This window comes from Flavobacterium sp. IMCC34518, assembly GCF_027111095.2.
GTDB lineage: Bacteria > Bacteroidota > Bacteroidia > Flavobacteriales > Flavobacteriaceae > Flavobacterium > Flavobacterium praedii.
Genome location: NZ_CP114284.2, coordinates 3,881,188 through 3,938,858, shown reverse-complemented (window position 1 = coordinate 3,938,858; position 57,671 = coordinate 3,881,188). Strand labels below are relative to the sequence as shown.

Annotated in this window: 56 protein-coding genes (2 of these 56 only partly in view); 21 read left to right on the top strand and 35 right to left on the bottom strand. The window is 33.1% G+C overall.

Annotation, left to right across the window (positions count from 1 at the left end):
- The 3 genes in view from OZP06_RS16890 to OZP06_RS16880 are tightly spaced (at most 41 nt apart) and all read left to right on the top strand, a layout consistent with a single transcriptional unit that may run on beyond the window.
- On the top strand, positions 1 to 102 hold the 3' end of the coding sequence (locus OZP06_RS16890; RefSeq protein ID WP_269222900.1) for a beta-ketoacyl-[acyl-carrier-protein] synthase family protein. The gene continues 1,173 nt to the left of window position 1, outside the view; the window shows 102 of its 1,275 coding nt (coding positions 1,174-1,275); its start codon lies beyond the left edge, outside the window; its stop codon occupies positions 100 to 102.
- Positions 103 to 143: 41 nt separating this feature from the next.
- Positions 144 to 398 (top strand): phosphopantetheine-binding protein, encoded by a 255-nt coding sequence (locus tag OZP06_RS16885; protein ID WP_269222899.1) that lies wholly within the window; start codon positions 144 to 146, stop codon positions 396 to 398.
- A complete protein-coding gene (locus OZP06_RS16880) occupies positions 395 to 883 on the top strand; it encodes a 4'-phosphopantetheinyl transferase superfamily protein (protein WP_269222898.1) in 489 nt (162 codons plus the stop codon). Before OZP06_RS16885 ends, OZP06_RS16880 begins: the two co-directional genes overlap by 4 nt.
- Positions 884 to 894: 11 nt before the next feature.
- Here OZP06_RS16880 and OZP06_RS16875 read toward each other — a convergent pair whose 3' ends face one another.
- Positions 895 to 1,491: a 3'-5' exonuclease gene (locus tag OZP06_RS16875; RefSeq protein WP_281239633.1), complete on the bottom strand. Its 597-nt coding sequence runs from the start codon at positions 1,489 to 1,491 to the stop codon at positions 895 to 897.
- Positions 1,492 to 1,493: 2 nt separating this feature from the next.
- Positions 1,494 to 3,410 carry a DUF294 nucleotidyltransferase-like domain-containing protein gene (locus tag OZP06_RS16870; protein ID WP_281239634.1) on the bottom strand — a complete coding sequence of 639 codons (1,917 nt, stop codon included), beginning with the start codon at positions 3,408 to 3,410 and terminating at the stop codon, positions 1,494 to 1,496.
- 172 nt (positions 3,411 to 3,582) lie between these two features.
- Here OZP06_RS16870 and OZP06_RS16865 point away from each other — a divergent pair, with 172 nt between their 5' ends.
- Positions 3,583 to 4,089 carry a DUF2911 domain-containing protein gene (locus tag OZP06_RS16865; protein ID WP_269222896.1) on the top strand — a complete coding sequence of 169 codons (507 nt, stop codon included), beginning with the start codon at positions 3,583 to 3,585 and terminating at the stop codon, positions 4,087 to 4,089.
- Positions 4,090 to 4,414: 325 nt separating this feature from the next.
- On the opposite strand, the gene OZP06_RS16860 is transcribed toward OZP06_RS16865, so the two are convergent.
- Complete coding sequence (locus tag OZP06_RS16860; protein ID WP_269222895.1) at positions 4,415 to 4,915, bottom strand: CAP domain-containing protein; 501 nt, start codon at positions 4,913 to 4,915, stop codon at positions 4,415 to 4,417.
- 325 nt (positions 4,916 to 5,240) lie between these two features.
- On the opposite strand from OZP06_RS16860, the gene OZP06_RS16855 reads away from it, so the two are divergent.
- Positions 5,241 to 5,378: an MFS transporter gene (locus OZP06_RS16855; RefSeq protein WP_269224632.1), complete on the top strand. Its 138-nt coding sequence runs from the start codon at positions 5,241 to 5,243 to the stop codon at positions 5,376 to 5,378.
- A 510-nt stretch (positions 5,379 to 5,888) separates the two neighbouring features.
- Here the strand turns inward: OZP06_RS16855 and OZP06_RS16850 are convergent.
- The 5 genes from OZP06_RS16850 to OZP06_RS16830 all read right to left on the bottom strand — a co-directional run bounded on the left by OZP06_RS16850 (position 5,889) and on the right by OZP06_RS16830 (position 11,844).
- Positions 5,889 to 7,085: a PAS domain-containing sensor histidine kinase gene (locus OZP06_RS16850; protein WP_281324006.1), complete on the bottom strand. Its 1,197-nt coding sequence runs from the start codon at positions 7,083 to 7,085 to the stop codon at positions 5,889 to 5,891.
- 300 nt (positions 7,086 to 7,385) lie between these two features.
- The gene (locus tag OZP06_RS16845; RefSeq protein ID WP_269222893.1) at positions 7,386 to 7,886 is read right to left on the bottom strand and encodes a hypothetical protein; all 501 of its coding nucleotides are present in this window, start codon (positions 7,884 to 7,886) and stop codon (positions 7,386 to 7,388) included.
- Positions 7,887 to 7,914: 28 nt separating this feature from the next.
- Positions 7,915 to 9,186, bottom strand: coding sequence for an NAD(P)/FAD-dependent oxidoreductase (locus tag OZP06_RS16840; RefSeq protein WP_269222892.1), 1,272 nt, complete (start codon positions 9,184 to 9,186; stop codon positions 7,915 to 7,917).
- 71 nt (positions 9,187 to 9,257) lie between these two features.
- Complete coding sequence (locus OZP06_RS16835) at positions 9,258 to 10,592, bottom strand: DEAD/DEAH box helicase (protein ID WP_269222891.1); 1,335 nt, start codon at positions 10,590 to 10,592, stop codon at positions 9,258 to 9,260.
- A 91-nt stretch (positions 10,593 to 10,683) separates the two neighbouring features.
- Positions 10,684 to 11,844 (bottom strand): IS110 family transposase, encoded by a 1,161-nt coding sequence (locus OZP06_RS16830; protein ID WP_269222240.1) that lies wholly within the window; start codon positions 11,842 to 11,844, stop codon positions 10,684 to 10,686.
- 136 nt (positions 11,845 to 11,980) lie between these two features.
- On the opposite strand from OZP06_RS16830, the gene OZP06_RS16825 reads away from it, so the two are divergent.
- A complete protein-coding gene (locus tag OZP06_RS16825) occupies positions 11,981 to 12,181 on the top strand; it encodes a hypothetical protein (RefSeq protein WP_269222890.1) in 201 nt (66 codons plus the stop codon).
- Positions 12,182 to 12,254: 73 nt separating this feature from the next.
- Here the strand turns inward: OZP06_RS16825 and OZP06_RS16820 are convergent, their stop codons facing one another.
- Both OZP06_RS16820 and OZP06_RS16815 read right to left on the bottom strand, forming a co-directional pair.
- Positions 12,255 to 13,793, bottom strand: a complete 1,539-nt coding sequence (locus tag OZP06_RS16820; protein ID WP_281239641.1) for a DEAD/DEAH box helicase — start codon at positions 13,791 to 13,793, stop codon at positions 12,255 to 12,257.
- A 109-nt stretch (positions 13,794 to 13,902) separates the two neighbouring features.
- Positions 13,903 to 14,430, bottom strand: coding sequence for a DUF6155 family protein (locus OZP06_RS16815; protein ID WP_269222889.1), 528 nt, complete (start codon positions 14,428 to 14,430; stop codon positions 13,903 to 13,905).
- Between the two features lie 104 nt (positions 14,431 to 14,534).
- Between OZP06_RS16815 and OZP06_RS16810 the strand changes: the two genes are divergently transcribed.
- Positions 14,535 to 14,810, top strand: a complete 276-nt coding sequence (locus OZP06_RS16810) for a DUF3817 domain-containing protein (protein ID WP_269222888.1) — start codon at positions 14,535 to 14,537, stop codon at positions 14,808 to 14,810.
- A 3-nt stretch (positions 14,811 to 14,813) separates the two neighbouring features.
- Positions 14,814 to 16,070, top strand: a complete 1,257-nt coding sequence (locus OZP06_RS16805; RefSeq protein WP_269222887.1) for a mechanosensitive ion channel domain-containing protein — start codon at positions 14,814 to 14,816, stop codon at positions 16,068 to 16,070.
- Positions 16,071 to 16,256: 186 nt separating this feature from the next.
- Here OZP06_RS16805 and OZP06_RS16800 read toward each other — a convergent pair whose 3' ends face one another.
- Positions 16,257 to 16,643, bottom strand: a complete 387-nt coding sequence (locus OZP06_RS16800) for a hotdog domain-containing protein (RefSeq protein ID WP_269222886.1) — start codon at positions 16,641 to 16,643, stop codon at positions 16,257 to 16,259.
- Between the two features lie 71 nt (positions 16,644 to 16,714).
- Here OZP06_RS16800 and OZP06_RS16795 point away from each other — a divergent pair, with 71 nt between their 5' ends.
- Positions 16,715 to 17,116: a glyoxalase gene (locus OZP06_RS16795; protein ID WP_269222885.1), complete on the top strand. Its 402-nt coding sequence runs from the start codon at positions 16,715 to 16,717 to the stop codon at positions 17,114 to 17,116.
- Positions 17,117 to 17,223: 107 nt separating this feature from the next.
- On the opposite strand, the gene OZP06_RS16790 is transcribed toward OZP06_RS16795, so the two are convergent.
- The 12 genes from OZP06_RS16790 to pckA all read right to left on the bottom strand — a co-directional run bounded on the left by OZP06_RS16790 (position 17,224) and on the right by pckA (position 32,590).
- The gene (locus tag OZP06_RS16790; RefSeq protein WP_269222884.1) at positions 17,224 to 20,403 is read right to left on the bottom strand and encodes a starch-binding protein; all 3,180 of its coding nucleotides are present in this window, start codon (positions 20,401 to 20,403) and stop codon (positions 17,224 to 17,226) included.
- 347 nt (positions 20,404 to 20,750) lie between these two features.
- On the bottom strand, positions 20,751 to 22,406 hold the full coding sequence (locus tag OZP06_RS16785; RefSeq protein WP_269222883.1) for a M1 family metallopeptidase: 1,656 nt from the start codon (positions 22,404 to 22,406) through the stop codon (positions 20,751 to 20,753).
- Positions 22,407 to 22,565: 159 nt separating this feature from the next.
- Complete coding sequence (gene hisIE, locus OZP06_RS16780; protein WP_269222882.1) at positions 22,566 to 23,165, bottom strand: bifunctional phosphoribosyl-AMP cyclohydrolase/phosphoribosyl-ATP diphosphatase HisIE; 600 nt, start codon at positions 23,163 to 23,165, stop codon at positions 22,566 to 22,568.
- Between the two features lie 75 nt (positions 23,166 to 23,240).
- The gene (gene hisF / locus OZP06_RS16775) at positions 23,241 to 23,996 is read right to left on the bottom strand and encodes an imidazole glycerol phosphate synthase subunit HisF (protein WP_269222881.1); all 756 of its coding nucleotides are present in this window, start codon (positions 23,994 to 23,996) and stop codon (positions 23,241 to 23,243) included.
- Between the two features lie 56 nt (positions 23,997 to 24,052).
- Entirely contained in the window at positions 24,053 to 24,418 is a 366-nt protein-coding gene (locus OZP06_RS16770) for a four helix bundle protein (protein WP_269222880.1), read from the bottom strand.
- 142 nt (positions 24,419 to 24,560) lie between these two features.
- Positions 24,561 to 25,286 (bottom strand): 1-(5-phosphoribosyl)-5-[(5-phosphoribosylamino)methylideneamino]imidazole-4-carboxamide isomerase, encoded by a 726-nt coding sequence (gene hisA / locus OZP06_RS16765; protein ID WP_269222879.1) that lies wholly within the window; start codon positions 25,284 to 25,286, stop codon positions 24,561 to 24,563.
- 82 nt (positions 25,287 to 25,368) lie between these two features.
- On the bottom strand, positions 25,369 to 25,956 hold the full coding sequence (gene hisH / locus OZP06_RS16760) for an imidazole glycerol phosphate synthase subunit HisH (RefSeq protein WP_269222878.1): 588 nt from the start codon (positions 25,954 to 25,956) through the stop codon (positions 25,369 to 25,371).
- Between the two features lie 77 nt (positions 25,957 to 26,033).
- Positions 26,034 to 27,170 carry a bifunctional histidinol-phosphatase/imidazoleglycerol-phosphate dehydratase HisB gene (hisB, locus tag OZP06_RS16755; RefSeq protein ID WP_269222877.1) on the bottom strand — a complete coding sequence of 379 codons (1,137 nt, stop codon included), beginning with the start codon at positions 27,168 to 27,170 and terminating at the stop codon, positions 26,034 to 26,036.
- A gap of 31 nt (positions 27,171 to 27,201) precedes the next feature.
- Positions 27,202 to 28,257, bottom strand: coding sequence for a histidinol-phosphate transaminase (hisC, locus tag OZP06_RS16750; RefSeq protein ID WP_281239653.1), 1,056 nt, complete (start codon positions 28,255 to 28,257; stop codon positions 27,202 to 27,204).
- Positions 28,247 to 29,539 (bottom strand): histidinol dehydrogenase, encoded by a 1,293-nt coding sequence (gene hisD / locus OZP06_RS16745; RefSeq protein WP_281324005.1) that lies wholly within the window; start codon positions 29,537 to 29,539, stop codon positions 28,247 to 28,249. The genes hisC and hisD overlap by 11 nt, the downstream gene beginning before the upstream one ends.
- A 124-nt stretch (positions 29,540 to 29,663) precedes the next feature.
- Positions 29,664 to 30,521, bottom strand: coding sequence for an ATP phosphoribosyltransferase (gene hisG, locus OZP06_RS16740; RefSeq protein ID WP_281324004.1), 858 nt, complete (start codon positions 30,519 to 30,521; stop codon positions 29,664 to 29,666).
- A 434-nt stretch (positions 30,522 to 30,955) separates the two neighbouring features.
- On the bottom strand, positions 30,956 to 32,590 hold the full coding sequence (gene pckA, locus OZP06_RS16735) for a phosphoenolpyruvate carboxykinase (ATP) (RefSeq protein WP_269222876.1): 1,635 nt from the start codon (positions 32,588 to 32,590) through the stop codon (positions 30,956 to 30,958).
- Between the two features lie 283 nt (positions 32,591 to 32,873).
- On the opposite strand from pckA, the gene OZP06_RS16730 reads away from it, so the two are divergent.
- Positions 32,874 to 34,574: a putative transporter gene (locus OZP06_RS16730; protein WP_269222875.1), complete on the top strand. Its 1,701-nt coding sequence runs from the start codon at positions 32,874 to 32,876 to the stop codon at positions 34,572 to 34,574.
- Between the two features lie 157 nt (positions 34,575 to 34,731).
- Here the strand turns inward: OZP06_RS16730 and OZP06_RS16725 are convergent, their stop codons facing one another.
- The gene (locus OZP06_RS16725) at positions 34,732 to 36,708 is read right to left on the bottom strand and encodes a dehydrogenase E1 component subunit alpha/beta (protein ID WP_269222874.1); all 1,977 of its coding nucleotides are present in this window, start codon (positions 36,706 to 36,708) and stop codon (positions 34,732 to 34,734) included.
- 170 nt (positions 36,709 to 36,878) lie between these two features.
- Between OZP06_RS16725 and OZP06_RS16720 the strand changes: the two genes are divergently transcribed.
- The 5 genes from OZP06_RS16720 to OZP06_RS16700 all read left to right on the top strand — a co-directional run bounded on the left by OZP06_RS16720 (position 36,879) and on the right by OZP06_RS16700 (position 40,322).
- Positions 36,879 to 37,847 (top strand): 2-oxoglutarate and iron-dependent oxygenase domain-containing protein, encoded by a 969-nt coding sequence (locus OZP06_RS16720; protein WP_269222873.1) that lies wholly within the window; start codon positions 36,879 to 36,881, stop codon positions 37,845 to 37,847.
- A gap of 96 nt (positions 37,848 to 37,943) precedes the next feature.
- A complete protein-coding gene (locus OZP06_RS16715; protein ID WP_269222872.1) occupies positions 37,944 to 38,273 on the top strand; it encodes a translation initiation factor in 330 nt (109 codons plus the stop codon).
- A gap of 108 nt (positions 38,274 to 38,381) precedes the next feature.
- Complete coding sequence (locus tag OZP06_RS16710) at positions 38,382 to 39,254, top strand: nucleoside phosphorylase (protein ID WP_269222871.1); 873 nt, start codon at positions 38,382 to 38,384, stop codon at positions 39,252 to 39,254.
- Between the two features lies 1 nt (position 39,255).
- A complete protein-coding gene (locus tag OZP06_RS16705; protein ID WP_269222870.1) occupies positions 39,256 to 39,726 on the top strand; it encodes a DUF4265 domain-containing protein in 471 nt (156 codons plus the stop codon).
- 29 nt (positions 39,727 to 39,755) lie between these two features.
- Positions 39,756 to 40,322, top strand: coding sequence for a hypothetical protein (locus OZP06_RS16700; RefSeq protein WP_269222869.1), 567 nt, complete (start codon positions 39,756 to 39,758; stop codon positions 40,320 to 40,322).
- A gap of 32 nt (positions 40,323 to 40,354) precedes the next feature.
- On the opposite strand, the gene OZP06_RS16695 is transcribed toward OZP06_RS16700, so the two are convergent.
- The 5 genes from OZP06_RS16695 to OZP06_RS16675 all read right to left on the bottom strand — a co-directional run bounded on the left by OZP06_RS16695 (position 40,355) and on the right by OZP06_RS16675 (position 44,392).
- Positions 40,355 to 41,320 carry a sodium-dependent bicarbonate transport family permease gene (locus tag OZP06_RS16695; RefSeq protein WP_281324003.1) on the bottom strand — a complete coding sequence of 322 codons (966 nt, stop codon included), beginning with the start codon at positions 41,318 to 41,320 and terminating at the stop codon, positions 40,355 to 40,357.
- A 53-nt stretch (positions 41,321 to 41,373) separates the two neighbouring features.
- Complete coding sequence (locus OZP06_RS16690; RefSeq protein WP_269222868.1) at positions 41,374 to 42,120, bottom strand: carbonic anhydrase family protein; 747 nt, start codon at positions 42,118 to 42,120, stop codon at positions 41,374 to 41,376.
- A 183-nt stretch (positions 42,121 to 42,303) separates the two neighbouring features.
- Positions 42,304 to 43,257: an L-threonylcarbamoyladenylate synthase gene (locus OZP06_RS16685; RefSeq protein WP_269222867.1), complete on the bottom strand. Its 954-nt coding sequence runs from the start codon at positions 43,255 to 43,257 to the stop codon at positions 42,304 to 42,306.
- Positions 43,258 to 43,266: 9 nt separating this feature from the next.
- The gene (locus OZP06_RS16680; protein ID WP_281324002.1) at positions 43,267 to 44,103 is read right to left on the bottom strand and encodes a DUF6671 family protein; all 837 of its coding nucleotides are present in this window, start codon (positions 44,101 to 44,103) and stop codon (positions 43,267 to 43,269) included.
- A gap of 1 nt (position 44,104) precedes the next feature.
- On the bottom strand, positions 44,105 to 44,392 hold the full coding sequence (locus tag OZP06_RS16675; RefSeq protein WP_281239666.1) for a hypothetical protein: 288 nt from the start codon (positions 44,390 to 44,392) through the stop codon (positions 44,105 to 44,107).
- A 385-nt stretch (positions 44,393 to 44,777) separates the two neighbouring features.
- On the opposite strand from OZP06_RS16675, the gene OZP06_RS16670 reads away from it, so the two are divergent.
- The 3 genes from OZP06_RS16670 to OZP06_RS16660 all read left to right on the top strand — a co-directional run bounded on the left by OZP06_RS16670 (position 44,778) and on the right by OZP06_RS16660 (position 47,975).
- The gene (locus OZP06_RS16670; protein WP_269222865.1) at positions 44,778 to 45,701 is read left to right on the top strand and encodes a LysR family transcriptional regulator; all 924 of its coding nucleotides are present in this window, start codon (positions 44,778 to 44,780) and stop codon (positions 45,699 to 45,701) included.
- Between the two features lie 65 nt (positions 45,702 to 45,766).
- Positions 45,767 to 46,891 carry an SDR family oxidoreductase gene (locus OZP06_RS16665; RefSeq protein WP_269222864.1) on the top strand — a complete coding sequence of 375 codons (1,125 nt, stop codon included), beginning with the start codon at positions 45,767 to 45,769 and terminating at the stop codon, positions 46,889 to 46,891.
- 151 nt (positions 46,892 to 47,042) lie between these two features.
- Positions 47,043 to 47,975, top strand: a complete 933-nt coding sequence (locus tag OZP06_RS16660) for a transglutaminase family protein (protein ID WP_281239669.1) — start codon at positions 47,043 to 47,045, stop codon at positions 47,973 to 47,975.
- A gap of 189 nt (positions 47,976 to 48,164) precedes the next feature.
- Here OZP06_RS16660 and OZP06_RS16655 read toward each other — a convergent pair whose 3' ends face one another.
- Both OZP06_RS16655 and ung read right to left on the bottom strand, forming a co-directional pair.
- Entirely contained in the window at positions 48,165 to 49,310 is a 1,146-nt protein-coding gene (locus tag OZP06_RS16655) for a serine hydrolase (protein ID WP_269222863.1), read from the bottom strand.
- Positions 49,307 to 49,981 (bottom strand): uracil-DNA glycosylase, encoded by a 675-nt coding sequence (gene ung, locus OZP06_RS16650; protein ID WP_281324001.1) that lies wholly within the window; start codon positions 49,979 to 49,981, stop codon positions 49,307 to 49,309. The genes OZP06_RS16655 and ung overlap by 4 nt, the downstream gene beginning before the upstream one ends.
- Positions 49,982 to 50,162: 181 nt before the next feature.
- Between ung and OZP06_RS16645 the strand changes: the two genes are divergently transcribed.
- The 3 genes from OZP06_RS16645 to OZP06_RS16635 all read left to right on the top strand — a co-directional run bounded on the left by OZP06_RS16645 (position 50,163) and on the right by OZP06_RS16635 (position 53,009).
- A complete protein-coding gene (locus OZP06_RS16645; protein ID WP_281324000.1) occupies positions 50,163 to 52,328 on the top strand; it encodes a DNA mismatch repair protein MutS in 2,166 nt (721 codons plus the stop codon).
- Positions 52,329 to 52,390: 62 nt separating this feature from the next.
- The gene (locus OZP06_RS16640; protein ID WP_269222862.1) at positions 52,391 to 52,807 is read left to right on the top strand and encodes a thiol-disulfide oxidoreductase DCC family protein; all 417 of its coding nucleotides are present in this window, start codon (positions 52,391 to 52,393) and stop codon (positions 52,805 to 52,807) included.
- Between the two features lie 76 nt (positions 52,808 to 52,883).
- Positions 52,884 to 53,009 carry a hypothetical protein gene (locus tag OZP06_RS16635; RefSeq protein ID WP_281239674.1) on the top strand — a complete coding sequence of 42 codons (126 nt, stop codon included), beginning with the start codon at positions 52,884 to 52,886 and terminating at the stop codon, positions 53,007 to 53,009.
- 71 nt (positions 53,010 to 53,080) lie between these two features.
- On the opposite strand, the gene ettA is transcribed toward OZP06_RS16635, so the two are convergent.
- From ettA to holA, 4 genes are all read right to left on the bottom strand, one after another.
- Positions 53,081 to 54,772 (bottom strand): energy-dependent translational throttle protein EttA, encoded by a 1,692-nt coding sequence (gene ettA / locus OZP06_RS16630; RefSeq protein ID WP_269222860.1) that lies wholly within the window; start codon positions 54,770 to 54,772, stop codon positions 53,081 to 53,083.
- Positions 54,773 to 54,823: 51 nt separating this feature from the next.
- Positions 54,824 to 55,006, bottom strand: coding sequence for a CAL67264 family membrane protein (locus tag OZP06_RS16625; RefSeq protein ID WP_269222859.1), 183 nt, complete (start codon positions 55,004 to 55,006; stop codon positions 54,824 to 54,826).
- Between the two features lie 69 nt (positions 55,007 to 55,075).
- Entirely contained in the window at positions 55,076 to 57,094 is a 2,019-nt protein-coding gene (gene pulA, locus OZP06_RS16620; RefSeq protein ID WP_269222858.1) for a type I pullulanase, read from the bottom strand.
- An 11-nt stretch (positions 57,095 to 57,105) separates the two neighbouring features.
- Positions 57,106 to 57,671: the 3' portion of a DNA polymerase III subunit delta gene (gene holA, locus OZP06_RS16615; protein WP_281323999.1), read on the bottom strand. The gene runs 439 nt beyond the window's last position; only the last 566 of its 1,005 coding nucleotides appear in the window; the start codon falls outside the window, past its right edge; its stop codon occupies positions 57,106 to 57,108.

Sequence of the window (57,671 nt, the reverse complement as noted above, 5' to 3'; positions counted from 1 at the left end):
CCCATGGAGCTTATTGAAAAAGAGGTGACAATTGTTTTGAAAGCTAGTTTTGGTTTTGGAGATGTAAATGGATGTGTGGTTTTTAAAAAATTCACAACCTAATAATCACTATGAAAATATAATAATTTTAATACAAAATAAATATGGATAGAGAAATTGCATTAGAACAATTAAAGGAAATTGTAAAACCATATGTACAAGATCAAGAATCATTTGATTCGTTAACAGAAGAAACTACTTTTATAAATGATTTGAAAATAAATTCAGCAAATTTAGTTGATGTGATATTGGATATTGAAGAAAAGTTTGATATTATGATTGATAATGAATCAATGGAGAAAATGGCAAATGTAAAAACTGCAATTGAAATTATTGAAATCGAGTTGGCGAAAAAATGATAGGCAATGATATTGTTGATTTATTTTTAGTTCGAAAAGAAAGTAATTGGCGAAGAAAAGGTTATTTGGAGAAAATTTTTACTCAGGAAGAACAAAATTTAATTCATAATGATTCCAATCCAGAACAAATGGTTTGGAATTTATGGACTAGAAAAGAGTCATCGTATAAAATTTATAATCGCGAAACAGGAATTAGCGGTTATTTTCCTTTGCGCTTAAAGTGTCATTTTGAAGATGAATTCTCAGGAATAGTTTCGATTGGTGATTTTGTATTTTATACACAAACGCAAATAACAGATTCTTATATTTATTCAATTGCTGTTTCTAGGCTTGAATTATTAGATAACATTATTACTTTAGAGAACTTTGAAAACATAAAGAAAGAAAATGGAATTCCTTTTATTTTTGATTTACCTTCAAATTCAATTAAACCTGTTTCAATTAGTCATCACGGACGTTTTCAAAGAATAATTACTTTAAGATAATTTTCTAAACATTATTTTATACCCAACCTTTTTTTTAATTTTAAAAATAACAATGCAATAGTGTATGCATCTTCTGCAGGTGAATTTCGATAGTATTTTGGAAGTTTAAAAATAGCTGATAATTCATCAAGTGAAAATTCTTTATCATTAATTTCCATTAATTTGCGATACATAACATCTATATCTAATGCTTCATTTTTTAATCGACCACATCCCAATTTTGTTAATGCACTATTAATCATATCTACATCAAAATCAACATGATGTCCTATTAGAACAGCATTTTCAATATAATCTATAAATGATTGTATTGCTTCAGGCTCACTGAGTTTCTTCATTTTGCTTTCTAAAATAAATTCATTAGATAAACCATTATCATGAAAGTATTTGTATTGCAATAGAATAGTTTCAAAACTATCTCCAATTTGTATGCAGTCATTTATTATAGCGAAAGAACCAATGGATAAGATTACGTCTTTTTCTGGGTTCAATCCTGAAGTTTCAGTTGTAAAAACAACAAAACGGTTTGATTTATGTTCAAACTTAGCTAAGTAAGTTTTCCAAAAATCAGGATATTCTTTATTTATGTTTTTTAACCAGTCGAGCATAATTATGAGAATTGAGTAAGTTTGAAATTACTTTTAATTAATTCTTCCAGTTCTTTCATTGGAGCTAAAGCATTTTTTAATTTTTCTTTATCTAGTTTAGACAATTCTTCTAAATTGATAAACTGGCCAGAATTTTCATTTTTCAAGCCTTCATTTACTCTAAATTTAGATAAAGTTAAGAAAGCATCTGCACAGTTTAAATAGATATCTGAATTTTTATTATCAATAATAGCTAGTTGTTTGAATCGTAAGTATGTATTGTTTAGTGCTTTTATATTAAAATGTAGTGCAAATAACCTCGCGCCATCTATAAGAGGCATTAAAGCTTTGGTTTTTATATCAAATTTATTTTTGTTAGGTTCTTCTTCTTCTACAGCGAATTTTTTAAAGAAAGTAAGAGGTGCATTTTTTCTTAAAGCATCGTTGCCTAAAAAATCAAAAAACAAAACATTATGTTCTAAATTTTTAGAAATTACATTTTCAATAACTTCAAATATTTTTTTCTCACCAAAAATAAGTTCTAAATCAAAGAAAATACTACTTAAATCATTGCTGTTTTCACCTGGAGTATTCATCCAGTTGTCATATTGTTTAGTCCAGTCTGTTAGTGATTTACACCAAAGCATATTGCTTGCCATATGACCATTTGGACATAATTCATATCCCACTTTTTCAAGAATTGCAGTTGTTCGTTTGGCTAATTTTAAAAAATAATCCCTCACATCTCTATATTTGTCAGGTGTAACATCTTCAAATATCAACATACTATCTTGATCAGTTAGTAATAATTGTTCTTTTCGACCCTGACTACCGATGCTCATCCAGACAAATCGAGCAGGGGGTGATCCCAAGTCTAATATTGATAATTCAACGGAACGTTTTAATATAGCTGAATTAATTTCACTGGCAATATTGTTTATATTTGAAAGAGGAATATTTTTTTGAATTGAATTTTGGATTAATTCAGTTAATCGATCTCTAAGATGTTTTAGATCCTTTGCGCTTGTAGCTCTTTTTATCTCTTTGATTAAAACCCCTGGATTATTTGCTTGAGCAATAATTAAATCATGTTCGGAAATTACACCTTTAACAGCAGATTTATCGGTTCCATCAAGAGTTACACACAAATGGGTAACATTGTTTTTTAGCATTATAAGTTGTGCTTCAGCCAAAGAAACGTTTTCAACAACTGTAACAACGGGTGAAGACATAATAGTTTTCATTGTAATTGTAAGTGGAAATACACCAGTTGCTATCTTGGAGCACATATCGGTATGAGTTACAATTCCAATGGGTAAAAAATTTTCGCAAATAACAACACTATTCGATAGATTTTCTGTCATTCGAAAAGCTATGTCTTTGGCAGTGTCATTAATAGTGGCTGTTAGTGGAGATCTATTGTATGAAAGTGTTTGAAAATATTGCATTTCCGATTTTTGATCAACATACGATATGTTGTCAGAAGCGAGTTTACTTCTCAGATTTTCTTTTTCTTTTGGATTCCATGTATTGTTGGCAAAGCTTTCTAGAAGGAAGTTTAATACATCAGGATTATTGGCTACAAATGGTCTAAATGTTGCAATAGGTATTCCATAAACAATACTTTCTTCTCTTGCTTTGGCAGTCATCATGTAATTGTTTTTAGCAAAGAACGGTCGTAATCCTAAAATGTCACCAGCATGGCATTTGTTTAATAAAGTTTCTTCTGCATCAGCGATGACAGATAAATGGATAGCACCAGATGCCACAACATAAAAACAATCGTGCAATTTATCGTTAATTTGAAATAAAGTGTCGTTTTTCTCTAAATTTAAAACGCGAATACTGGTAGCTATCTCTGATAGTTCTCGAAAAGTTAAGTTGTCAAATGGTGGGTATTCTTTTAGAAAATCAGCAATATGTTCAGCAATTGTATTCATAGTTTTGTAGTAAAGTAATACTTGTAAAAATAATAAAAATAGGCTTCTAAATAAAGCTATAAAAACTATTTTTAATAAATTGCATTATTGTTAAAATTATCATAAAATTAAATATTTTAGGTTGGTATTGTTTCTAAATATTTATTTTTATTGCTAAATAAATAAATAAAATATGAAAATTTTAAAAATATATCTCCTAGTTTTATTCTCGTTTTTTGCTTTTTCATTTGCAAATGCGCAAGATAAGCCAAAGAGCTCTGCCGAAAAAGTAACTGGAATGATTAATGGAGCTAAAATTGAAATTAATTATGGAAGTCCTTCAGTAAGAGGAAGAAAAATATGGGGTGAATTAGTTCCTTTTGGTGAAGTTTGGCGTGCTGGAGCAAATGATGCAACAACATTCGAGACGGATAAAGATCTTACAATAGAAGGTATGAGATTGCCTGCTGGAAAATATTCGTTTTTTGTTATACCTAACAAAGAAGATTGTACAATTATTTTTAATAAGGAAGCTAAACAATGGGGCGCTTATAAATACAATTCAAAAGATGATCAGCTACGTATAAAAGTAAAACAACAAATCGCAGATTCTACTACTGAAAAATTAACTTATATCATGAATGCAACAGATGTTGAACTAGTTTGGGATAATTGGATAATTGGTTTTGAAGTGAAATAGGTTGTAAATTAAAACATTAAAAAAGCGTCTTAAATTTTAAGATGTTTTTTTTAGGTTAAAACATTGTGGATATTCACATCAATTTAAAGGGGCAACATTATTATTATACATATGGTTTTTGATAAATTCTATTTTACATAATATAAATTATAGTTCAAATATGTCTAGACAAAAAAAAGTTCAAAATTACTAATACAATTAGAATTATATTTATTATTCATCGTTAAATATGAAAATCTGCAAAAAGTACTCTTTTTAAACTTAAATAAGGAAAGCTATCTAATTAGTGTTTTATTTGTTAGGTTGCTTTTTAGTTTTAAAACACTTATATTTTTACAAATATATTGGTATAATATTTTTTATGATTAATTGGGTCTTCTCGTATTGAAATTCCAAAATTTGAAAAATCTCCTTCAATATTTTCTCTATGTTCTGGACTCTTCAACCAAGCATCAAATGCACCTTGTGGACTATTATAGTTATACGCAATATTTTCACTAACTCGTAATGCTCCCAATGAATTAATAATATTCTCAGATCGAGCTACAAAATCATCATGATTCACTACATTATTGGTAATCATATAATCGTTATGTTCTTCAGATTTATAGGAAATATGATTAATTTTTACCAAAGTATTCAACCCAATACTAATTCTGTAATCATTAATTAAAGTCATAGTTTTAATTTCGTCAGGACTATAATTATAATCAATTACAATTGTTAATTTTGCTTCAACTGCATCTGAGTTTTCATTAGACGAACAGGAAGTCATGATAGTTATTATTGATGCAATCAATAATAAACGGAGTTTTTTGGTGTCCATAGCGATAATAAAATTAAGTATGTAAATTGGGGGGATATTAGATGCAAAATTAGGTTCAATGTCTTGCTAAAGTGTTATATAATTATTGAATTGATTTGCATCTTTATTTTTTCAAAACAAATTGGTCAATGAAAGTGTTCTAAAACCTTATTTAAGAGTTCCTTTTGCAAAAAAAAGGCTCTTAAAAATGACTAAAGCAAAATACATCCAAATAATTCTGATTTTAGGTTTTATGACAGCACTTGTACCGTTTTCAATTGATATGTATCTTCCATAATTTTTTGGAATTGCCAATGACCTTCAAACTACTGTGGCTGCTGTTTCTATGTCGTTATCCAGTTATTTTATTGGAATATCGGCAGGACAATTATTATATAGGCCGTTATTGGATCATTTTGGCCGTAAAAAACCATTGTTTATTGGATTGTTGGTCTATATTTTGGCTTCGCTAGGTTGTGTATAACCTTTGCTCCTTTTGCTAAAAATACGGGAAGTGCATCTGCATTAATGGGTGCTACTCAATTGGTAATTTGAGCTTTAGCTTCGCTTGTAGTGGGAGTTTTTGTTAAAGATTCTATGGTGCCGATGGTTGCCATTATGACTTTTATCACGATTGTAGCTTTCATTATTTTGAATATTGGCAAAAGAATTATGAAATCATGATAGGGCATTAAGCTTTGCTACTATAATGAAATCAAAAAACTTCTTTTTTGGTGAAATATTCCAAGCCAAAAACCAAAAATATTGATACAGCAAAGGTGATAAGATTACTGATATAGTTGTTTTTCTTATCTTAACCTATAGAATTTTTGTCCAATTGTGATCCACCTGGATAGTAAACTGTTGCTACGACCAACTATATAATCAAAATAAATATTACCAATAAATGCTATGTCTTTTTAGCATATACTATTTGATTTAGAAAGTAAAAAAATCTATTTTAAAATTATAATGTCTCTTTTCAACGACAAAATTAGGCACTTTCATCAAACATAATTTCGTCTGAACTGCCAATTTTATATAAAGGTTTCTCAATAGGTAATGTAAAATAAAAAGTAGAACCCTCCCCTTCAATACTTTCGACCCAAATTTCACCACCGTTTTTTTCTAAAAAGCCTTTTACCAATAACAATCCAATTCCGGCTCCTTTATTCTTTTTTCTTGTTTCAGAAAGCGTTTTCATTTGCGGAGTAAAAAGTTTCTCCATTATTTCTCTAGACATTCCAATTCCGGTGTCCTTAATCTGAACAATAATTTTGTCTTCTTTACTTTTTGCCGAAACTGTAATTGAACCCCCTTTTTCGGTATGTTTTATCGCATTTGAAACAATATTTTGAATAATGGAAATCAACATTTTACTGTCGGCAAACACAGAGGTATTCTCTTCGATTTCATGATGAAGATTTATGGTGTTTATTGTAGCCGTTTCATTTAAAGTATCAAAAACCTTATCAATGTATTCGATTAGTTTTAATTTTGTTGGAGAAAAAGTGTCCGATGCGTATTTTATTCTTGCCCATTCTACCAAATAGTCCAACATTTCTAATTCATCAGTAGAGGATTTATAAAGCAAGTCTAGCATTTCCTGTACGGCATCAGGATTCATTTTACGAAAATTTTCTTTTAAATATTTTGCAGTTCCAATAATTGCTGATAATGGACTTCTTAAGTCGTGCGAAAGGATTGCCATAACGCTCTCTTTGTGAGTATTAAGATCTTCCAGTTCTTTGACGTAATTTTTTATGGCATCCTCAGATTGCTTTCTGTCAGTCAAATCCCTTAAAACCTTGACGTAGCCAAGCATTTCTCCGTTTAAACCAATGAGCGGAAAAACCAATCCATAGGCATAAAACAGGCTTTTGTCTTTGGCAATGTGCCATCTATTATCGGTTGCTCTGCCTTCTTTTAAAGCGGTTTCGATTTCTTTTTTAGGAACACCATTCTTTAAATCTTCCTCTGTAAAAATTAAATCAAAAGGTTCTCCAATAACTTCATCTGTTTCGTATCCAAATATCTTTGTTGATCCTGAACTCCAGCTATTTATTATGAAATCATTATCTAATGTAAAAATGGAATAGTCTTGTAAACTATCAATTATTTGACTATAAAACTCAGCAGTTGGAATGTATTTATTTTTGAGAATTTTATTAATTTCTTGTTTGTTTTCCATTTAATTTATTTGAGTCATTTTGTTGATATAGCAGCTTATATCAAACCACTATTGATTATACTGTTTCGATTGTAAAGCTGATTTTCGGCTAAATTAAGTCTAATCTTCGGATATGTAGCAACATCCAATAAAAACTATTTTTGTATTGAGGAACGAATTGAAATTTATTGTAATTGAAGGAAGTTTTTATTCTTAATATTGAGAAACAAAGGATGATCTTTAATGTGGATTTACTCTGCTTGTATGGATTTAAAATCTAGCAATCGGGTTTATAACGCTATAGGGTTTTCATTTATTTTATTATTTTGTTATTTGACCTATACTCAAATTATCAACTATAGTCAAACTAAATAATACTTGCCCATTCATATCTACATTTTTATAATTTCCATCTGCATCAAATTCAACAAATTCTAAAGCGTTACCAGTCCAATATACTTGATTTTCAGAACTAGCATGAATATTAATTTCATTAGAAAATTCTCCGTTACGGTTAATTATTTGCGGATTCCAATTTGTTCGAACATCTAGTTTTTCTGCAACAAATCTTGAAGCTTCTATTGCACATTCCATAAAATCAATTTTACCGTAAGTATTATGCATAATTGCAATTCTATTTCGTAAAAATCTAAACGTTGCATCGGGACTTCTTTCAAACATTGTTGAGACACTTATTGAACATTGTCTTGCTTGTCTTCTTAATTGTCCATGTTTAATAGAATCGCCTAAGTCATGAATTATTTCATACGCCCTATTTTCTTTAGCTAACTGATTTGGGTCAGCTTGTAAAACATTCTTCAACTTGTTTCATAGTAAAAACTATTTTGAGCTATGCATCAACTTTTGTTCTCTTCTCCGGTCTGATAATCATACGTAAGGATTGGTCTTTGGAGAAGTAGGCAATCATCCAATGATAAAAAGTATTCAATCTATTGCGATACGTTATCAAAGACATCAGGTGCACAAATAGCCAAATCATCCAAGCAAAAAAGCCTTTGAAATGCATTTTGGGTTTGGGCAAATCAACAACGGCTTTGTTTTTTCCGATGATGGCCATAGAGCCTTTGTCTTTGTATTTAAAGGGTTTAAGCGACTTGTTTTGAAGTGTTAGTTTAAAATTTTCGGCCAAATTTATTCCTTGTTGGATTGCCACTTGCGCTACTTGCGGGTGACCGCTCGGGAAATCTACATCGTTGAGTTGGATGCATGTATCGCCAATGGCGTAGATGTTTTCGGTACCATTCACTTTGTTGAAAGCATCAGTTGCCATTCGTTTGCCACGACCGTAACTTTCTGCTGGAATTCCTTCAAATTCCCTTGCTGAAACTCCTGCTGCCCAAATTAAGTTTTTGGTTTGAATGGTATTTCCATCGGCAAAGAATACGGTGTCGTCTTTGTAATCGACCACACGGGTGTTTAGCTTTACGACAACCCCAAGTTTTGTTACTGCTTCAAGTGTATCTGCTTGTGATTCCAAACTCATAGGCGACAACAAGGCGTCTCCCCCATCGACCAAATAAATATTACTGGCTGTGGTGCCTAATTCGGGATATTCTTTGAGTAAAATATTTTTGCTCATTTCGGCAAACATACCAGAAACTTCGACTCCTGTAGGTCCGCCACCAGCAACAACAATGGTTAACAGTGTTCTTCGTTTGCGAATGTCTTTGCAAATAGCAGCTTTTTCGAGGTTTTTCAATAAAGCATTGCGCATTTCAATGGCATCATTCAGCGTTTTCATCGGAATGGCATTTTTCTTGACATTTTCCATCCCAAAATAACTGGTTTCGGCGCCCGTTGCAAAAACCAAGCGGTCATAATGCAATTCTCCGTTATTGAGGACGATTTTGTTTTCGGCAGAAATTACTTTTTGCAATTCGCCCAAACGAAATTGCAGATTCTTTTTACCTGCAAAAAATTTACGGAAAGGATAACTGATACTTGAGGGTTCCAGAAAAGCGGTTGCTACCTGATAGATGAGTGGCGGAAAAAAATTATAATTGTTTTTGTCAACAAGAATTACTTCTATTCCTTTGTGGTTGGCAAGTTCTTTGGCTAAATTAATTCCAGCAAAACCACCGCCTATGATTACTATTTTCATATTGAGACTTTTATGAGAAAGATTGTTTTAATACTATCTCATAAAAGTACAATATATATTAGGCCTAAAATTTAGTTTTTGAATTTTTTAACAGGCTTTTCTGCTATTTCAGTTTTGTTTTGCAATAAATAGTTGGCCAACAATTTTTCAATCAATTCGTCTTTGGTCAGATGATGAAAAATGGTTTTAATTTTTGTTTTTAATTCGGCATCCACATCGTGATTGGGTTTGGTTTTGAAGATTTGCTTCGCCCACAAAAGGGTGTTGTTTTCTTCAATACTCGCAACAGACGGTTTTTTGTATTTGGTAAACTGTATTCCCAATTCTTTTTCGAAATCTGCTATTTCAGCAACTTCTTCAGGTTGCAAAATAGTCAAAGAAAGTCCCTTGGCTCCTGCTCTGGCTGTTCTTCCGCTACGGTGCACATAGTTTTCATAGGTGTCAGGCAAATGATAATTGACCACATAAGCCATTTCCTTTACGTCGATTCCTCTGGCTGCCAAATCGGTAGCTACCAAAATATTAATGTGTCCCTCACGAAATTGTTCCATAATTCGGTCACGGATACCTTGTGACAAACTTCCGTGCAAAGCACCTGATGAAAATCGGTTAATGGCTAGATTTTTGGCCAGTTTATTGACAGCAGCTTTGGTTTTGCAAAAAATAATACCGCGCTCTCCGTCTTTTGAATTCAGGAAATGCATTAAAACATCGAGTTTTTCTATCGGATCTACCACTATATAGTTGTGATCAATTCCTTGATTACCGACAGTTTCCATGTTGGCGCTTACTTGAACTACATTTTTATTTAAGTAATTCTGGATCAATTGCTTAATGGTTCCTGGCATAGTCGCCGAAAACAAAAAGGTTCTGTATGTTTTGGGTAATTCGGTTATGATTTCGTCTAGCGCTTCTTTAAGGATCGACACCATTTCGTCGGCCTCGTCGAGAACTAAGAACTTAGTTTCTTTTAGGCTAATGGCAGAGCGTTGCAACAAATCGATTAATCGACCGGGTGTTGCTACGACGATGTGTGTTGGTGTTTTTAATCGTTCGATTTGTGGTTTAATTGGAATTCCGCCACAAACGGCCGCTATAGAAACATCAGGAAGATACTTGGCATAACTTTCTAAATTAGTAAAAATTTGTTGCCCTAATTCTCTTGTAGGTACTAAAATTACGGCTTGTACAGCAGAAACGGTAGTGTCTACTAATTGTATTAAAGGCAAACCAAAAGCAGCGGTTTTTCCCGTTCCCGTTTTGGCAAGTCCCACAACATCGGTACTGTTTGACAACAATAACGGAATGGTTTTTTGCTGAATTTCGGTTGGGGTTACAATTCCCATTTCGGTAATCGCTTTTAGTATTCCTTTTGAAACGCCTAAATCTGAAAATTGTACTGACATGCTTTTTTGTTTTTTAATTGTAAAATGCTATTGAATAGCAGAATGTTGTTTTAGGTACTATCTTCAATACCTAATTTATTTTGGTTAATTTTTATATATTTGTTACACCGAGAGGAAGCTTCTTGCGATTATTCACTGGATGTTTACCTTGTGTAGCCTCAATTTTTATGTTGGGGCTATTTTTTGCTATTGTGTCTTCTTCGAAGCCAATTGCCCGAGAGGTCAACTTTTGCTCCTCTTCTTGGATATTTAGCTGATAAATAGCATCGTAAGCTTCATTCTTTTTCCATAAATGATAAATCATTGTCAGTATCTTTTTTTGAACCGCCACATAACTTTTCATTTTTATTCCATGTTTTTCATAGGTTCTATCATATAAATCTTTGAAGGGTTTAACTTTGCATTGAATAACTACCAATGACGGCATATGTAAGGCGCGTCTTATTCTTGAATTCCCTCTTTTTGATATTTTGGTTTTACCAACACGCTTTCCTGATTGTGCTTCAACTACGTCATAACCCGCATAAGACACTAACTGTTTGTAATTCGTAAATAATGTAAAACCGTTGGTTTCAGCCAAAATAGTACTCAATGTTAAAATTCCTAATCCTTTCATTTTCAATATATTTTCAGTCTTGTCATAAACTTCTTTATTAGATTTCAAATGAATCTTTATTTCTTTGTCCAACTCTTTGAGCTGTGTCTCAAATAAAATTATGGTTTGCTCTAATTGATTTGTAACTGAATCCAAATGGTGCATTGCAAAACTCAACGCATCTAATTGGTTTTTTAAAACCGTTTTCAATTCGGTAACATTTTGATGTTGCCTTGTCAACAATCGTAATTCATAGAAAAAGGATCCCATTGGTTGCCATAAATCTAAGCACTGTTCGGCTCCCATTTGTGATAATCCTTTGGCATCAATGCTGTCATTTTTTGATTTGAGCCCAATAGCTTCCAAATATTTTTTTGCTTTATTAGGCAAAATTATAGAAACATCAAATCCTTTCCCAAACAAACAATAAGCACAATTCTCATGATAAATCCCTGTAGCTTCCATGCAAATTACCACAGGAATAGTTTCCTTTTTATGCTTTAAAATCCACTCTTCCAAAGAAGAAAATCCTTTTAATGTGTTAGAAATAATGGTACTTGACTTTACAGTTACCTTTTGTTTTTCATCAATAACACTAATACAAGCATTAATTTTTTTGCTTGAAACGTCTAATCCAACAGAATACTTTAAATTCATAACTCTTTGATTTAGAATCAATAAACAAAATATTACATAAATCTTTGCTCATTTTTTATACAAGATCCAAATTAAATTCTGGTCTTTAAGTACTATTGTGACTCGAAATGTAATAAAAACGAAATGGATTAACCTAATGTCTACAATATCATCAAAAGATGTATTTCGCCCCGATAGAATTTGGCCATTTCGTTTTGCTTATCAATTGTTGTATTTCAAAGATACATTTCATATTTTTAACATAGTCAAAGATATGAGCCCTGATAGCAGTGAAAATCCTTTTTGGGCTGGGGTTCAGCCCACAAAGATTGTAACGGATAGCGGGATTGGCTCTTGAAAAATATCACCCCCGATCGCTATTTGATTCATATTTTTACTGAATACTAAAAACTGATCACTGATCACTCTTTTTAATCGGCTTCGTTCATGATTTTTTCACGATATTTTTTTCCGATTAACAGGGTCATTTTTAGTTTGTAATCGTCCATCAGCCATTCTCTGTAATTCTTGCTGCATTGGCTAAGGCATTTTGAAAAACGTTTGACGCGGTATTCAATATCAGCTTCTAATTCTCTTGAAAGTGCTTTAGCTTCATTTAATTCTTCGGTATTGTCTACGCACATAGCGGCGTGTTGATCTATCGATTTTTCTAGAACCACTTTAGATCTTAAATTTTGAGCGATGACCAATTTATGTTCTTCGTCTACATCAAAAGTTACATCTTCGGTTTTTGGAAATTTGGCACGCAATTCAGGAGGCATAGTGTACTTAAAATGCAATTCTATTTCGCTATCATCTCTTAAGTTTTCTAAGTAAAATTCTGGAGATTTAAAGATATGTTGCCAATTGATTGGGTCACTCCATAGTCCAAAACGAGCAGCATTATTTCCTAAATCAATAACATAGAATTCATCTTTGTTGGGTAGTTTTCGTGAACCACGTCCAATCATTTGATAATATAAGGTCAATGATTTTGTGGCCCTATTTAATATTATGGTTTCTACAGTTGGTTCATCAAAACCGGTGGTAAGAATACCAACAGATGTCAAAATTGCATCTGGTGTGTGCTTGAACCAATGTAAAATTTCTTTTCGTTCTTCGTTACTGCTAGTATTGTCTAAGTGACGAATGGCATAGCCTGCTTCTCTAAAAGTTTCATATACATATAAAGATGTATTGATACCATTATTAAAAATTAAGGTTTTTTTACCTAAAGATTTCTCGGTATAGGCGTGCAATAATTTTTCTTGCATGGCCATATTGGTATATAAATCATCGGATGATTTTACGGTATAATCTCCGTTGATACCTACTTTTAATGATGTTAATCCCACATCATAACTATAGGTAACGGCTTTTGCCAAGAAACCATTTTCGATTAATGAACTGATGGTGTCTCCTACGATTAATTCATCGTAGCTTTCATGCATAGGTAATTTTATGTTTGAACTCAAAGGTGTTGCAGTCACTCCAAGTATGAATGCATTTTTGAAAGAGCTCAATAATTTTCTGAAAGAGTTGTAATGTGCCTCATCAATAATAACTAAACCGATATTGTCTAAATGAAGTTTTTCATCATTAATTCGGTTTTTTAAAGTTTCGACCATTGCCACAAAACAAGAAAAGTCATTCTGGTCTGGAAGTTCTTTTACTTTGCTGTTGATGATTTTATTTTTTACGTCGAATCCTTTTAACATTTTTGAAGTTTGCTTACACAATTCAATACGATGTGTAAGCACCACCACTTTTTTGTTGTGTTGGGATAAATAGCGACGAACGATTTCAGAAAAAATTACTGTTTTTCCTCCACCTGTTGGCAATTGATATAATAAATGGTGTTTTGCAGGGGCATTGTCTATTCGCTCAAATATGGCGTCAATGTCTCCTTGTTGGTAAGCGTAAAGTTCCTTTTTGACTTCAATTTCAATTTCTAAAGTGTCTTGATGCATTGTGAATTTTTGGATTTTTGCAAAAATACGCCTAAAAAACAGTTATTCAGCCAAATTTTTTTAAAAATATATAGGACAGATTAATTAAAATTGATTCTAAATTTAACATTTAGTACTCTAGAAGTTCGATATTTGTTTTGAAATCAGCGACATTCTTCCATTTTTGGGTTAAAGTTTCATTGGTAATAGCAATTAATCGGCTTTTAAATTCAGTGATAATTCCGTTTGAAATGATGAATTTTATGGCCTGTTCGAAAGAGTTGAAGATACTTTTATAAAATAATTCTTGTTTTATTGTGTTTTCTGAAGCAAAAGTTTGAGCAATTTCGATGTTATAAAGCATCACATCAGCAATAACAAATGGGTCTACACCTAAAAGAATAAAATGCTTGATGTATTTTTGTGCTACAGAACGTCGCATTTTTGGTTTCTTTCTTCTTCCTTTTGTTTGCAGTGGAAAATATTCATGGGAAATTTTGAGTTTGCACTCCTGTAATAAAGTTTCCTCTTTTGGGTTGAAGACAAAATTGTAATACACCTTTACTGGACTGAACTTTTCATACAGTTCCAGAATTTGTTCTTCCAATTGCTCTTTATTAAGTTCATTCAAATATTTTTTTAAATCGCGCTTGCTCATTTTCAAAGTTTAAGAATACAAAAGTAATTTACTTTGTTAATGAATACAGCAATAATCAATGTTATTACCTAATTTTGCCTTTTTTAATTGTAAAAAAACGACAAATGCTTAAAATTTTTAAAATTACTGCCATTTTAGAAGGCATCTCTTATTTGGTTTTATTTTCGAATATGCTTTTTATTAAGCCAACAAATATCGAACTTTACAAAACATTGTTATATCCCATCGGTATGAGTCATGGTGTATTATTTATAGGATACATTTTATTGGCTTTTTTGCTAAAAAAGGCTCAAAATTGGAATTTAAAAGTTTTTGGAATTATATTGATTGCTTCGTTATTGCCGTTTGGAACTTTTTATATCGAGAAAAAATATTTGTAAAACATGAACAAAATCATCCAATTTATTTTTGAATTTCTTTACCCTATTTTTAGAAATTGGGGTATGAGTAGAAGTGCGTCAACTTATTGGAGTCTATTTTTTAATACTATTTTATTGTGTTTTTTGGCCTACGGTCTATATGTTGTTTTCCGATTTATATTGGTAACTATTATGGCACTGGTTGCTCAAAGAACCAAAACTAAGTTTGATGATTTATTAGTAAGCAATAAAACAGCTAAGTACATTGCTTATCTTTTTCCATTATTTTTTGTCTACAAATCGGTTCCAGTAATTCTAGAAAAGTTTGAATATTGGGAAAGTATTTTTGGCAAAACAGTTGGGGTTTACATTGTATTGCTTATTTTATGGATTATCCGAACTATTTTTAATTCCTTACGCGATTATTTAAAATTAATTACGCGTTACAGTGATAAACCTATTGATAGTTTTATTCAGGTAATTATGATTGTGCTTTGGATGTTTGGAATTGCATTGATTATTTCTAAACTCTTTGATATTGATCAAAAGGAATTATTAACTATACTTGGAGCGGTTTCTGCAGTAATTATTTTAGTTTTCAGAGATACTATTTTGGGTTTTGTAGCAAGCGTTCAAGTAGCCATAAATGATATGGTGCGAATTGGCGATTGGATTACCATGGATCGTTATGGTGCTGATGGGGATGTGATCGAAATCAATTTGGCTACCGTGAAAGTTCGAAATTTTGACAATACAACCACTACGATTCCAACCTATAGTTTGAGTTCCGACTCTTTTCAGAACTGGCGAGGAATGTTAAATTCAGACGGCAGACGTATCAAAAGACATATCATTATAAAAGCCAGTAGTATTCGATTCTTGGAAGATGAAGAACTTATTGATTTGAAAAAAATTGATCTTTTGAGTACTTATATTGACCTTAGAAAAACCGATATTGACAATTATAACCGTGGTCATAAAATTGACAAAAGTTTAGCCATAAATGGTCGAAACTTGACCAATCTAGGTTTATTTCGAAAATACATTACCCAATACCTACAGCAATATCCAGGATTAAATAAGGATATGTTGATGATTTGCAGGCAATTGCAACCAACTCCTTATGGTGTTCCTCTTGAAATCTATGCATTTTCTAAAGACAAACGTTTTGAGAATTACGAATACATACAAGCTGATATATTTGATCATATCATTGCTTCGATTACCTATTTTGATTTAGAGATTTTTGTAATGCCTTCAGAAACTATTGTAAAATCTTAGTAGTATTTTCTAATATGAGTAACATTTAATTTTAACCATGTAAGAAATATAAGTTCATTTTAGCCGGGTAAAAAACAATAACTTATATTTCCTACGGGGTTAACCTTTTCAGTCCAATCTACTTTATTGATACGTAAGGGTGTATTTTTTATTATCCATCAGAATTGTAGTCTCTTAGTCTCTTTTTTACCCTATCCTATCTTTTACATACTCAATCTCCGTTTTTCCATGTGCTTTTGGTTTCCCATCATCGCCCAAATTGACCATAGTCGTACTGGCAATAGTGATGATTGTTTCTCGTGTCATCATATTTCTGGCTTCGCAAATTAATTCAATCGAACTACGACCAAATTTAACCACATCAATGCCAATCTCTATAATGTCGCCTTGTCTTGCAGAGCTTCTAAAATTGATTTCCGACATGTGTTTGGTAACAATTCTGGAATTTTCGAGTTGGATGATGGTATATAAAGCCAGCTCTTCATCAATCCAAGCCAATAATTTTCCACCAAATAAAGTGCCGTTAGGGTTTAAATCTTCTGGTTTTACCCATTTTCTGGTATGAAATCTCATAATTTTTTATTTAATAATGCTAAAATAAGACATTGCTAACAGTAATTTTTATAATTTTAAAGAAAAAAAAGATGAATCAGAGAGATCAATTAATCAAAGAAATTCGAGGAGAATCATTAGGAATTGTGAGTAATCAGTCGTCTTCAGAAGAGTTGTTTCAAAATGAGGTACTTAGGCCTATATTGAAATTTCAAAATGATTTGTTTATTGCTTCTTTTTTAAATTACATCAGTAAATACAAAAGAGATTTTTATACTAAAACAGTCGAAAATAAATTGGCAATTATAGAAAATGCCATTCAAAAAGACATCAAGTTTCGAAATGCTTTAAAAGGAATGATTATCGCATTGTTTACTATGGATGAATATGCACTTTATATCCAAAATTCTTCAAGTCTTAACAAAAGAATGATGAATTTATTGATTGAAAGATTAAAAAGTCAAGTACAGTTATTTGAAAATATGGAGCATTAAAGAAAGTGTAATTTAAAACATATTCCTCTTCCTATTTTTAAATCAAATAAAACAAAAAGGCTCAAACTTTAAATTAGTTTGAGCCTTTCTTTTAATATGTAAAAACTTTATTTCTTAATAATTTTTTGTTTGTATTCTTGTCCGTTTTCAAAACGAATTTGAATAAAATACAAACCATTATTTAAGTTACTCATATCTATAGTATTGTTAACCGCTTTTCCAGCTTGAATCATAATACCATTAATAGATAAGATTTGATAATCTAAAACTGCTGAACTTGAAGATACTTGCAGTTGACTGCTTACCGGATTTGGAAATATAGAAATGGATGTTGTTTCGGTTAAGGTCTCTTTTGCTAAACTCAATTTAGCAGTACTAGCTCCCCAAGTATATGAATATCCATTTGTTTTATTTAATAAATCTGCTGTTTGATTAGCAGTACCACTAGATCCATTATTAAAAATTAAATTGATAGATGTTGGGCCAGTTATGGTATATTTATAAAAACCATTAACGTCTGCTACCATAGCAATTCCAGGCCAAGTAGTATTAGCAACACTTCCGGCAGGAACGGCATTCCAATAATGAACTTTTGGAACTCCTGTCCAAGTTGTTGGTGGTTTAAAATAAACTGTTAAAGTTGGGACAGTGACAAAAGTATACACTTCTGTTTTTACAGCAGAAGAAGTACCCACAGTATTTATGACCAATGCTTTTACTGTAGTATTTGCGGTAATTGAGAGCGTTTTTGCTCCAACAGCTGATGGTGAAGATGTCGTTGGTGTTGTCCCATCCAATGTGTAATAAATTGTTGATGTATTTACATTGGCAGTCAATACTACATTAACTGTAGTTCCTGCAGTAAAGGTTCCTCCAGCAGATACAATTGTTAAATCAGGTGCAATAATAGGACATCTATTAGTTGGTTCAGTTGCAAGCCATGCATTGTCATAATATTTGATTCCGGCAGTAGCTGTTAAATCAGCAGTTTTTAAAGTCCCGTCATTGAATATCAAGTTTGTTGCACTTACTGTAGATGGGAAAGTATATTTATACCAATCTCCACAGTCTTGTGTCATTGCAACTCCAGGCCAAGCTACAACCGGAGCTGTACCAGTTGGTGCCCAATAGTAGACTTTTACAGCTGCATTCCAATTTGTTGGTTTTTTGAAGTAAACAGTAAATGTGGTTGGTGTTGTAAAATTATAAACTTCAGTTTTTACAGCAGACGAAATTCCAGTAGTATTTTTAACAAATGCCTTTAGAGTTGTATTTGCAGTAATGGTAATTGTTTTTGTACCAACTGCAGATGGTGATGTAGTACTTGGCGTTGTGCCATCCACAGTATAATAAATTGTGGATGTATTTACATTTGCAGTCAAAACTGTTGTAATTGTAGATCCAGTTGTAAATGTACCTCCAGCTTGAGAGATCGTGAAATCTGGAGCAATGATAGGACATCTGTCAACAGGTTCTGCACTTAACCATGCGTTGTCGTAATATTTGATTCCTGCAGTAGCAGTCAAATCGGCTGTTTTTAAAGTTCCGTCATTGAATAACAAGTTTGTTGCACTCACAGTTGAAGGAAAGGTATATTTGTACCAGTCGCCACAATCTTGCGTCATAGCAACTCCAGGCCATGTTATAACTGGTGCTGTACCTGTTGGTGTCCAATAATATACTTTTACAGCAGCATTCCAATTGGTTGGTTTTTTAAAATATACAGTAAAAGTAGGAGGAGTTCCAAAAGTATAGGTTTCAGTATAAACAGAAGAACTAACATTAGCTGTGTTTTTTACGAAAGCTTTTAGTGTTGTATTTGCTGTTATTGCTAAAGTTTTTGTGCCAATAGCAGAAGCAGAAGTTGTTGTAGGTACTGTACCATCAGTGGTGTAATATATAGTTGAAGTTGCATTGTTGGCAGTTAAAACTACATTGACAGTTGTTCCAGTGGTAAATGTTCCTCCTGGTTGTGATATGGTTAAACTTGGAACATCTACTACATTTCCTTTGTCCCAAATAGCATAATCAGTTCCTGACGCTTTTAAAACCCATCCAGTACCTGGATTCCATAAACCTGGGCCAATTTTTACAGTTACTTTATTGTCTATAGTTGCAGAATAAAATGTTGAAGAATTAGAAACAACAACACTACTATATGCATTTATTCCATTTGCTTTTCTAACGGCCAATATACTATTTATAGCAGTTTCATTAGCAGTATAAACAACTGTTACCCCATCTTTTTTATAAGTTCCTCCATGATAATGTGGAAAAAATACACATGGAATACCTGGATGTGTAAGTATGTAAGCATATGCTTTCATTATATTATCGTTAGATGTAAAACTACCAGCTTTTACAAAGGTATCATGATTGTCTACAAACGTAACCGATTTATCAGCATAACCAAATTGACCCGCTAAACCTGGATTTCCGGCTAATACACTGTAGTTTCCATTATTAAACGCAGGTTGTAATGTATTATAATAAAGAGCAAAATCAAAAGCTGCTGATTTTTTACCAGCACCATCAATCCACGTTTTTAAATTATTGATGTTTCCATCCCAATATTCACCTACTGAAGCATAAGGAGCAGAAGAAGAAATATAATCTCCAAAATAACTAGCAGAAAATCCTTTGGCCACATCCCATCTCCAACTATCAAATCCTAAGGCTTTTAATCGAGTTAAATACTCTTTTACTCCAGTTTGAACTTGAATATTAGTATGATCTAAGTCTCTTGCACCATTAAAATCTTCGCCAGTATCTGCTGTACCACATGGCCTAACACCTGTTATGGTTACAAAATTAGCCTCATCATTATTTGTAATTGAACTGCAATCCCAAGTTGGATTTGTAAAATCAGTCCAATTTGTACTTCCTCCTCTGTGATTGACCACAATGTCAGCCATAGGATGAATTTTAGGAGAACTTGTATTTAAAGTAGTTAAAAGAGTTCTTAATTGTGCCTCAGAACCATAAGAAGTCTGAGTGAAATTAAACAACTCTGTAGGTATATATCCTACTCCACCAGTTGATTTGCTAGGAGGTGGTAACCATATAAGATTAAAACCAGCTGCAGCATATCCAGCAGCACGGTTATTCAAATAGTTATACAATCCACCTTCTGCAACAATTGAAGGTTGGGTATGCACATCCCATCCAAAAGACTGTAGCATAACATCATTCACATTTGCCGATGATTGTGCTTTTATAGTCATAACAGATGAACAAAAAAACAATACAAATAGTAGTGTTTTTTTTAATAATAAAATATTTTTCATAAAGTTAATTTGGGTTAATAAAGTATGAAATTAACAAATTATTCGTATAATTTTTACTATATATATTATTTAAAATATAGTTTTTTGAAGTTATCACAACTCTATCGTTGTAGTTGAGTTGAATGTTAATAAATAATTAGATGTTTATTAAGTAAGTGAATTTCAATAAACTAAAATTATTTCAATTTGATTTCATTTCAACAGATCTATCCAAACAGAAAATTTAAATTAACTTTATGTGATTTTTAATTTAAATAAAAAATGCTCAAACTTTTTTAGTTTGAGCATTTTTAAAATTACAAGATCAAAAGATAGTTAATTTTTTTTTTTAATAATCCATAAAATTCTTATTTTTTAATCACTTTGGTTAATATATAAAAATTTGGATTTACCTCCATTTGATTAATTTTGGAAGTAAAGATATATTCGCTCCATTCTGATTTTGGATTCAAAGTAACAACTGTTCCATTTAGGGTAACAATTATAGGTATTATAAATCCATCAACTATATTTGTCCAACGATAATTCAAGGTGTTGTCTTGAAAAGTATATTCTAATGTTGGAATTCGAATATCTCTCAAATATTGATTGAAAAACGGATTTAAATCCATTCCAACTTGTTGACTCAAATAATCTTCAATTTGTTTGGTGGTAACGGTTTGATGATAAAAAGTACTATTCAAACCTCTCAAAATACTTCTCCATTTTTCATCATTATTTACTAACTGGCGTAATGTATTGAGCATATTAGCACCTTTATAATACATATCTCCTGAGCCTTCATTGTTTACATAATAGTGTCCGATAATAGGCTTGTCATTTTGAATGTTTTTACGAATGCCTCTTACATATTCATATCCAGCTTCTTTTCCATAATAATATTCCAGAAAAAGGCTTTCAGAATAACAGGTAAAACTTTCATGAATCCACATGTCGGCTATGTCTTTGTAAGTAATATTATTGGCAAACCATTCGTGCCCCGATTCATGGATAATAATAAAATCGAATTTTAATCCCCAGCCTGTTCCACTCAAATCACTTCCTAAATAGCCGTTTTTAAAACCATTTCCGTAAGTTACACAACTTTGATGTTCCATTCCTAAATATGGAGCTTCTACCAGTTTGTAGCTATCTTCGTAAAAAGGATATGGACCAAACCAATGTTCAAAAGCTTTCAACATTCTCGGAACATCTTTAAAATGTTCTTTAGCTTTTGTTAAATTATCTTTCAAAACATAATAGGTACAATCCAAATCGCCTTTTTCCCCTTTGTATTTCTCAGAAAAAGTCACATAATCTCCAATATTAATATTAACGCCATAGTTATTAATCGGATTTTTTACAACCCATGTATAGGTTTTGGTTCCGTTTTTCAATGCTTTTACACTTTGCAAACGACCATTGGAAACATCGGTCAATTTTCCGGGAACATTCACACTAATTTTCATTCCTTCGACTTCATCATACATGTGGTCTTTGTTTGGCCACCAAACACTGGCGCCCAGACCCTGACAGGAAGATGCAATAAAAGCATTCCCGTTTTTGTCTTTTTCCCATGTGATTCCACCATCCCATGGTGGTCTAACCGCTACTTTTGGTTTGCCTTGATAAAAAATTTCAATCTCTTTTATAGCACCTACATTTTGCTCAGAAACCAATGTTATAAAGAAAACATTGCCTTCTCTTTTGTATTTTAATTCTACGCCATCTTGGATTATTTTAGTAATTTCCATTGGTTTTTGCAAGTCAATTTGCATTACAGAATAAGGTTGTAAAACTTTATATAGAATGGTGTTAGATCCTGTAATTGTGCTGTCTGCAGGATTTACTTTTATGTCAAGATTGTAATGTTTTATGTCCCACCAAGCTCTTTCTTTGGTGATACTTCCTCTTAAAGAATCTTGTCTTGTAAAAACAATTTCAGATTTGGAAAGCAAACCTTGTGCTTGAACGCCAGTGGAGATTAAAAAAGAGATTACTAATAAATTAAAATATTTTTTCATAAAATTGATTATTTCTCTTCAAAACTACATACTTTTTTTAGATAATTTTCAATAAAAAAAGCCCAAAAGTAATTTATACTAATTGGACTTTGATTGTCTATTAAAATGAATTTTATTATATCTTGATTGTGAATAAGTCAGATAATTGAAAGCTTATTTTTATTTCTGACGACTTTTCAAAACTTCAACCACGTCATTCAATTGAAAACCTTTGGCTTGCAGTAAGATTAAATAGTGAAAAAGCAAATCAGCGCTTTCGCTAAGGAATAAATCATCATTATCATCTTTGGCTTCAATAACCACTTCGACTGCTTCTTCTCCTACTTTTTGAGCAATTTTGTTGATTCCCAATTTAAATAAAGAAGCCACATAACTTTTTTCAGAATCGGCATTTTCTCTTCTGGTTTTGATAGTGTTTTCCAAATTAGAGATAAAACCATAATCCTGTTTGTTTTCGGTTGCCCAACAAGTATCAGTTCCTTTATGACAGGTTGGCCCCACAGGTTTTGCTTGAATCAATAATGTATCACTGTCACAATCGTTTTTGATGTCAACCAAATTCAAAAAATTACCGCTTTCTTCGCCTTTCGTCCAAAGTCTTTGCTTGGAACGGCTGTAAAAAGTTACTTTTTGAGTATCGATTGTTTTTTGATAGGCTTCGGCATTCATGTAACCCAGCATCAAAACATTCTTGGTTTCACTATCTTGGATGATGGCAGGAATTAACCCGTGCGCGCTTTTTGAAAAATCTATGTCCATAATATAAAGTTAGAAGTTAGAAGTTAGAAGTTAGAAGTTGAAGAATTGAAGTTTAAAACTTTAATTCCACCAACACTATATTCTAACCTCAATATTATTATTTTTAAGTTCTTTTTTTAACGCTTTGATTTCAATTTCTTTAAAATGAAATACGCTTGCGGCCAATGCTGCATCAGCTTTCCCCTCGATAAAGGTATCTACAAAATGTTGCACATTCCCTGCTCCTCCTGAAGCAATTATTGGGATATTAACCAATTGTGATAATTTTGCCAAAGCTTCATTTGCAAATCCATTTTTGGTTCCGTCGTGATTCATTGAGGTAAAAAGGATTTCTCCAGCTCCTCTCTCTTCCACTTCTTGTGCCCAATCGAATAATCGAATTTCAGTAGGAACCTTCCCTCCAACCAAATGCACCATCCATTCGCCTTCAATTTGCTTGGCATCGATGGCAACTACTATGCATTGGCTCCCGAATTTTTGTGCCAAATCATTAATCAACTGTGGATTTTTTACTGCCGAAGAATTGATAGAAACCTTATCCGCTCCGTTTTGAAGCAAAACTTCCACATCTTCTACTGTCGAGATTCCTCCACCCACAGTAAATGGAATATTGATAGTCGCAGCCACTTTTCGAACCAAATCTACTAATGTTTTTCTACGTTCTTCTGTTGCCGAGATATCTAGAAAAACCAATTCATCAGCACCTTCATCCGAATAGATTTTGGCCAATTCGACAGGATCTCCAGCATCACGCAAATCTACGAAATTAACGCCTTTTACGGTTCTTCCGTTTTTGATGTCGAGACAAGGTATTATTCTTTTTGTTAACATTATTTAAAGTTAGAGGTTAGAGGTTAGAATTTAGAAGTTCATAACCGAGAAAAAAATCACTTTAATTTACTTTTAGCTGTGTTTATAGAAGCTACTATTATTGCAACTAATTCATTCGCTTCTTTGCATAATCTTATCATTTCATTTTTCACATTTTTATATTCTAAATCATATAGTTCCAATAAAATTTCAATAAAAAAATGGCTTTCATCAGCTTCTTCCTCAACTATTTTTAATTTATTGATAAAATCTGCTGTAGATTTTCCTCTTTGAGATGCCCTATAATTTGCACCGACAGAACTCGAACATCTAATCAATTGATTGACATAAGCATTATATTCTCTGGAATGAGGAAAACTTCTACAAAGTTTACCACAATCAATTGCGAATTTTTTAGTTCTTGCTTTTAAATCTTGGACCATAATTTAAAGTTAGAGGTTAGAAATACGAATTTAGAAATAAATTAGAAAAATTAAATCTTGAAAATTTAGAATCCAAAATATAATTAAAATGATTCAAAGTTTTTTTTCATTCCAACTACTTCTTATTTCTAACTTCTTATTTCTAACTTTGAATTATATAATTTTCCAATTGTTTCAATGAAATTCGACCTTCGTAAATCGCTTTTCCAATGATAGTCCCTTCACAGCCCATTTCAGCTAATTTAGGCAACTCATCAAATGTGGAAATTCCACCAGAAGCGATTAATTTTATACCACTGGCTTCCTTTAAAATTTTGGCATACAAATCAAAACTTGGGCCTTCCAACATTCCATCTTTGGCAATATCGGTACAGATCACGTACTGAATTCCTTTGCCTTGATAGTCTTGGATAAATGGCACCAAATCTTCATCAGAATCTTCCAACCAACCTGAAACGGCTACTTTTTCGTTATTGGCATCAGCTCCTAAAATAATTTTATCCGAACCATATTCGGCAATCCATTTTTCAAAAATGGCTCTGTTTTTTACAGCAATACTTCCACCGGTGATTTGATTAGCACCAGATTCAAAAGCTATTTTTAAATCAGAATCAGCTTTCAATCCGCCGCCAAAATCAATTTTCAGTTTGGTTTGCGTAGCAATTTGTTCCAATATTTTATAATTTACAATTTTGCTCGATTTAGCGCCATCCAAATCAACCAAATGCAAGTATTCGATTCCGTGCGCTTCAAATGATTTGGCTACTTCAAGCGGATTTTCGTTATATATAATTTTTGTATTGTAATCGCCTTTGGACAAACGAACACATTTTCCTTCTATAATATCTATTGCGGGTATTATTCTCATTTATTTTTATTTAAAGATTTAAAGATTGAATGATTTAAAGATTTGTTAACAAAGACGTTTAATTTTTAATTCATTAAATCTTTCAATTATTCAATGTTAGAAAATTTGCTAAAATTTTCTCCCCAACATCACCACTTTTTTCGGGGTGAAATTGTGTTCCATAAAAGTTATCATTCTCTAAAGCCGAAGAATATTCCACTTCATAATCAGTAGTTGCAATGGTTTCTTTGCAAATAGGTGCATAAAAACTATGGACCAAATACATGTATTCATTCTCAGCAATTCCTTTGAATAAATCTGATTTAAGATTGTAAATAGTATTCCAACCCATTTGGGGCACTTTTACTTTTGGAGAAAATTTGATGACATCTACATCAAAAATGCCCAATCCTACTGTATTTCCTTCCTCGGATTTGTTGCACATCAATTGCATTCCTAGACAAATTCCGAAAACGGGTTGTTTTAGCGTTGGAATCAAATTATCCAAACCACTTTCTTTAAGCATTTTCATTGCATAACTAGCCTCTCCTACTCCAGGAAAGATTACTTTATCGGCAGCTTTTATTTCTTCCGGATCATTGCTCAAAACTGCCTTGAATCCCAATCTTTCGATGGCAAACATGATGCTTTGAATATTTCCTGCTCCGTAATTTATGATTACTATTTTCATGTTTTTAAACCATTAAGAAATTAAGGTATATTAAGAATTTAAATCTCAATAATTTATAATTCTAAATTTATAATTATCTAAAGCATTCCCTTCGTACTCGGCAAAATCATCTTCTCTGTATCGCGTTTTACGGCAACTTTTATCGCTTTCGCAAAAGCTTTAAAGATGGCTTCAATTTTATGATGTTCATTGGTTCCTTCGGCTTTAATGTTGATATTGGCTTTGGCACCATCTGAGAAGGATTTGAAGAAATGATAAAACATCTCTGTTGGCATTTTACCTACCATCTCCCGTTTGAATTCGGTTTCCCAAACCAACCAGTTTCTGCCTCCAAAATCAATCGCTACTTGGGATAAGCAGTCGTCCATTGGCAAACAGAAACCATAACGCTCGATTCCCAATTTATTTCCTAATGCTTTGGCAAAAACTTCACCAAGCGCAATGGCTGTATCTTCAATCGTATGGTGCTCGTCAACTTCTAAATCTCCTTTAACCAAAATTTCTAAGTCCATTTGTCCGTGGCGTGCAATCTGATCCAGCATGTGGTCGAAAAAAGAGATGCCAGTTTCGATTTTGCTTTTTCCGGTTCCATCCAAGTTCAAATTGATGTAAATATCGGTTTCATTGGTTTTTCTAGAAATAGTTGCCGAACGCGCTTCTAGTTTCAAAAACTCATAGATTACTTTCCAATCGGTAGATTGCAAGATAATCACATCATCTAATTCCTCTCTTTTTACAGCAATTTCGGTGCTTCCTGCTCCTTCGGTGGTATTCATAAAAATAGCTTTTGCACCCAAGTTTTTGGCCAATTCCACATCGGTCAAACGATCACCCAAAACAAAGGAATTGGCTAAATCATATTCAGGATTGTCAATGTATTTAGTCAACATTCCAGTTCTTGGCTTGCGGGTTGGTGCATTGTCTTCCGGAAAAGAACGATCCACAAAAATATCATCAAAAAGAACGCCTTCGTTTTCAAAAGCTCTCAAAATAAAATTTTGGGTTGGCCAAAAAGTATCTTCCGGAAAACAGTCGGTTCCCAATCCATCTTGATTGGTCACCATAACTAATTCGTAGTCCATTTCTTTGGCTATTTTTGCCAAATATTGAAATGCTTTTGGGTAAAATTCCAGTTTGTCTAAACTGTCTAATTGGTATCCTTCTGGTTCTAAAACAATGGTTCCGTCACGATCTATAAAAAGTACTTTTTTCATTGGTTTCTTATTAATTTAACTCTTTCAGGGTTTAAAACCCTGAAAGAGTTATTGCATTGATTAATTTTTTATTTTCTTCCTCTGTTCCAATAGTCAAACGCAAACAATTTTCGCATAAAGGCTGCGTTGTTCTGTTGCGGATTACGATTCCTTTGGCTATCAAATTATCGTATCTTTTGTTGGCATCATCCACTTTAATCAATATAAAATTGGCTTCAGTTGGATAGATTTTTTCAACATATTTTATATCAAGTAATACTTTAAGTAATTCCTCTCTTTGCTTTATTATTGATTTGATTTCAGATTGTATTTCATCGGTATTATCCAATCTTTCCAAAGCTCTTTTCTGAGATAACTCGTTTACATTATAAGGTGGTTTTATTTTATTTAAAACGGCAATTATTTGAGCGGAAGCATAACAAATTCCCAATCGGATTCCCGCCAAACCGTATGCTTTTGAAAGTGTTTGTGTGATGATTAAATTAGGATATTGCTCCAGTTTTTGCAACCAACTTTCTTTTTCCGAAAAATCGATATACGCTTCATCAATCACTATCAAACCATTAAAATGCTCTAATAAAGTCATTACGCTTTCTTCCGAAAATGAATTTCCTGTTGGGTTATTGGGAGAACACAAAAAGATCATTTTCGTATTATCATCAATTGCCTTAAATATTTTTTCAATTTGAGGCTGAAAATCCGTGGAAAGCAATACTTCTCTATTTTCTACCGCATTGATATTAGCCAAAACGCCGTACATTCCATATGTAGGTGGTAAAGTAATCACATTATCCACTTTTGGCTCACAAAACGCTCTAAAAATTAAGTCCAATACCTCATCACTACCGTTTCCTAGCAGCATTTGGTTTGTATTTACGTTGTTTTGTTTGGCAAGAATACTTTTTACAGAAGCTTGTTGCGGGTCAGGATAACGATTTACACCATTATTGAACGGATTTTCATTGGCATCTAAAAAAACCATTTCGGCGGTGTCAAAATCTTCAAATTCATCTCTTGCAGACGAATAAGGCTTCAAAACCTTGACGTTGTCACGAACTAAACTATCTAAATTAAAACTATTTATCATTTTCAAGGGCTTTTAATCGTAAAGTAACTGCATTTTTGTGGGCTTGTAATCCCTCGGCTTCAGCCATAATTTCAATAGCCGAACCAATATTTTGTATTCCAACTGCGCTGATTTTTTGAAAAGTCATCGATTTGGTAAAACTGTCTAGATTTACACCGCTATAATTTTTGGCATAACCATTCGTTGGTAAGGTGTGATTGGTTCCTGAAGCGTAATCGCCAGCACTTTCTGGAGTATAATTTCCGACGAAAACAGAACCTGCATTGGCAATATTGTCAACGTAAAAAGCTTCATCTTTGGTACAAATAATAAAATGTTCTGGACCATATTCATTAATTAATTCTAAAGCGACTGTATCATTTTCGACAAAAATCAATTTTGAATTGGAAATAGCTTTTTCTGCAATGGCTTTTCGAGGTAAAACGGCCATTTGAGAGTAAATTTCTAGTTCGACAGCGTCAATCAATGTTTTTGAAGTCGAAACTAAAATCACCTGACTGTCTGTTCCGTGTTCGGCTTGAGATAATAAATCGGAAGCAATAAAAGAAGGAACGGCAGTATCATCAGCCACAATCAACAATTCGGATGGACCAGCTGGCATATCGATGGCGACACCAAACTGAGTAGCCAATTGTTTGGCAACAGTCACAAACTGATTTCCGGGTCCGAATATTTTGTACGCTTTTGGAATTAATTCTGTACCAAAAGTCATTCCTGCGATGGCTTGAATCCCTCCCACTTTTAGAATTTTGGTAACACCACATAAATACGCGGCATATAAAATAGCTGGATTGATGTTTCCTTTTTTGTCTGGAGGCGAACACAACACGATTTCGCTACATCCGGCAATATTTGCAGGTACTGCCAGCATTAATACTGTTGAAAATAATGGAGCTGTTCCTCCTGGAATGTATAAACCGATTTTTTGGATTGGTCTTTTTTCCTGCCAGCAGTTTACACCTTCGATAGTTTCTACTGTAACTCGATTCGTTTTTTGGGCTGCGTGAAATTTTTCAATATTTGACTTTGCCAATTGGATGGCTTGTTTTAATTCATCAGAAATTGTTGCGATGGCAGTTGCAATTTCACTTTGAGAAACTTCTAAATTTGGAACTGAAACGCCATCAAAAAGAGACGTATATTTTGCTACAGCAATATCCCCTTTGGATTGTACTTCCTTGAAAATTCCTTTGACAGTTGCCTCGATATCATCAACTGTTTTGGTTGGTCTTTCTAAAATGGTTGACCAAGTTTCTGTTTTTGGATTGTATATTTTATTCATTTTAGCCCCCTAGCCCCCAAAGGGGGAATTGCTACAAGAGAGGTTGCCTGTATTTTTAATGTTTTTCAATTTTTTTTTAAATTTCTAGACTTCTAGAGAATTCCCCCTTCGGGGGTTAGGGGGCTTACAATACCATTTTCTCTATTGGGCAAACTAGAATTCCTTCAGCGCCAACCTCTTTTAGTTGGTCTATTACTTCCCAAAAAGTATCTTTGTCAATAACCGAGTGTATACTACTCCAGCCTTCTTGTGCCAATGGCAAAACAGTTAAGCTACGCAATACAGGAAGAATTTTACCGACTGCCTCAATTTTGTCATTTGGAATATTCATCAAAATGTATTTTGATTTTCGAGCTCGTAAAACCGATTCTATTCTGAATTTTAAGGTGTCTATTATTTTTTGAGATTCAGGGCTTACTTTTGGAGAAACAGCTAATACCGCTTCACTTTTAAAAATAACCTCAACTTCTTTCAAATTGTTTTTGAATAAAGTGCTTCCGCTAGATACAATATCGACAATTGCATCTGCCAGACCTATATTGGGAGCAATTTCTACTGAACCTGATATTTGGTGAATATCAACTGTTACTCCTTTAGAATTAAAAAAATCAATTACAGTGTTTGGATAAGAAGTGGCAATTCGCATTCCTTCTAAATCTTTTACGGATTTGTAATCGAATGTTTTTGGAACTGCGACCGAAACTTTGCATTTTGAAAAACCTAATTTTTGAATTACTTCAATTTTTTTTCCTTTTTCAACCAATAAATTATCTCCAACAATAGCTATGTCTACGACTCCATCAATTAAATATTGAGGAATATCCGAATTTCGCAGATACAAAACCTCTAAAGGAAAATTAGAAGCTTCTGCTTTTAATTGGTCTATACCATTATCGATAGAGATACCTGCATCTTTAAGGATTTGAATGCTTTCTTCGTTTAAACGACCTGATTTTTGAATGGCAATTTTAAGTGTACTCATTTTAGTTTTTTTAGTTTTTTGTTTAGATTAAAGCTTGAGTACAAAGAATAGGCAATAAAAAACCCGTTTGATGTACTCAAACGGGTTTAGATTATTGTGATTTACACGCATACCATTAACACATCGCTTGAGAGCAATTATGAGAATGATGATGATGTAATTGAATTGATAACATAACTTTAAAATATTAGATAACTCTTTGTTTCTTTTGCAAATATAGAGGATAAATCAATTACAATCCAATTTTTATTTTAACGTTTCGATAATTATTTGTTAAATTAAATATGCTTAGGCAATAAATATGATAAAATAGTGAAAAGTAATTAAATATTGTAAAAAATCATGGTTGTTTAAAAATGTTAAACACCTATTAGTACTATTTTACATATTACCAACAGGTGTTTAACCAATCCTAAATAATTATTAGTAATTTACTAATTTAAAACAGCTTCCAAAGAAGGTCCAGCAGCGACTAAACGTTTTCCTTCTTCAGTATCTGTATATTGTTCAAAGTATTTGATGTAACGAGAAGTTAAATCTCTTGCTTTGCTTGCCCATTCTTCTTTATCAGCATAAGTATCTCTTGGGTCAAGGATTCCTTCGCTTACTTTTGGTAATTCAGTTGGAATCGTCAAGTTTAAGAATGGAATGTCAATTGTAGGTGCATTTTCAATTTCACCACTAATAATTGCATCAATTATTGCTCTAGTGTTTTTTAATGAAATTCTTTTTCCAGTTCCATTCCATCCTGTGTTAACTAAGTATGCTTTTGCATTGTGTTCTTTCATTTTACCAATTAATGTTTTAGAATACATTGTTGGGTGTAATGTTAAGAATGCTTCACCAAATGCTGGAGAGAAAGATGGTTCTGGAGCAGTAATTCCTCTTTCAGTTCCTGCTAATTTAGAAGTGTATCCACATAAGAAGTGGTATTGCGCTTGATCATCAGTCAATATAGATACTGGAGGCAATACTCCAAATGCATCAGCAGAAAGATAGATAATTTTGCTTGCGTGTCCTGCTTTTGAAGGCAATACAATTTTGTTAATATGGTGAATTGGGTAAGAAACTCTAGAGTTTTCAGTAATTGAATGATCGTAATAGTCGATTTCTCCATACTCATCAACAATTACATTCTCTAATAATGCATCTCTTTTGATTGCTCTCCAGATGTCTGGTTCATTGTTTTCGCTCAAGTCAATTACTTTTGCATAACATCCACCTTCATAGTTGAATACACCATTGTTATCCCATCCATGTTCGTCATCTCCAATTAAGTAACGTTTTGGATCTGCAGATAAAGTAGTTTTTCCTGTTCCAGAAAGTCCAAAGAATACTGCTACGTCCCCTTTTTCACCTACGTTAGCTGAACAGTGCATTGAAGCCATTCCTTTTAAAGGCAAGTAGTAGTTCATCATTGCGAACATTCCTTTTTTCATTTCTCCACCGTACCAAGTTCCACCAATAATTTGGATTTTTTCAGTAAGATTAAATAAAACGAAGTTTTCTGAATTTAATCCTTGTTCTTTCCAGTTTGGATTAGTTGCTTTTGAACCATTCATTACAATGAAATCTGGCTCACCAAAGTTTTCCAATTCATAGATAGAAGGTCTGATAAACATATTTGTAACAAAATGTGCTTGCCAAGCCACTTCCATTACGAAACGAACTTTAAGTCTTGTATCAGCATTAGTACCACAAAATGCATCAACAACATATAGTTTAGGTGAAGTTGAAAGTTGTTCTAATGTTAAAGCTTTTAATTCATCCCAAATTGCTTTAGTTGTAGGATAGTTAGGAGAACTAATTCCACTTTCTTTATCCCAGCAAATTGTATCTTTTGTTACATCATCTTTAACAATATATCTATCTTTAGGAGAACGACCAGTGAAAATTCCGGTTTTTACAGCTACAGAACCAGTATCAGTTAACGCTCCTTTTTCATACCCTTTTCTTTTATGAGAAACTTCTGCTTGGTATAATTCTTCATAAGATGGGTTATAAACTACTTCATGGTATCCTGTGATTCCTAAGTTGTGTAATTCCTGAATAATTTTAATGTTTTTCATGATTTGTTATTTATAATTTGATGTGTTATTTTCTTTCTCAAAGGTACTTTAGTAAATAAGGAAAAAAGCTGATTTTTATCATGTTTAGTAAAAAAATATACGCAAACGTTTTCGCTTTTGTCTTGTTTTACAAGGGTTTACAAAGGTTTTTTATGACTCAAATGAATTGGTTAACAATTTGATTCTTAGAAACAAAATAAAACAAAACTGACTTTTATCATATAAAATTAGCAAATTTTTCAATTTATTTACACTATTATTTACAACTAAAATACTATAAAATATGTTTGAATGGTTTAAATTATTGTTTACTCCGACCGAAACACCGGAGATGACTCAGTCATTAATTGTATTATTTTTGACTATAAGTGTAGGTTTTTTTGCGGGTAAACTTAGAATCGGTAGCGTTTCGCTTGGTGTTTCCGCGGTAATGTTCGTAGGTCTTTTTCTAGGGCATCTTGGCTTTAGTATGGAAGCAGAATTAATTCAATTTGTACGAGAGTTTGGTTTAATTCTTTTTGTTTATGGAATTGGTATTCAAGTAGGACCAACTTTCTTTTCTTCTTTCAAAAAAGAAGGATTAATTTTTAATGCTTTGGGAGTGGGAACTGTTTTTTTAGGAGGTATTATTACCTATTTAATTCACTTATTTGCCAGCGTTAAAATTGAAAATGCTGTTGGATTAATGTCAGGTTCCGTTACTAATACACCAGGATTAGGAGCTGCAAAATCCACTCTTATTGAAATTCAAAAACAACTCAATTTCCCTTCAGACCATTTTGCGGATCCTGCTATTGCTTATGCTATTACTTATCCGATCGGTGTATTTGGGATAATCATGATTATAATTTTGGCAAAAAACGTTTTGAAAATTGATTTAAAAAAAGAAGTAGTATTGCTTAAAGAAAAAAATAAAGATCATGAAAATCAAATCGTTCGTCAAAAATGTAGAGTAACAAAACCTGAAGTTGTTGGAAAAACAATCCGTCAAATATTGAAGGAGTTTCATATTGATGATGTGATTATTTCCAGACAAAAACAAAGTGGAACTAAAGTAGTATTTTCTCCTTCATTAGATTCGACAATAAAAGATAAAGACGTTTTGATGGTAGTGGCCAAACAAAAAGACATTAATAAATTCATTGATATTGTTGGAAAAGTTTCTACAGATTTATTTATTGAGTCTGAAGATGATATTACTACCAAAATACTTAGTGTAACCAAAAAAACAGCTACTCATAAAACATTGGCACAATTAGATTTGTACAATCAATTTGGATTGAAAGTAACTCGTGTTGTTCGTTCTGGGTTAGAAATTTTGGCACAGCCAACCTTAGAACTTTATTACGGTGATACTTTGTTGGTAGTTGGTGGTAAAGAAGCAATTCAGGAGGCTGAAAATATTATTGGAAATTCAAAAAAAATACTTTTAGAGCCTGATTTTCTTTCCCTTTTTGGGGGATTGATTTTTGGAGTTATTATTGGTTCAATTCCAATTATGATTCCTTCTTTGCCTGTTCCTTTAAAATTAGGATTAGCAGCTGGACCTCTTTTGGCTGCTTTATTTATCAGTAGATATGGTGGTGTTGGAGTTATTCATTCGTATATCAACAATGGTGCAATTCACTTCATGAAAGATTTTGGTATTTGTTTGTTCTTTGCTGCCGTAGGGATTAAAGCAGGACATGGTTTTTATGATAATTTTATAGCAAATGATGGATGGATGTGGATTTATTATGGTTGTTACATTACTTTTATACCATTAACAATATTGGTTTTGATAAGTCGTTTTGTGTTCAAACTTAATTTTTATCAAATGGTGGGTATTATGAGTGGTTCTTATACGGATCCAGCTGCTTTGGCTTTTAGTACCAAATATTTAGATTCGGATATCCCAAATCAATCGTATGCAACGGTTTATCCTTTGGTTACCATTAGTAGAATTTTGGTTGCACAATTGCTTATTTTACTCTTTGCGAGTTGATGTTGTAACTATTTATTTCAATTAAAAAGAGGCTGTCTAAATTTAAATAGACAGCCTCTTTTTAATATACAATTGATTTGAACCATTAAGATATTAAGAAAATTAAGTCTTGAAGTCTTCCTTAATAAACTTAATATCTTAATGGTTAAAAAAATTTTTAATACTCCAAAAGCGCTTTTAATTCGGTTTCAAATCGCCCTTTCGGCAAATATTGATCTTCGAGTGCCTTTGTAAACGGAATAGGAGAATCCAAACTGGCCACACGTTTTACAGGAGCATCCAAGAATTCAAAACAATTTTCCATTATCAATGCCGAAATATCGCTGGCAACGCCGCCAAACATAGAATCTTCTTGGTAAATGATGACCCTTCCCGTTTTCTTAACCGATGCATAAATAGCTTCAGTATCTAATGGTTGCAAGGTTCTTAAATCCAATACATCTGCTTTTATTTCAGGGTTTTTATCTAATGTTTCCAATGCCCAATGTACCGCTGCTCCAAAAGAAATAATCGTGACATTATTTCCTTCTTTGAGTAAGGCCGCTTTCCCCAACGGTATGGTATAATAATTTGTTGGAACATCTTGGGATAAACTTCGGTACAATTGTTTGTGTTCGAAGAAAAGAACTGGATTTGGATCATTGATGGAAGCATTCAGCAAACCTTTTACATCATACGGAAAGGCAGGATATACGACTTTTAATCCCGGTGTTTTGGTAAACCAAGCTTCATTGGTTTGGGAGTGAAAAGGCCCCGCTTGTGTTCCAGCACCACAAGGCATTCGAACCACAACATCGGCCTTCTCCAACCAACGGTAATGTGATTTTGCCAATAAATTTACTATTGGATTAAATCCAGTGGATACAAAATCTGCAAATTGCATTTCGACAATCGCTTTGTAACCGTTAATAGACAATCCCATAGCCGTTGAAACGACAGCACTTTCGCAAATGGGCGTATTCCGAACGCGCTCTTTGCCAAATTGCTCCACAAAACCATCTGTTATTTTGAAAGCACCACCATATTCGGCAATATCTTGTCCCATGATAACCGATTTTTCGTGTCGTTCCATTGATTGGCGTAAACTGTTGGAAATAGCATCTATAAAACGGATATTTTCTGTTTCCGAATTAGGTTGAAATTCTTCGTGAATATACGGTTTATAAACATCGTTTAATTCTTCTTCATAAGTAGCTCCTATTTCGGGTTCGGCATTGGCCATGGCCCAACTTTCATCAATGTCTTTTTTGATTTCATATTGAATTTCATCATCATATTCTTTTGTCAGAATATCATTTTGATACAAATAGCTTCTGTAATTATCTACAGGGTCTTTTGCGGCCCACAAATCCATTAACTCTTTGGGGACATATTTGGTGCCACTAGCCTCTTCATGTCCTCGCATTCTAAAGGTTTTGAATTCCAATAAAATGGGGCGAGGATTTTCAGTCATAGCTATTTTTAGTTCGGTAATTAAATTAAAAACGTCCAAAATATTATTCCCGTCAACAATATGACTTTCGATACCGTAGCCTATTCCTTTATCGGCTAGATTTTCGCAACGGTACTGTTCATTTGTTGGTGTTGATAAACCATATCCATTATTTTCAATTACAAACAGAACTGGCAAATCCCAAACCGCAGAAATATTCAAAGCTTCATGAAAATCACCTTCGCTGGTTGCTCCTTCACCAGTAAAAACAGCAGTAACTTTTCCGTTTTGCTTCAATTTATTGGCTAATGCTATTCCATCCGCAACACCCAGTTGGGGTCCCAGATGCGAAATCATTCCGATAATTTTATATTCTTGTGTTCCAAAGTGAAAACTTCGGTCCCTTCCTTTGGTAAAACCATTGGCTTTGCCTTGCCATTGTGAAAAAAGACGTTGCAAGGGAATATCTCTTCCTGTAAATACACCTAAATTGCGGTGCATGGGTAAAATGTATTCATCTGTATCCAAAGCTGCTGTAATTCCAACAGAAATAGCTTCTTGCCCGATTCCGGAAAACCATTTGGACACTTTTCCTTGTCTGATGAGGATTAACATTTTTTCCTCTACCAATCTTGGTTTCAAAATTCTTTTATATAAATTTAGTAAGGTATCGTTGGATAGGTTTTTTTTATCGAAATTCATTTTTAGGGGTTTATTGATACAATTCAAAGATAAATAAATATAACAGTTTCAATGCTAATTGTTATAATATTTTGAATTATGAATAATTAATGAAAAGAGTTATCTGTTTTATTCTTTATATTTGTCGTTACGAAGTTTTAGACTTCTAAAGTATAAAATACAGACATAATATGCAAAACATTCCTAGTGTTAACTTGCGTGATTTCCTTTCGGACGACCCGAAACGTAAACAAAAATTTGTAAATGAAATCGGAAGTGCATTCGAAGATATTGGCTTCGTAGCGCTCAAAGGGCATTTTTTAAACGATCTATTGGTTGATGAATTGTATGGTGAAATTCGAAATTTCTTTTCGTTGCCATTAGACACAAAACACAGCTACGAAATTCCTGGAATTGGCGGGCAAAGAGGTTATGTTTCTTTTGGAAAAGAACATGCCAAAGGCCGTAAAGAAGGAGATTTGAAAGAGTTTTGGCATTTTGGACAATATGTGGATGAAGATTCCAAATATGCGTCAGAATATCCAGATAATGTTGAAGTAAAAGAATTACCCCGTTTTAATGTTGTGGGTAAAGAAGCTTATCAAATGCTTGAAAAAACAGGAGTTTATGTTTTGAGAGCTTTGGCGTTACATCTTGGATTGAATGAATTCTATTTTGACGAATTTGCCAAAGATGGGAATTCAATCCTAAGACCTATTCACTACCCTCCTATTACATCAGAGCCGGAGAATGCCATACGTGCAGCTGCTCATGGTGACATCAACCTAATTACTTTGTTGATGGGTGCTCAAGGCAAAGGATTGCAAGTTCAAAATCATAATGGTGATTGGATTGATGCCGTTGCTGAACCAGATGAATTGGTAATTAATGTTGGTGATATGTTATCCCGTCATACCAATAATAAACTGAAATCTACGATCCATCAGGTGGTGAATCCCCCAAGAGAATTATGGGGTACATCCCGTTATTCTATTCCGTTTTTTATGCACCCCGTAAGTGACATGAAATTAAATTGTTTAGAAAATTGCATTGATGCCGAAAATCCTAAAAAATTCGAGGATATTACCGCAGGAGACTATTTATATGAACGTTTAGTTGACTTAGGTTTAATTGCCCCTCAGCCCCCGAAGGGCGAGTAAAAGAGACTATTTCAAAAACCAAATTCCAATGGTACACTTTTGGAATTTGGTTTTTAATTTTTACAAGTTGAGTTTTATTTTTAGAATAAAAAATTTATGGATTTACAAGACCAATTGAAAAATCTTTTTCCGGATCATGAAATGGGTCCAGAAGAAGTAATCGAAAAAGAAGCGCATGAATTATACGTTCAAAAAGTGCCTATGATTTGCAAATTCGAAAAAAGAAAAGGCAAAGCGACTACTATAATTGAAGGTTATGAAGGAACCGACGAGGATTTTAAAATTCTGGCCAAAGAAATCAAAACCAAATTAAGTGTTGGCGGGACTTTCAAAGATGATTCTATTATCATTCAAGGTGATTATCGTGATAAAATAATGATTATTTTAAAAGAAAAAGGCTTTAAAGTAAAACGTGTAGGGGGATAAGCCCCCTAACCCCCGAAGGGGGAATATTAAGCCTGATAAACTAAAAATCAAATTAAACCTATTTACCCCTAATAGGAGTTCCCCCTTTGGGGGTAAGGGGTATTAACTATGGCTATTCAACAATCCGAATTAATACTCAATCCTGATGGGAGTGTGTATCATCTTAACTTAAAACCCGAAAACATTGCCCACGACATTATTTTTGTGGGAGATCAAGATCGAGTGGCAAAAATTACCAAACATTTTGATTCTATTGAATTTTCGACTCAAAAAAGAGAATTCAAAACCCAAACAGGAATATATAAGGGCAAACGCTTAACGGTTATGTCTACTGGAATTGGGCCTGATAATATTGACATTGTGATCAATGAATTGGATGCACTTGTTAATATTGATTTGGAAACTCGAAAACCAAAAGAAAAATTAACTTCATTAAACATTATTCGTATTGGGACATCAGGTTCTTTGCATGCCGATATTCCTGTAGATAGTTTTGTGATGGCACAATTTGGCTTAGGACTAGACAATATGCTCCGCTCCTATTTGATTGATGCTGTTTCTAATAGTGAAATGGAAAATGCATTTATTGAACACACCAATTGGGACTTACTAAAAGGTAGACCAACAGTAATTCCTTGTTCATCGGTATTGGAAAAAAGAATAGAAAGTAATGTAATATACAAAGGAATCACAGCAACTGCGGGTGGTTTTTACGGACCACAAGGTCGCGTTTTACGTTTAAATATTCAAGACCCAACCTTAAATTCCAAAATGGATAATTTCCGATTTGAAGAAACCAGAATAACCAATCTCGAGATGGAAACGTCTGCTATTTATGGACTTTCGGCTCTTTTAGGTCATCAGGCTTTGTCATTGAATGCTATTATTGCCAATCGCGCCAACGGAACTTTTAGCAGTGATCCGTACAAAGCAGTGGATGAATTGATTGCCTATACGCTGGATAAATTGGCAGAGCAATAAAATGGTAGAAACTCACTCAAAAATTTTATTCCGATTTCATAGTGCTATTTTAGATGAAGAAGTAGTTGAAACCATGTGGTCAGAAATAATTGATTTTGAAAAAGGAATCTTTAAATTAGATAACATTCCTTTCTATGGGCCACTTATTGCAACAGAAGATATTTTCTATGCTAAATACGATGAAAATGAAGAAGCCATTATATATAAAGAAACGATTTCAATTTCTGGGAATTCGATTATTCAAGTTGTGATTTTAAAAGACAATTATGATAAGGAAATTATTAGAGAAAAACTCAAAGTAATGAATTGTCGGTCTGAAGGATTTAATGAAAAGTATTTTGTTGTTGAAATTAAAAAAGAGGTTGATTATGCTGTAATAAAACATTTTTTAAATGAATATTCTGAATTAGAAGTATTAGATTTTGCGGAACCCTGTTTGTCCAAAAAACACAGTGATGATTTATTGAAATAGTTTTTATATCAGATTTAAAGGCAATTTAAATGATTAAAACAATTTTGAAATCTTCCGATTTATTAACCCAACAAATTCAAAATTTAGGAATTGATACTTGGGATGATTTATTGATTTACATTAAAAATATTTCCTACGGCCGAAACGCCAACTGTGAAGATTTGTCATTAATTTTAAAAGAAAACAAAGGCACTTGCAGTTCTAAGCATGCTTTTTTGAAAGAAATTGCCAACCTAAATAAAATTCCAAACGTAAAACTCATTATTGGAATTTATAAAATGAACGAAATCAATACTAAAATTGGAACTATTCTCTCTGATAACAGTATTGATTTCATTCCTGAAGCCCATTGTTACTTGAAAATTGATAAAAATCGTATTGATTGTACAACTCCCAAATCGAATTTTGCTAAAATCGAGAAGGATTTATTGGAAGAAATTGAAATTGAACCCTACCAAGTTGGAGAGTTCAAAATCAAATTCCATAAAAATTTCATCAAAAAATGGTTGTCGGACTCAAATGCTACTATCACTTTTGAACAATTGTGGGCTTTCCGAGAACAATGCATTACTTATTTGTCACAACAGTATTTATAAAATTATTTTTATTTTTTAAATATAATTTATTATTAGAAGTGTTGAACAATTAGATAGTAAATTGGCATACCAATTGTGATGTTTACCGGGAATGTTACCGCGAGTGCCATGGGCAAATAAAGACCGGGATTTGACTTGGGTACCGAAATTTGCATTGCTGCTGGAACGGCGATATAGGATGCACTTGCGGCCAATACGGCAAAGATGAATCGGTTGGTGATATCATCGGTGACAATGGAACTCAAAACTGCGAAGATGCAACCGTTGACCAAAGGAATAATCATTGCAAAAAGGAAAGGAAACCATCCAAAGGAGAAAAAGGATTTTAGTTTTCTACCACTTGTTACTCCCATATCCAGAAGAAAAATGGCCAAAAATCCTTTGAAAAGGTCATTAGTAAAGGGTTTGATTCCCTCTGCTTGTTTGGTACTCGCCAAAAAGCCGATTACCAAACTGCCAAGGATTAACAATACACTACTATTGGTCAAAGAGTGTTTTAGGACAGCACTGAATTTTATTTTATCAGAAGATTGATCTTTATTGAATATAGATATCAGGACGAGCCCAATGATAATGGCAGGTGACTCCATTAAAGCCATTATAGCGACCATGTGTCCATGAAGGGTTAATTGCTGTGATTCGAGATAGGAAACCGCCGTGACAAAGGTAACAGCACTTACCGAGCCGTAGGCCGCCGCAATGGCTCCTGCATCATAAACACTGAGTTTTCTTTTTAGGATAAAAAAGGTGTACAATGGTATTAGCATCGAAATCATGATTCCAAAGAGCATGGACAAGGCAATCTCGCTCGAGAATTCTTCATGCGACAGTTCTTGTCCTCCCTTAAAACCAATAGCAAACAGCAAGTAAAGTGAAATAAATTTTGATGTATTAGGTGGTATTTCCAAATCACTTTTTAGGAGTACTGCAATCACGCCAAGCACAAAAAAAAGTAATGCTGGATTGGTTAGGTTCTCGAGTAATAGGCTTAAGTTCATGATATTCTGTGTTTATTTATTATTTTATTATTTACTGTCAATTTAAAAAAGTGTTACTCCAAAAACTCAAGTTCTCCTGTGCGTAATGTGTAAAAGGCTCCTACAATTTTGATTTCCCCTTTACTTTCCATTGTTCGTAATATTTCGCTTTTTACCCTAATCTCACTTATGGTATGACGAACATTGTTTTGAGCAACTTCTTTGACAAAGGATTCGTTTTTGGATGATTTTTCACCATGAAAATCTTTGCTCATCTCAACTGCGGGCTTTATGTTTGCGAGCATTGAGGTTATGTTTCCTAACTTTACATCATCTATTGCACTTTTTACCGCTCCACAGTGTTGATGCCCCATTACCAATATTAGTTTTGCCCCAGCTACTTTACAGGCAAATTCCATACTTCCCAAAAGGTCTGTGTTTACAAAATTGCCCGCTACCCTGCCCACAAATACATCTCCAATTCCCTGATCAAATACATCTTCTACAGGCACTCTGCTATCGAGACAACTTAGAACCATCGCCTTTGGGTGTTGACCTCCCGTTGCAACTTTTCTAATTTCGTCTGAATGCTCGCGTTGCGTTACATTACCTCTTTTAAAGCGTTGGTTGCCTTCTTTGAATTCAAGTAAAACCTGATTGGGTGTTAATTGATCCTGTTCTGCTTTAGTCAGCACATGCTGATGTTTATAGGATTCCGTGTGAGAAGTATTGTTTTCATTTGAAATCTTGTTTGAATTCGTTTTACATGATGGAAACAATTGTAGTAACAAAACTAAGGTTGCAACTTGTAACATTTTCATAATTTGTTTGATTTAAAATTTGACATTGCAAATGTGGCAACTAAAAAACATAAATTTTCATTTATATTATTAATTAAAAGCATTAAAATTTTTTATGTTTTTATTTCGATTTAATTCTTGTTCGAAACTAATTATTCTGCCATAGTTTACAATGGAAGCGTTTCGTATGATTGATTTCATTCTTTACTTTTTTATAGCTCTTTCCAAACGGTCATTTATAGATTTACCAAGTCCTTTGTTGGGTAACCGCTCGGCAATGATTACGTCCAAGTTGCTTTTGTCCAAACGGTGCATTGTGGCATATAAATTCTTTGCGGCTTCGGCTAGATCTCCTGTTCTGGAGAGCACTTCTTGATGTATATTCTCGTCATCTGTAATTTCATCCTTAAACAACAGCAACCCAATTTTTTTACCGGAGAATAAAGGTATCAACTCGGGTACATTGTCGGTAAGATAGGTGTTGGTTTTTGGTGCGTAATGTCGCGAAAGCATTCCTGGAGCATCGGGTGAACTGTTTTTACTAGTTGTGATTAGCACCTTTCCCACGATTCGTTCTATAGCTTCTATTGAAATTGAACCGTGCCTGTAAAGAATCGGTTTATCATTTTCGAAACCAATTATTGTAGATTCTATTCCGTTTTGGCACGCTCCTCCATCCAATACAATTTCCAAATTCTCTTTGAAATAGTTTGAAACATGCATGGCAGTTGTAGGGCTGATACAACCAAAAGGATTAGCACTTGGTGCTGCCAGCGGAAATTCAAGTAGTTCCAAAAGCGCTAATGCCACAGGGTGATTCGGTACTCTTACAGCAACAGTCTCTTTGCCAGCAGTGACGATGTCTGGAATGTGAGGTTGTTTTTTCAAAACTAACGTTAACGATCCTGGCCAAAACTCCTTGGCAAGCTTCCAGGCCATGTCTGGAATATCAGAGGCAACCGTGTCTAAAAATGCGGTAGACTTGATATGTACGATTAATGGGTTGTAAAAGGGTCTCTTTTTTAATTCGAATATTTTTTTCAAAGCATTTTCGCTATAGGCATTTCCGGCCAATCCATAAACGGTTTCGGTGGGAATAGCTACTATCTCATCATTTATCAAAGCCTGCGCGGCTTTGATTATATTAGTTGTTGTCATGGATTTTTTTTAAGGATTACAATTGTCGCAATACGTAGGGTCTTCAGATTTTTTTTGGTTTGGATACATTTCTTCTTTTACATAAGAACATTTTTGGCAGGTATAGATATGACTTAAAGTGGATCGGGTTGGAAAACGACACCATTCACAAGGAAGGCCACGTTTGGCATCCGTCATCCCAAAACCTGGGGTATTGCAATTAGGACAACAGGAGTTCATTTTATTTGCCAATTTTATGGCAGCGCTTTCTATAACCTTCATACGCGTAGGATTGTACATTGCCCGCATATCGGTTTCAATATAAACAGATCCATATAAATCGATGAAATGATTGTACACTTCAACTAATTTTATCCAATCGCTGATGCCTTTTTCTATTTCAATAAAATTATCGATGGATTTCCTGGCAATCAAGGCGTGTGATGGGAATTTTGCCCTTCCAGCAAATTCATCCAACTCCTGTTTGCTATGTATTACAGCACCACTAAAATTGGTGTCCATACTTAACTCTCTGGCAACAATTTCCAAATTATTTTTTTTGTCGATAAAAAATAAAAACTCATCATCGGCAGGAGCAAAGAAAATGGATGGGTGTGAGCCAAAAGAACCTTCGCTTGCTATGGCCATATCACAATTGGTCAACTCCATAGCCATAAGGCATTTTTTCTTGGCGGTGTTTATTGGATCCTCTTTCCTATCTATTTCTCCTGTAAATGTTCCAAGTTCATCGGTGTCAAAATTTGAAACTACAAAACATTTCACACCTAATTCCCTTGCTAAAATTGGAGCAATTACTTTTTCTTTTTCATGTTTGGTTGCAATTAGCAGTTTTCTTCCAGCAAACATTTTATTCTTCAGTATTAGAAAAACGAATATGAACCGTTGATGTTATCACTATATTCTGGTTTTGTGTTGTTCCTTCAGTTATTATTCTGGAGATTGCTTCAACACTTTCTTTTAGTTCGGGAATTCTTCTTATTGCAATTTCGTCTTCCTTTCCATAACGCTCCTGTGAACTAAAGTTCTTCTTTTGATGGAAATTGATTTTGTTGATGAATAAGTCCATCAATAGTTCCTTTGCCTCAGTTGGTGAAAAATTACCGTCTATAAGTATAATTTTCTCAGTTGTTTTCATGTGCAATACTATTATGATTATAAATTTGAAGATATTTTATCCCGATACTATTGAAATCGCAAGAAATAATTTTTGAAAAATAAACTCTCCTTCCATTAAAGTGGTTATAAAAAAAAGAACCGTCAATATTGCGCTTGCAAAAATTATAATTTCGACTGTTTTCATTTGATACTATGTAGGTTAATTTAAAGTACTTTATGCTTAATTTTTTGGTCTATATTTTGTGTTTTTCATTTTCGAAAGGAACTTTTTAAAAGAAACTCTTGCCTACCTTTATTGATATTTTTCTCAATAATTTCAGAAATTTTATTTAACAGCACAAAACTCCGAATTCAAATTCATTAATTTTTATTTATATTTGTAATGTAATATATTAGATTTTTTTATGAATTATACTTTAAATCAACTCCAGATATTTTTGAAAATAGTAAAAACACAAAGTGTAACAAAGGCATCTGAGGAATTACATCTAACCCAGCCCGCGGTATCGATACAGTTAAAGAATTTTCAGGAACAATTTGACATTCCATTGACAGAGGTGGTTGGGAGGAAAATTTATATCACCGATTTTGGCTATGAAATTGCCGAGGCAGCCGAGAATATCATAAACCAAATACATGCCATCAACTATAAAACGTTAGCCTACAAAGGACAAATGGCTGGTAAATTGAAAATTTCAATCGTTTCGACAGGTAAATATGTGATGCCCTACTTTCTTGCCGATTTCATGAAAGAACATTCGGGGATCGAGTTGCTGATGGATGTAACAAATAAAAGTAGGGTTATTGAGAGTTTAGAAAACAATGAGGTCGATTTTGCACTGGTTTCCATTTTGCCCTCCAAACTCAATATAGAAAAACTAGACCTGCTTCAAAATAAACTGTATTTAGTGGGGAATACTGATATCACTATCGAAAAAGAGGGCCAGGAAGAAAGTTTCTTCGAAAATTTGCCTTTAATTTTTAGGGAAAAAGGTTCTGGAACAAGGCAAACCATGGTTAGTTTCTTTGAAAGAAACGCCATTTCGGTATTGAATAAAATGGAACTCACCTCAAACGAAGCCGTAAAACAGGCATTAATAGCTGGTTTGGGTTATTCAATTATGCCTTTAATTGGAATAAAAAGCGAACTGAGTAACAATGAACTGCAAATAATTCCAGTTAAAGGATTGCCTATTACAACCAACTGGAGTTTAATATGGCTCAAAGGAAAAAAGCACTCCCCTGTTGCAAAAGCAATTTTAAACTATATTGAAAAAGAAAAATCAAATATCGTACATGATAAGTTCGAATGGTACGAAAAATACTAAAAAATATTTTTAAAATAATGAGATTCCTTTTTTAAATCTATCTTTACTTTTTCAAAAAATAAAAAATGAAAATAATACTTACGGGAGCTACAGGTGTTTTGGGATCGCATATTATGTATGATATTCTAGAGCTTTTTATCAAAGAAAAGAAAAACGGAAAACTTTTAATTATTGCCAGAAACAAAGGAAAAGTAAGTGCTTTAGATCGTATTAATGAGCTTTTGACTAGTGATTACACCCCTCAAATTTTACAAAAATGCGGTTTAGAAAAACTACATGAATATATCGAAATTATTGATTCGGACTTAGCGAATCTTCAAAGTGCTTTTTCAGAGAAAATAAAAGGGGCTTACTTTATTCACTCCGCAGGTTACGTTAATTTATCTACTGACGAAAACCTAAAAGAAAAGATTTTTGATGAAAATGCCAAAATAACCAAATCTCTTTTCAAGACTTTTTCCCCTTTTATCACGAAGTTCATTTATATCGGAACTGCGTTTTCATCCGGAATACGAGGCGGAATAATCGAGAATGATTTCCATAACCTAGATTTCACTCCTGAACATCGCAATGCGTATGAGGACGCCAAATTTCATTCGGAGAATTTTATTGCTCAGGAATGTAAAAAATTAGGATTGCCTTTCCAGATTTTGAGACCAAGTGTCATTGGAGGTAAAATGCTGGGTACCGAAAGCCCTTATTTCATTCCAAAATACATGGTTTTTTATCTTTTGGCCAAGTTTTTTCATTTTACTTCACAGCGAAGAGGAGAGCAAGAAAATGTGCGTTTCATCATCAATGAAGTAACAGGTCTAAATATCATTCCTGTTGATTATGTGGCCAGAGTAATTGTAAACACTTTTGAACGAGATGACATCGAGCAGCTGAACATTGTAAGTGACAAAAGCTTTAATATCGTGAAAGGATTACAGTTGATTATGAAAGAAGTGGGTTATACCAATTTTACTTTAATCAAAAATCCACTCGATTTTACATATAAAAATACAATCGAAAAGCTGTATTATGAAAGTATTGGTAAGCATTTGAAACCTTATTTTATAACCAGTCCTAACGAATACGACACCACTTTGCTGAATTCAATTCTGGAAATTCCAAAATTAGACAGTCAGGCCTTTACCAATATGATTCGCTATGCCATATCCAATGATTTTAAGGATATTAATGTGTAATTAAAGTTGCTGAGTTGCAAAGTCCCTAAAACTTTTAGAAACTTAGTGACTTTGAGAAAAACTTAATGACTTAGTATCTTAGAAACTTAGTAACTTTAAAAAAAAAAAGTACTTTTACAAAAAGCAATAAAGATCCCTACTTTTGGGTATTATGATACAACTTAACAAAACTAATTTTCATATAGTAAAGTCCAAGTTTCAGCTGAAAAAACCTTGGGATAGTTTTGTTATCTTTTTTTTAAGCATCCTGATTACAATTCCTTTATTTATAGTACTTCACCAAAATTTAATCGATCCACATTGGTATTTTAATTTGGATCGAATACTTCTTTTTATTTTAGTTCTGACAATAATTCACTTCGCATTGTACACATTGCGAACCATAATTATTGTTTGTTTAGCACTCTATTTGTTGGTCCTTATTTATGGAACTTTATTTGGGAATTTTAGTTTCAATTCTGTTTTTGAAGATTATAATTCCATGTTGTACACTATGAATAATAATCCATTTCCACAAGATATTATCATCGCCAAATTGCTGCCATTTCCTAATAAAGAAGAGATTTTAAAGGCAATAGAATACGAAAATCCAAAAGTGAGAAACTTTGCGATTATGGCCACTACAAAACATTTCAAAAATTGCAAGGGATATTCAGAGTATAGAAACTTGATTCAGTGTTTTGCAGTTTTTAAAGAAATAAATAGTCGTTGGAACTATGTGAATGATCCCAAAAATGGAGATTATATAGCAACCGCACACGAATCCTTACGCTACTTTTCGGGAGATTGTGACGATCATTCCATTTTGATGGCGGCTGCTATTAGGTCCATAGGCGGAACCCCAAGATTGATTCATACCAAAGGTCATATCTACCCCGAAATTTTAATTGGAAATATGAAAGACCTTGAAAAAGCAAATTTGCTAATAAAAAATGTATTATTTCCATATGAAAGCCAACACAAGCAACTTAATTACCATATCGACGAGCGCAATCAAGTCTGGCTAAACCTTGATTATACCGCAAAATATCCCGGAGGTCCTTTTCTGTCCGAAGAAATTTTGGGTGCATTGACATTAGAATAAACGATAAAATTAAATCTAGTGTTAGTCTTTTTATTGAAGCTATTTCCCGCGTTTCGTTACAAGTCCTCACAAAAAAAGTAAAGTTTCTAATGTTCTGAAAAGAGCTTCCTTTGGTCGCTTTTCCAGAACAAGAAACTTTTACTTTTTTTGCTCCGGGCTTTCCACTTCACTCGGGGCTAGGGCATTTGTTTATTTCAATTTACTTTTATCGTTTAACCAATAAAGTTGTCTCCCTAATTCGGCCAAAAAAGGCAAACCTATTTCATCATATTCGTAAACGTTGTCATTAAAAATTCCGTCTTTATTCACCAATATTGTAGCCGAAACCATAAACTCAATATTTTTTTCTGAATCTACAATGTAAGCACAATCAATAAGTGTTCCATAAGCATCGCCTACTTTATTGTATATTTTTATTGAAGTAGGAATATTTTGTTTAGTGTCACCAAACATAAAAAATTTGCAATAACCATCATAATATTCTTTTGGATCGTAACCTGCATTTTTGGGTAAGTTTTGCATCGAAAAAAGAATAAATTCTCTGTCTTTTTCTGTAATATGAAATCGTTCACTTTCCTTGAAGTTATTAGGAAAAATGATTCTTTTCAAAGTATTATGTAAGGTTTCAAGCGGATAGTAATTCTTATTCGAAAAGTCAAAAGGTTCCTTTACAAGTGTGTCATTATCTAGGTATCCAATTCCTTTTTTGATTTTATTCAATTGCAAAGGGTTATATTTTTCGGTTGTATATTGAGGGAAATTTTCAATAGAAAGATCGTCTTTGTATAACGCAATCGATTTGATGGTTTTACTACCCGAATTTGGAGTTGATAAACGATGATTGATTCTAAAAGGTTTTAATCCTTTAATCTCCATATTTTTATTTAGATAATCAAAACCAATAAATTCAAATAAATTATTGCTGGCATCATTATCGCTTACAGCAAAAATCTTAGAGATTTCATCAGAAAATCTTATTTTATTTGGATTGCCGTCAATTGTAAATTGACTGTTTATAGAAGTATTTGGAATACTATTTAATTTTTCCAAAGCCATAACGGCAATAGGAAATTTTACAGTGCTGGCAGGATAGAAATAGTTGTTTTTGTTGAGGTTATACGTATAATCTTTTAGGGTGATTGTATTATTTTTTCCTCGAATAATTTGAGTATAAATAATCTGAAGTTCATAAGCTTCAGGATTATCCATCACTTTTTTTATCTTGTCATTATCTGAAGTTAAAACTTTTTTAAGCAAGTTTTGAGCATTGCTAATATTTGTAATCGTACAAATAAATACAATTATAACTAATGAATTAAAGTGTTTTTTTATCATATTATCCAATATATTGGTTCCAATTTATTACTTTTCAAATATATATTTGCTTGACTAAAGTGTTTATTCCCAAACCATTTTCCTTGATTGGCACTCATCGGTGAAGGGTGCCCTGATTCCAATACCAAATGTTTATTTCTGTCAATTTTAGCTCCTTTTTTTTGGGCAAAACTTCCCCATAACATAAATACAATATTTTCTTTTTCTTCCGATATTTTTTGAATAACAGCATCTGTAAAAAGATTCCATTTAAGGTGTTTATGACTGTTTGGTTTATCTTTTCTAACGGTTAATGTTGCATTAAGTAATAAAATGCCTTGTTTGGCCCAAAATTCCAAATTTCCCGATGTCGGCATAAAAATCGAATCCAAATCAGTATTGATTTCTCTAAAAATATTGCGCAACGAAGGCGGAATTCGAACCGCATCATTTACAGAAAAGCACAAACCATTGGCTTCGCCATCGCCGTGATATGGATCTTGACCAATAATAACCACTTTTACATTCTCAAAAGAACAAGTATTTAAAGCTGAAAAAATCAACTCTTTGGGAGGAAAACAAACTGAATTTTGATATTCTTGATCAACAAGCTCGATCAATTCCAGGAAATAAGGTTTCTCTATTTCCTCAGATAAAATAGTTTGCCAGGAAGGATTCAAGTTGATTTGCATATTCAAAGTTTATTTCACAAAGATACACGAAGATTCAAAAGAGATTCGCAAAATTGGCAAAACAAAAACATTATGTTTCTTAGTAAATCGCTGTGGTTTCTATTTTGCCAATCTCCGTGAAATAACCCTATGTTTCTTTCTTAAATAACCTTATTTTTGTAGCGTCAAATCAAATTTATAAATGATCTCCATTACCGAAAAAACGTTACAAGATTTACAATTTCCTACGGTTCTCGAAACGATTTCCGATATTTGTAATACTGATATAGGAAAACAAAAAGCCTTAGAAATAACTCCTTTTAGAGACAAAGATACTTTGATGAGCGCTTTATTGCAGACTTCTGAGTATGTTTCTTCTTTTCAAAACAACAATGCCATCCCCAATCACGGTTTTGATGCTATTACATACGAAATAAAATTTTTAGCCATCGAAGACAGTTTTCTAGAAGTCGGTGGTTTTAGAAAAATTGCCACAATATCCGAAACGACGAATGTACTATTGACGTTTCTGAATAAATTCAATGATTATTACCCTAATCTTTGTGCCAAAAGTTCTGGAATTCAACTTACCAGAGCGATTATCACGCTTGTTGATGCTGTAGTTGATAAATATGGTGAAATAAAAGACAATGCCTCACCAGAATTACTAAACATTCGCCGCAATATGAATTCGGTTCGAGGGAAAATGAACCAAAGTTTTGGAATAGCACTTACGCAATACAACGGTTTGGGATATTTGGATGATATTAAAGAAAGTTTTGTGCAAAATCGTCGTGTTTTGGCTGTTTTAGCAATGTACCGACGCAAAGTAAGAGGCTCTATTTTGGGTAGTTCCAAAACAGGGAGTATTGCTTATATTGAACCAGAAGCTACGCTGAATTACTCTCGTGAACTCAGTAATTTGGAATATGAGGAAAAAGAAGAAATTACTAGAATTCTAAAACAATTATCGAATGCAATTCGACCATTTTTACCATTGTTGATTCAATATCAAGATTTCCTGAGTGATATTGATGTGATTGCTGCAAAAGCGAAATATGCCAATAGAATCAATGGAATTTTGCCAACAATTACAGAGGAACGCCGTCTTTATTTTAGAGATGCCTATCATCCAATTTTGTATTTGAACAACAAGCAAAAAAAGGAAGTTACGCATCCACAAACCATCGAATTAAGTCAAGAAAATAGAATAATTGTTATTTCGGGCCCCAACGCGGGTGGTAAAACCATCTCGATGAAAACGGTTGGTTTGTTGCAATTAATGTTGCAATCGGGAATGTTGATTCCTGTACACGAACGCAGTGAAACGTTTCTATTTGATAGAATACTCACGGATATTGGAGACAACCAATCAATTGAAAATCATTTAAGTACTTATAGTTATCGATTGAAAAACATGAACTACTTTTTGAAAAAGTGCAATAAGAAAACCATGTTTTTGATTGATGAATTTGGTACCGGTTCTGATCCTGAATTGGGAGGTGCTTTGGCCGAAATTTTCTTGGAAGAGTTCTACCATCGGGAAGCTTTTGGATTAATCACGACACATTATTCAAACCTAAAAATTTTAGCAAATGAACTCCCTTGCGCTACTAATGCCAACATGCTCTTTGACGAAAAATCATTAGAACCCATGTATAAATTAGCTTTGGGACAAGCAGGAAGTTCATTTACTTTTGAAGTAGCTTTAAAAAACGGAATCCCATTTAGTTTAATCAACCGCGCTAAGAAGAAAATTGAAGTAGGAAAAGTTCGTTTTGATAAAACAATTGCCAACTTGCAGAAAGAGCGTTCCAAAATGGAGAAAACGTCACAAACGCTAAAAGAAGAAGAAACCAAAGCGCGTCAGGAAGGCAAGAAAATGGAAGATATCAATGTCAAAATCAAGCAAAAACTGGAAAGCTATCAGGAGTTGTATGACAGCAATCAAAAGACAATTTACATTGGTCAAAAAATTGAAGATATTGCCGAGAAATATTTTAATAATAAAAATAAAAAAGACCTGATAGGTGAGTTTTTAAAAATTATCGAAATAGAAAATTCCAAACGCAAAAAAGCCACTCCTAAAGAAGCAAAAGCGATTATCCAGAAGAAAAAAGAAATTATAGAGGAAGTTACTGTTGTCGTAGAAGAAATCCGCAAGGAAAAGAAAGAGAAGAAATTAAAACCTGTAATTGTAAAACCCAATGTTATTCTAAAAGTGGGAGATCGCGTGCGTATGCAGGATGGAAAATCAGTAGGAAGCATTGATAAAATTGAAAAAAACAAAGCCGTTGTCAATTATGGTGTGTTTACTTCAAAAGTGAGTTTGGATGAATTGGAGTTTGTTGAACATGGGAAAAAGTAGTATTCATTAACACAACTTTGTCAAATTTTTGAACTTTAGCAAATATTTTTAGAAACCTTATCATGCAAAACCTCCCTCTCCATAAAAAAATAATCCTCTTTGACGGTGTTTGTAACCTCTGTAATTCTGCGGTGCAATTTATTATCAAACATGACAAAAAGGATGTCTTTAGATTCGTTCCTTTACAATCAGATTTGGGTTTAGATATTTTGAAATACATTGGAATTGATTTTACCAAGATAGATAGTATTGTACTTTATGAGCCTGGAGTCGCTTACTACTACAAATCGGATGCAGCATTGCAAATTGCAAAAAGTTTGAATGGTTTATATTCATTTGGAATTATTTTTAAAATTATTCCAAATGGAATCAGAAATCAATTATATGACTACATAGCCAGAAATAGATACAATTGGTTTGGCAAAAAAGAGAGTTGCATGATACCTACTCCAGAATTAAAAATAAAATTTTTAGAATAATTGTATTCTATGATAAATGTCATCTCTTTAGATGGATTGTTATCTTAAATTTGACCAATCTAAAAAATTAATTTTTATGAGAAACTTATCGCTTTATTCTTGGGAAAACGGTGCATTTATAATGGTAATTGTTTTCGGATTGGTAATTATTGGTTTAATTGGAGCAGTTGTATTGATGATAAATTCTGGTAAAAAAAAATGATTAGTTTTTTTGTCTAAAAAAAAGAGGATGCCTTTCTGTGGACATCCTCTTTTACTTTTTATAGAAATAAATTATCTAATCAATTTTCTGTATTTCAATCGTTTCGGAGTCAAATCACCACCCAAACGTTTTTTCTTATTTTCTTCATAATCAGAGAACCCACCTTCAAAATAATACACTTCTGAATTTCCTTCAAACGCAAGGATATGAGTACAAATTCTGTCTAAGAACCATCTGTCGTGAGAAATCACTACCGCACAACCTGCAAAGTTTTCTAAACCTTCTTCCAATGCACGAAGCGTATTCACGTCCAAATCATTCGTAGGTTCATCCAGTAACAATACGTTACCTTCTTCCTTCAAAGTCATAGCTAGATGCAAACGGTTTCTTTCTCCACCAGAAAGCATAGATACTTTCTTGTTTTGTTCTCCACCACCAAAGTTAAAACGGGATAAATAAGCTCTTGAATTCACTTGTTTCCCTCCCATCATGATCAGTTCTTGCCCATCGGCAAAGTTTTCCCAAATGGATTTGTCAGGATTAATATTCGAATGCGCTTGATCTACATAAGCGATTTTCACAGTATCACCCACCAAAAATTCACCATTGTCTGTATTTTGCTCTCCCATAATCATTTTGAAAATAGTCGATTTACCAGCACCGTTTGGTCCAATAATTCCAACAATTCCAGCTTGTGGTAACGTAAAATTTAAATTATCATACAACAATTTATCTCCAAAGGCTTTAGCTACGTTTTTGGCTTCAATAACATTAGTACCTAATCTTGGACCATTCGGAATATAAATTTCTAAGTTTTCATCCAATTGTTTTTGGTCTTCGTTCAAGAGTTTATCGTAGTTCTGTAAACGTGCTTTTTGTTTGGTTTGTCGTCCTTTTGCTCCTTGACGAACCCAATCCAACTCGCGTTCCAACGTTTTTCTACGTTTAGAAGCTACTTTTTCTTCCAATGCCATACGGTTTGATTTTTGGTCTAGCCAAGAAGAATAATTCCCTTTCCAAGGAATACCTTCACCTCTATCCAATTCTAAAATCCAACCTGCAACATTATCCAAGAAATACCTGTCGTGTGTTACCGCAATTACAGTTCCAGCATATTGTGCCAAATGTTGTTCTAACCAAAGTACACTTTCAGCATCCAGGTGATTGGTAGGCTCATCCAGAAGTAAAACATCAGGCTGTTGCAATAGTAAACGGCACAAAGCTACACGGCGACGTTCTCCTCCAGATAAATTCTTAATGGGTGTGTCACCTTCTGGCGTGCGTAAGGCATCCATTGCAATTTCTAACTTTGTATCAATTTCCCAAGCGCCCAGAGCATCGATTTTATCCTGCAAAGCTGCTTGACGATCCATTAATTTATCCATTTTATCTGCATCTTCGTAGTTTTCTGGAAGACCAAATAAATCATTAATTTTATTGTATTCTTCCAAAACAGCCATTGTTTCAGCAACACCTTCACGAACAATTTCAATAACAGTTTTAGAATCGTCAAGTATAGGTTCTTGTTCTAAATACCCAACGGTATAACCTGGTTGAAAAACTACATCACCTTGATAGTTTTTATCAATTCCTGCAATAATCTTCAAAAGGGAAGATTTACCAGAACCATTTAAACCTAGAATACCAATTTTAGCTCCATAAAAGAAACTCAAATAGATGTTTTTCAAAACAGGTTTATCTGCACCTTGATAGGTTTTACTCAATTTTTGCATTGAGAAAATTACTTTCTTATCGTCTGACATATTTAAATGTTTTAATTTATTATATGATTAATTATTGGTTTTGAATGTCAATTACAGCCTACCTTTTAGAGAACTAAATACCCATGCGATAGCAAAGAAACCAATACCAACAGCGGCAAATCCCCAGCCTGATACATCTCTGTATTTAAAAACGCCTAAGCCTATTAGTAATAATCCCATGAGCACCATTATAAAGGCAGCCCATCCTAAAATAGTATTTTTATTCATTCCCATAATTGTGGTATTTGTTTTTTGAAAGTTGCAAATATCGGTATTTTTTAGTAGATTTTTAGTTTAAAAGATTTATTCCTGATATAAAATAATTGCACTTCTGCCAGGGATACTTATGCTTTGATTTTGAATTGCTTCTATTCCATTTAAATTGATAATCGCTCCATTACATACCATCTTCCAAGTGCCTTCAAGCTCTTGTTGGATCTCATTTTCGTTTCCATTAAAATAGACTCTTATTGTTTTCCATTTATCTCCATTTGCATTATTTTTTAAAGTATAACCAACCAAAAAGGGAGAATCTAAAGTTAAGAATTCCAAATGCTCTTGGATCATTTTTTCAGATGTCATTTTGAATGCTGGATGATTGTTTCTTAATGCAATTAGATTTTTGTAATATTGATTAAGCTCTTTGTTCTCGTGTTTCCAATTCCAATCTATTTTATTGATGCTATCAGAAGAATTATAAGAGTTTTCAACGCCCAATTTGGTACGTTTCATTTCTACTCCCATATGCAAAAAAGGAATACTTTGTGAGGTTAAAATAATGGTGTTAGCTAGTTTGTCCATTTGTACTAATTCCTCTTCGCTTGCTTTTGGATTAGAGATTTTTAGTTTGTCATACAAGGTGTTATTATCATGACAAGATACATATCCGATTACTTTTGTCGGACTATCCGAATAGGGAAATTGAGCGTAACTACGTTTTAAATCATATTTAACTTGCGGATGATTTGTTGATGCTACTATACCAAATTGAATCACCTCTTTATAATTTTTATTCCCGCTTACAAAACCTTTTTCCTCAACATTAGACCAATGCCCTTTTACAGCATCTCTTATATCATCGGAGAAAACAGAAATATCTTTAAGTTTTTTTACATTGTTTTTTAATGCTCTTTTTTCAATTGGTAAGGGAGAATCTCCTGCAGTCCATCCTTCTCCATAAAGAAAAATGGTTGGATCTATTTTCTTTAAGGCTATCGAAATTTGATTCATTGTTTCGATGTCGTGAATAGCCATTAAATCAAATCGAAAACCATCTACATGATATTCTTTTACCCAATATTTTAAAGATTCTATCATAAATTGGCGAGCCATTACACGGTCTGAAGCAAATTCATTACCACAAGCCGAAGCATCCGAACGTTTTCCATCAGGCCAATTTCTATAATAATAACCAGGAACCAATTGGTCAAAAATATCAGTAGAACTAGTGTGATTGTATACCACATCCATAACCAAACGGATATTGGCTTGATGCAAAGCCAAAACCATTTCTTTGTATTCTTTGATACGAACTAAACCATCAAAAGGATTTGTTGAGTAAGAACCTTCTAATGAATTGTAATTCTGAGGGTCATAACCCCAATTGTATTGTTTTTTATCCAAGTAAGATTCATCAATTGATTTATAATCAAATACAGGAAGTAAGTGTAAATGCGTAATTCCTAATTCTTTTAAATGGTCTAATCCTGTTGTTTCGTCATATTCATTTTTAGTATTTTTCTCGGTAAAGGCTAGAAACTTACCTTTGTTCTTAATACCTGATGATGGATCAATAGAAAAATCTCTTACATGTGCTTCATACAATATAATATCCGAGACTGACTTCAAAACGGGTTGCTTGTCTGTATTCCAGTTGGACGGATTGGTTAGTTTAGGGTCGAATATTAAACCTCTATTTCCATTTACTCCAACTCCTTTTGCGTAAGGATCTGGCATTTCTTTTGACCAATTACCTTTGTTTTTAGCTTGTAAAGTATAATAGGTATTGTGATAATTTCCGTTTAATACGATTTTCCAAACACCGGTTGTTTTATTATACAGTAAATTTTGAGTTGCAATAGGACTTCCGCCGTTTCCTAGTTTGTATAGATTAATTTTTACTTCTTCGACATTGGGACTCCATAACTTAACTATAGTTTTGTTTGTGGTGTATGTAACTCCAAGATCATTCTTTAAATAAAGGGGATATGCATCAAATGAAGCATATTTTAAATTATTTATTTTTGAATTTTGTGCCATAGCAAAATTAACGATAAGTAATATTCCAATTGTGACTAGGATATTTTTTGATAAAGTAAACATAATTTTATTTTTTAATTAAAAATTTTATATAACATTTCTCGTAATAAATCCGCTTGTGTTAAGCTATTTGCTCCTACTCCTTTACTTTTTACGTCGGTATCTCTAAGGGACGCAATAATTTGGCTTACTTTTTTCATTGGGTAATTTTTTAAAGCCACATCGTAATCTTTTAAAAAGAAAGGGCTTACTCCTAATGCTGGAGCAACAGTTTTAGGATTTTTATCTTTCAATCCGTGGTATTTTAATAATTGAATAAAAAAACTAAAAACCAATGCAGTTGTCATTACCAATGGATTATCTTTTGGGTTTTGAGCAAAATTTTCAGCAATTTTGTAGGCTTTTAGCTGGTTGCGTTCACCAATCGCTTTTCGCAATTCGAAGACATTGTAATCTTTACTGAAACCAATATTTTCTTCAATATCTTTGGCCGAAATTGTACTTCCAGCGGGCAATATGATTTGAAGTTTTTCGAGTTCATTATTAATTTTACTCAAATCAGTTCCAAGGAATTCGACTAGCATTGCTGAAGCTTTGGGCTCTATGTTGTATTTTTTGCCTGCTAACACTCGCTTAATCC

Excerpts from the sequence above, each read along its gene's own strand:
- OZP06_RS16815 (WP_269222889.1), bottom strand. The coding sequence starts at position 14,430 with ATGAGCAAGCGCGATTTAAAAAAATATTTGAATGAACTTAATAAAGAG.
- OZP06_RS16675 (WP_281239666.1), bottom strand. The coding sequence starts at position 44,392 with ATGAAAACAACTGAGAAAATTATACTTATAGACGGTAATTTTTCACCA.
- OZP06_RS16865 (WP_269222896.1), top strand. The coding sequence starts at position 3,583 with ATGAAAATTTTAAAAATATATCTCCTAGTTTTATTCTCGTTTTTTGCT.
- OZP06_RS16885 (WP_269222899.1), top strand. The coding sequence starts at position 144 with ATGGATAGAGAAATTGCATTAGAACAATTAAAGGAAATTGTAAAACCA.
- OZP06_RS16655 (WP_269222863.1), bottom strand. The coding sequence starts at position 49,310 with ATGATAAAAAAACACTTTAATTCATTAGTTATAATTGTATTTATTTGT.
- hisIE (WP_269222882.1), bottom strand. The coding sequence starts at position 23,165 with ATGGACATAGATTTTTCAAAAAGCGCGCACGGGTTAATTCCTGCCATC.
- pckA (WP_269222876.1), bottom strand. The coding sequence starts at position 32,590 with ATGAAAAACATTAAAATTATTCAGGAATTACACAACTTAGGAATCACA.
- OZP06_RS16790 (WP_269222884.1), bottom strand. The coding sequence starts at position 20,403 with ATGAAAAATATTTTATTATTAAAAAAAACACTACTATTTGTATTGTTT.
- OZP06_RS16870 (WP_281239634.1), bottom strand. The coding sequence starts at position 3,410 with ATGAATACAATTGCTGAACATATTGCTGATTTTCTAAAAGAATACCCA.
- OZP06_RS16660 (WP_281239669.1), top strand. The coding sequence starts at position 47,043 with ATGATACAACTTAACAAAACTAATTTTCATATAGTAAAGTCCAAGTTT.
- OZP06_RS16820 (WP_281239641.1), bottom strand. The coding sequence starts at position 13,793 with ATGCATCAAGACACTTTAGAAATTGAAATTGAAGTCAAAAAGGAACTT.
- hisH (WP_269222878.1), bottom strand. The coding sequence starts at position 25,956 with ATGAAAATAGTAATCATAAATTACGGAGCAGGAAATATTCAAAGCATC.
- ung (WP_281324001.1), bottom strand. The coding sequence starts at position 49,981 with ATGCAAATCAACTTGAATCCTTCCTGGCAAACTATTTTATCTGAGGAA.
- OZP06_RS16835 (WP_269222891.1), bottom strand. The coding sequence starts at position 10,592 with ATGTCAGTACAATTTTCAGATTTAGGCGTTTCAAAAGGAATACTAAAA.
- OZP06_RS16715 (WP_269222872.1), top strand. The coding sequence starts at position 37,944 with ATGGATTTACAAGACCAATTGAAAAATCTTTTTCCGGATCATGAAATG.
- hisD (WP_281324005.1), bottom strand. The coding sequence starts at position 29,539 with ATGAATAAAATATACAATCCAAAAACAGAAACTTGGTCAACCATTTTA.
- OZP06_RS16825 (WP_269222890.1), top strand. The coding sequence starts at position 11,981 with ATGTCTACAATATCATCAAAAGATGTATTTCGCCCCGATAGAATTTGG.
- OZP06_RS16685 (WP_269222867.1), bottom strand. The coding sequence starts at position 43,257 with ATGACAACAACTAATATAATCAAAGCCGCGCAGGCTTTGATAAATGAT.
- OZP06_RS16625 (WP_269222859.1), bottom strand. The coding sequence starts at position 55,006 with ATGGGAATGAATAAAAATACTATTTTAGGATGGGCTGCCTTTATAATG.
- OZP06_RS16695 (WP_281324003.1), bottom strand. The coding sequence starts at position 41,320 with ATGAACTTAAGCCTATTACTCGAGAACCTAACCAATCCAGCATTACTT.
- OZP06_RS16645 (WP_281324000.1), top strand. The coding sequence starts at position 50,163 with ATGATCTCCATTACCGAAAAAACGTTACAAGATTTACAATTTCCTACG.
- OZP06_RS16710 (WP_269222871.1), top strand. The coding sequence starts at position 38,382 with ATGGCTATTCAACAATCCGAATTAATACTCAATCCTGATGGGAGTGTG.
- OZP06_RS16785 (WP_269222883.1), bottom strand. The coding sequence starts at position 22,406 with ATGAAAAAATATTTTAATTTATTAGTAATCTCTTTTTTAATCTCCACT.
- OZP06_RS16855 (WP_269224632.1), top strand. The coding sequence starts at position 5,241 with ATGTCGTTATCCAGTTATTTTATTGGAATATCGGCAGGACAATTATTA.
- hisC (WP_281239653.1), bottom strand. The coding sequence starts at position 28,257 with ATGATAAATAGTTTTAATTTAGATAGTTTAGTTCGTGACAACGTCAAG.
- OZP06_RS16850 (WP_281324006.1), bottom strand. The coding sequence starts at position 7,085 with ATGGAAAACAAACAAGAAATTAATAAAATTCTCAAAAATAAATACATT.
- OZP06_RS16795 (WP_269222885.1), top strand. The coding sequence starts at position 16,715 with ATGAATCAGAGAGATCAATTAATCAAAGAAATTCGAGGAGAATCATTA.
- OZP06_RS16720 (WP_269222873.1), top strand. The coding sequence starts at position 36,879 with ATGCAAAACATTCCTAGTGTTAACTTGCGTGATTTCCTTTCGGACGAC.
- OZP06_RS16880 (WP_269222898.1), top strand. The coding sequence starts at position 395 with ATGATAGGCAATGATATTGTTGATTTATTTTTAGTTCGAAAAGAAAGT.
- OZP06_RS16680 (WP_281324002.1), bottom strand. The coding sequence starts at position 44,103 with ATGTTTGCTGGAAGAAAACTGCTAATTGCAACCAAACATGAAAAAGAA.
- OZP06_RS16805 (WP_269222887.1), top strand. The coding sequence starts at position 14,814 with ATGAACAAAATCATCCAATTTATTTTTGAATTTCTTTACCCTATTTTT.
- OZP06_RS16640 (WP_269222862.1), top strand. The coding sequence starts at position 52,391 with ATGCAAAACCTCCCTCTCCATAAAAAAATAATCCTCTTTGACGGTGTT.
- OZP06_RS16840 (WP_269222892.1), bottom strand. The coding sequence starts at position 9,186 with ATGAAAATAGTAATCATAGGCGGTGGTTTTGCTGGAATTAATTTAGCC.
- OZP06_RS16670 (WP_269222865.1), top strand. The coding sequence starts at position 44,778 with ATGAATTATACTTTAAATCAACTCCAGATATTTTTGAAAATAGTAAAA.
- OZP06_RS16725 (WP_269222874.1), bottom strand. The coding sequence starts at position 36,708 with ATGAATTTCGATAAAAAAAACCTATCCAACGATACCTTACTAAATTTA.
- OZP06_RS16705 (WP_269222870.1), top strand. The coding sequence starts at position 39,256 with ATGGTAGAAACTCACTCAAAAATTTTATTCCGATTTCATAGTGCTATT.
- pulA (WP_269222858.1), bottom strand. The coding sequence starts at position 57,094 with ATGTTTACTTTATCAAAAAATATCCTAGTCACAATTGGAATATTACTT.
- hisF (WP_269222881.1), bottom strand. The coding sequence starts at position 23,996 with ATGTTAACAAAAAGAATAATACCTTGTCTCGACATCAAAAACGGAAGA.
- OZP06_RS16700 (WP_269222869.1), top strand. The coding sequence starts at position 39,756 with ATGATTAAAACAATTTTGAAATCTTCCGATTTATTAACCCAACAAATT.
- hisA (WP_269222879.1), bottom strand. The coding sequence starts at position 25,286 with ATGAGAATAATACCCGCAATAGATATTATAGAAGGAAAATGTGTTCGT.
- OZP06_RS16690 (WP_269222868.1), bottom strand. The coding sequence starts at position 42,120 with ATGAAAATGTTACAAGTTGCAACCTTAGTTTTGTTACTACAATTGTTT.
- OZP06_RS16810 (WP_269222888.1), top strand. The coding sequence starts at position 14,535 with ATGCTTAAAATTTTTAAAATTACTGCCATTTTAGAAGGCATCTCTTAT.
- ettA (WP_269222860.1), bottom strand. The coding sequence starts at position 54,772 with ATGTCAGACGATAAGAAAGTAATTTTCTCAATGCAAAAATTGAGTAAA.
- OZP06_RS16860 (WP_269222895.1), bottom strand. The coding sequence starts at position 4,915 with ATGGACACCAAAAAACTCCGTTTATTATTGATTGCATCAATAATAACT.
- OZP06_RS16875 (WP_281239633.1), bottom strand. The coding sequence starts at position 1,491 with ATGCTCGACTGGTTAAAAAACATAAATAAAGAATATCCTGATTTTTGG.
- OZP06_RS16800 (WP_269222886.1), bottom strand. The coding sequence starts at position 16,643 with ATGAGATTTCATACCAGAAAATGGGTAAAACCAGAAGATTTAAACCCT.
- OZP06_RS16665 (WP_269222864.1), top strand. The coding sequence starts at position 45,767 with ATGAAAATAATACTTACGGGAGCTACAGGTGTTTTGGGATCGCATATT.
- OZP06_RS16830 (WP_269222240.1), bottom strand. The coding sequence starts at position 11,844 with ATGAATTTAAAGTATTCTGTTGGATTAGACGTTTCAAGCAAAAAAATT.
- OZP06_RS16635 (WP_281239674.1), top strand. The coding sequence starts at position 52,884 with ATGAGAAACTTATCGCTTTATTCTTGGGAAAACGGTGCATTTATAATG.
- hisG (WP_281324004.1), bottom strand. The coding sequence starts at position 30,521 with ATGAGTACACTTAAAATTGCCATTCAAAAATCAGGTCGTTTAAACGAA.
- OZP06_RS16730 (WP_269222875.1), top strand. The coding sequence starts at position 32,874 with ATGTTTGAATGGTTTAAATTATTGTTTACTCCGACCGAAACACCGGAG.
- OZP06_RS16770 (WP_269222880.1), bottom strand. The coding sequence starts at position 24,418 with ATGGTCCAAGATTTAAAAGCAAGAACTAAAAAATTCGCAATTGATTGT.
- hisB (WP_269222877.1), bottom strand. The coding sequence starts at position 27,170 with ATGAAAAAAGTACTTTTTATAGATCGTGACGGAACCATTGTTTTAGAA.